Annotated in this window: 51 protein-coding genes, 4 pseudogenes and 1 riboswitch (1 of these 56 running past the window's edge); of the genes and pseudogenes, 31 read left to right on the top strand and 24 right to left on the bottom strand. The window is 52.2% G+C overall.

Annotated features, from left to right (window positions below; all coding sequences use genetic code 11):
* From AC0IXS_RS19570 to AC0IXS_RS19520, 11 genes and pseudogenes are all read left to right on the top strand, one after another.
* A protein-coding gene (locus tag AC0IXS_RS19570) for an arsinothricin resistance N-acetyltransferase ArsN1 family B (protein ID WP_057409481.1) crosses the window boundary here: on the top strand, window positions 1–522 show its 3' portion. It extends 30 nt beyond the left edge of the window; the window shows 522 of its 552 coding nt (coding positions 31–552); its start codon lies off the left edge, out of view; it ends in the stop codon at window positions 520–522.
* Window positions 523–897: 375 nt separating this feature from the next.
* A pseudogene (locus AC0IXS_RS19565) lies at window positions 898–1035 on the top strand (fluoride efflux transporter CrcB); the annotation flags it as partial.
* Window positions 1036–1045: 10 nt separating this feature from the next.
* Entirely contained in the window at window positions 1046–1369 is a 324-nt protein-coding gene (locus AC0IXS_RS19560) for a DUF190 domain-containing protein (RefSeq protein WP_003425054.1), read from the top strand.
* 95 nt (window positions 1370–1464) lie between these two features.
* Window positions 1465–1537: riboswitch (Fluoride riboswitch) on the top strand.
* 79 nt (window positions 1538–1616) lie between these two features.
* Window positions 1617–2963, top strand: coding sequence for a voltage-gated chloride channel family protein (locus tag AC0IXS_RS19555; protein WP_185795480.1), 1347 nt, complete (start codon window positions 1617–1619; stop codon window positions 2961–2963).
* Window positions 2960–3325, top strand: coding sequence for a hypothetical protein (locus AC0IXS_RS19550; RefSeq protein WP_057409480.1), 366 nt, complete (start codon window positions 2960–2962; stop codon window positions 3323–3325). Before AC0IXS_RS19555 ends, AC0IXS_RS19550 begins: the two co-directional genes overlap by 4 nt.
* A gap of 80 nt (window positions 3326–3405) precedes the next feature.
* The gene (locus AC0IXS_RS19545) at window positions 3406–3729 is read left to right on the top strand and encodes a DUF190 domain-containing protein (RefSeq protein WP_003425060.1); all 324 of its coding nucleotides are present in this window, start codon (window positions 3406–3408) and stop codon (window positions 3727–3729) included.
* 42 nt (window positions 3730–3771) lie between these two features.
* A complete protein-coding gene (locus AC0IXS_RS19540) occupies window positions 3772–4038 on the top strand; it encodes a hypothetical protein (RefSeq protein ID WP_057409479.1) in 267 nt (88 codons plus the stop codon).
* A 94-nt stretch (window positions 4039–4132) separates the two neighbouring features.
* Complete coding sequence (locus AC0IXS_RS19535) at window positions 4133–4474, top strand: hypothetical protein (RefSeq protein ID WP_003317535.1); 342 nt, start codon at window positions 4133–4135, stop codon at window positions 4472–4474.
* Window positions 4475–4547: 73 nt separating this feature from the next.
* Complete coding sequence (gene eno / locus AC0IXS_RS19530) at window positions 4548–5831, top strand: phosphopyruvate hydratase (RefSeq protein WP_057409478.1); 1284 nt, start codon at window positions 4548–4550, stop codon at window positions 5829–5831.
* 114 nt (window positions 5832–5945) lie between these two features.
* Window positions 5946–6491 (top strand): inorganic diphosphatase, encoded by a 546-nt coding sequence (gene ppa / locus AC0IXS_RS19525; protein ID WP_003317533.1) that lies wholly within the window; start codon window positions 5946–5948, stop codon window positions 6489–6491.
* The gene (locus AC0IXS_RS19520; RefSeq protein ID WP_003317532.1) at window positions 6491–7093 is read left to right on the top strand and encodes a uracil-DNA glycosylase; all 603 of its coding nucleotides are present in this window, start codon (window positions 6491–6493) and stop codon (window positions 7091–7093) included. Before ppa ends, AC0IXS_RS19520 begins: the two co-directional genes overlap by 1 nt.
* An 8-nt stretch (window positions 7094–7101) precedes the next feature.
* Here the strand turns inward: AC0IXS_RS19520 and AC0IXS_RS19515 are convergent, their stop codons facing one another.
* The gene (locus tag AC0IXS_RS19515) at window positions 7102–8271 is read right to left on the bottom strand and encodes a TDT family transporter (RefSeq protein ID WP_029571626.1); all 1170 of its coding nucleotides are present in this window, start codon (window positions 8269–8271) and stop codon (window positions 7102–7104) included.
* A gap of 117 nt (window positions 8272–8388) precedes the next feature.
* On the opposite strand from AC0IXS_RS19515, the gene AC0IXS_RS19510 reads away from it, so the two are divergent.
* The 5 genes and pseudogenes from AC0IXS_RS19510 to AC0IXS_RS19490 all read left to right on the top strand — a co-directional run.
* Window positions 8389–9285, top strand: coding sequence for a LysR family transcriptional regulator (locus tag AC0IXS_RS19510; RefSeq protein ID WP_185795481.1), 897 nt, complete (start codon window positions 8389–8391; stop codon window positions 9283–9285).
* 157 nt (window positions 9286–9442) lie between these two features.
* Window positions 9443–10435, top strand: a complete 993-nt coding sequence (locus AC0IXS_RS19505; RefSeq protein WP_042928567.1) for a beta-propeller fold lactonase family protein — start codon at window positions 9443–9445, stop codon at window positions 10433–10435.
* Window positions 10436–10762: 327 nt separating this feature from the next.
* A complete protein-coding gene (locus AC0IXS_RS19500) occupies window positions 10763–11143 on the top strand; it encodes a COG4315 family predicted lipoprotein (RefSeq protein ID WP_185795482.1) in 381 nt (126 codons plus the stop codon).
* Between the two features lie 115 nt (window positions 11144–11258).
* Window positions 11259–11396, top strand: coding sequence for a DUF4113 domain-containing protein (locus AC0IXS_RS19495; RefSeq protein ID WP_406644087.1), 138 nt, complete (start codon window positions 11259–11261; stop codon window positions 11394–11396).
* 360 nt (window positions 11397–11756) lie between these two features.
* A pseudogene (locus AC0IXS_RS19490) lies at window positions 11757–11897 on the top strand (transposase); the annotation flags it as partial.
* A 95-nt stretch (window positions 11898–11992) separates the two neighbouring features.
* Here the strand turns inward: AC0IXS_RS19490 and AC0IXS_RS19485 are convergent.
* Window positions 11993–12328 (bottom strand): hypothetical protein, encoded by a 336-nt coding sequence (locus AC0IXS_RS19485; protein ID WP_244647105.1) that lies wholly within the window; start codon window positions 12326–12328, stop codon window positions 11993–11995.
* On the opposite strand from AC0IXS_RS19485, the gene tnpB reads away from it, so the two are divergent.
* The 4 genes and pseudogenes from tnpB to AC0IXS_RS19465 all read left to right on the top strand — a co-directional run.
* Window positions 12257–12445: an IS66 family insertion sequence element accessory protein TnpB gene (gene tnpB / locus AC0IXS_RS19480; RefSeq protein WP_416221022.1), complete on the top strand. Its 189-nt coding sequence runs from the start codon at window positions 12257–12259 to the stop codon at window positions 12443–12445. The genes AC0IXS_RS19485 and tnpB overlap by 72 nt on opposite strands.
* A gap of 201 nt (window positions 12446–12646) precedes the next feature.
* A pseudogene (locus tag AC0IXS_RS19475) lies at window positions 12647–13104 on the top strand (LysR family transcriptional regulator substrate-binding protein).
* A gap of 985 nt (window positions 13105–14089) precedes the next feature.
* Window positions 14090–14290, top strand: a complete 201-nt coding sequence (locus tag AC0IXS_RS19470; protein WP_080544384.1) for a helix-turn-helix transcriptional regulator — start codon at window positions 14090–14092, stop codon at window positions 14288–14290.
* Window positions 14291–14487: 197 nt separating this feature from the next.
* Window positions 14488–15786, top strand: a pseudogene (locus AC0IXS_RS19465) (replication initiation protein); the annotation flags it as partial.
* A 674-nt stretch (window positions 15787–16460) separates the two neighbouring features.
* Here the strand turns inward: AC0IXS_RS19465 and AC0IXS_RS19460 are convergent.
* Both AC0IXS_RS19460 and AC0IXS_RS19455 read right to left on the bottom strand, forming a co-directional pair.
* Entirely contained in the window at window positions 16461–16832 is a 372-nt protein-coding gene (locus AC0IXS_RS19460) for a hypothetical protein (protein WP_235806264.1), read from the bottom strand.
* A 3-nt stretch (window positions 16833–16835) separates the two neighbouring features.
* Window positions 16836–17255: a hypothetical protein gene (locus tag AC0IXS_RS19455; protein WP_235806263.1), complete on the bottom strand. Its 420-nt coding sequence runs from the start codon at window positions 17253–17255 to the stop codon at window positions 16836–16838.
* 668 nt (window positions 17256–17923) lie between these two features.
* Here AC0IXS_RS19455 and mobA point away from each other — a divergent pair.
* From mobA to AC0IXS_RS19440, 3 genes are read left to right on the top strand one after another with little or no spacing between them, the layout of a single operon-like run.
* Window positions 17924–18445, top strand: coding sequence for a plasmid mobilization protein MobA (mobA, locus tag AC0IXS_RS19450; protein WP_471825476.1), 522 nt, complete (start codon window positions 17924–17926; stop codon window positions 18443–18445).
* On the top strand, window positions 18435–20849 hold the full coding sequence (traI, locus tag AC0IXS_RS19445) for a TraI/MobA(P) family conjugative relaxase (RefSeq protein WP_057409473.1): 2415 nt from the start codon (window positions 18435–18437) through the stop codon (window positions 20847–20849). The genes mobA and traI overlap by 11 nt, the downstream gene beginning before the upstream one ends.
* Before the next feature lie 9 nt (window positions 20850–20858).
* Window positions 20859–21236 carry a hypothetical protein gene (locus AC0IXS_RS19440; protein ID WP_057409472.1) on the top strand — a complete coding sequence of 126 codons (378 nt, stop codon included), beginning with the start codon at window positions 20859–20861 and terminating at the stop codon, window positions 21234–21236.
* 5 nt (window positions 21237–21241) lie between these two features.
* Here AC0IXS_RS19440 and AC0IXS_RS19435 read toward each other — a convergent pair whose 3' ends face one another.
* A complete protein-coding gene (locus tag AC0IXS_RS19435; RefSeq protein WP_057409471.1) occupies window positions 21242–21826 on the bottom strand; it encodes a hypothetical protein in 585 nt (194 codons plus the stop codon).
* A 256-nt stretch (window positions 21827–22082) separates the two neighbouring features.
* Between AC0IXS_RS19435 and AC0IXS_RS19430 the strand changes: the two genes are divergently transcribed.
* Genes AC0IXS_RS19430 through AC0IXS_RS19415 form a run of 4 tightly spaced genes read left to right on the top strand, consistent with a single transcriptional unit; the run spans window position 22083 to window position 25989 of the window.
* On the top strand, window positions 22083–24701 hold the full coding sequence (locus AC0IXS_RS19430) for a DotA/TraY family protein (RefSeq protein WP_081021762.1): 2619 nt from the start codon (window positions 22083–22085) through the stop codon (window positions 24699–24701).
* Between the two features lie 13 nt (window positions 24702–24714).
* Entirely contained in the window at window positions 24715–25194 is a 480-nt protein-coding gene (locus AC0IXS_RS19425) for a FliH/SctL family protein (protein WP_057409469.1), read from the top strand.
* Window positions 25195–25250: 56 nt separating this feature from the next.
* Window positions 25251–25379 (top strand): hypothetical protein, encoded by a 129-nt coding sequence (locus AC0IXS_RS19420; RefSeq protein WP_268873441.1) that lies wholly within the window; start codon window positions 25251–25253, stop codon window positions 25377–25379.
* A gap of 1 nt (window position 25380) precedes the next feature.
* Complete coding sequence (locus AC0IXS_RS19415; protein WP_057409468.1) at window positions 25381–25989, top strand: hypothetical protein; 609 nt, start codon at window positions 25381–25383, stop codon at window positions 25987–25989.
* A gap of 557 nt (window positions 25990–26546) precedes the next feature.
* Here AC0IXS_RS19415 and AC0IXS_RS19410 read toward each other — a convergent pair.
* The 17 genes from AC0IXS_RS19410 to AC0IXS_RS19330 all read right to left on the bottom strand — a co-directional run bounded on the left by AC0IXS_RS19410 (window position 26547) and on the right by AC0IXS_RS19330 (window position 50677).
* Window positions 26547–27431, bottom strand: a complete 885-nt coding sequence (locus AC0IXS_RS19410) for a hypothetical protein (protein WP_155516718.1) — start codon at window positions 27429–27431, stop codon at window positions 26547–26549.
* Window positions 27428–28975 carry a hypothetical protein gene (locus AC0IXS_RS19405; protein WP_057409466.1) on the bottom strand — a complete coding sequence of 516 codons (1548 nt, stop codon included), beginning with the start codon at window positions 28973–28975 and terminating at the stop codon, window positions 27428–27430. The genes AC0IXS_RS19410 and AC0IXS_RS19405 overlap by 4 nt, the downstream gene beginning before the upstream one ends.
* A 184-nt stretch (window positions 28976–29159) precedes the next feature.
* A complete protein-coding gene (locus AC0IXS_RS19400; protein ID WP_081021761.1) occupies window positions 29160–30395 on the bottom strand; it encodes an N-6 DNA methylase in 1236 nt (411 codons plus the stop codon).
* Between the two features lie 699 nt (window positions 30396–31094).
* Complete coding sequence (locus tag AC0IXS_RS19395; protein ID WP_057409465.1) at window positions 31095–32273, bottom strand: glycosyltransferase family protein; 1179 nt, start codon at window positions 32271–32273, stop codon at window positions 31095–31097.
* Window positions 32274–32281: 8 nt separating this feature from the next.
* The gene (locus AC0IXS_RS19390; protein ID WP_057409464.1) at window positions 32282–33199 is read right to left on the bottom strand and encodes a glycosyltransferase; all 918 of its coding nucleotides are present in this window, start codon (window positions 33197–33199) and stop codon (window positions 32282–32284) included.
* A gap of 11 nt (window positions 33200–33210) precedes the next feature.
* Complete coding sequence (locus AC0IXS_RS19385) at window positions 33211–34305, bottom strand: NAD-dependent epimerase/dehydratase family protein (protein ID WP_057409463.1); 1095 nt, start codon at window positions 34303–34305, stop codon at window positions 33211–33213.
* Between the two features lie 153 nt (window positions 34306–34458).
* Complete coding sequence (locus tag AC0IXS_RS19380; RefSeq protein WP_057409462.1) at window positions 34459–35382, bottom strand: glycosyltransferase; 924 nt, start codon at window positions 35380–35382, stop codon at window positions 34459–34461.
* A gap of 61 nt (window positions 35383–35443) precedes the next feature.
* A complete protein-coding gene (locus AC0IXS_RS19375; protein WP_057409461.1) occupies window positions 35444–36631 on the bottom strand; it encodes an ABC transporter ATP-binding protein in 1188 nt (395 codons plus the stop codon).
* 3 nt (window positions 36632–36634) lie between these two features.
* Window positions 36635–37426, bottom strand: coding sequence for an ABC transporter permease (locus AC0IXS_RS19370; protein WP_057409460.1), 792 nt, complete (start codon window positions 37424–37426; stop codon window positions 36635–36637).
* Window positions 37427–37434: 8 nt separating this feature from the next.
* Window positions 37435–39453 (bottom strand): capsular polysaccharide export protein, LipB/KpsS family, encoded by a 2019-nt coding sequence (locus AC0IXS_RS19365; RefSeq protein WP_449122028.1) that lies wholly within the window; start codon window positions 39451–39453, stop codon window positions 37435–37437.
* A gap of 99 nt (window positions 39454–39552) precedes the next feature.
* Entirely contained in the window at window positions 39553–40791 is a 1239-nt protein-coding gene (locus tag AC0IXS_RS19360; RefSeq protein ID WP_057409458.1) for a hypothetical protein, read from the bottom strand.
* A complete protein-coding gene (locus AC0IXS_RS19355) occupies window positions 40766–42166 on the bottom strand; it encodes an MBOAT family O-acyltransferase (RefSeq protein WP_057409457.1) in 1401 nt (466 codons plus the stop codon). Before AC0IXS_RS19355 ends, AC0IXS_RS19360 begins: the two co-directional genes overlap by 26 nt.
* Before the next feature lie 70 nt (window positions 42167–42236).
* Window positions 42237–43394, bottom strand: coding sequence for a glycosyltransferase family protein (locus AC0IXS_RS19350; RefSeq protein WP_122668435.1), 1158 nt, complete (start codon window positions 43392–43394; stop codon window positions 42237–42239).
* Window positions 43394–44353 carry a glycosyltransferase gene (locus tag AC0IXS_RS19345; RefSeq protein ID WP_122668434.1) on the bottom strand — a complete coding sequence of 320 codons (960 nt, stop codon included), beginning with the start codon at window positions 44351–44353 and terminating at the stop codon, window positions 43394–43396. The genes AC0IXS_RS19350 and AC0IXS_RS19345 overlap by 1 nt, the downstream gene beginning before the upstream one ends.
* A 261-nt stretch (window positions 44354–44614) precedes the next feature.
* Entirely contained in the window at window positions 44615–46897 is a 2283-nt protein-coding gene (locus AC0IXS_RS19340) for a glycosyltransferase (RefSeq protein ID WP_122668433.1), read from the bottom strand.
* Between the two features lie 671 nt (window positions 46898–47568).
* Complete coding sequence (locus AC0IXS_RS19335; RefSeq protein WP_057409453.1) at window positions 47569–48618, bottom strand: acyltransferase family protein; 1050 nt, start codon at window positions 48616–48618, stop codon at window positions 47569–47571.
* Window positions 48619–48730: 112 nt separating this feature from the next.
* The gene (locus AC0IXS_RS19330; RefSeq protein ID WP_137202149.1) at window positions 48731–50677 is read right to left on the bottom strand and encodes an acyltransferase family protein; all 1947 of its coding nucleotides are present in this window, start codon (window positions 50675–50677) and stop codon (window positions 48731–48733) included.
* A gap of 454 nt (window positions 50678–51131) precedes the next feature.
* Here AC0IXS_RS19330 and rfbB point away from each other — a divergent pair, with 454 nt between their 5' ends.
* From rfbB to AC0IXS_RS19310, 4 genes are read left to right on the top strand one after another with little or no spacing between them, the layout of a single operon-like run.
* Window positions 51132–52205, top strand: coding sequence for a dTDP-glucose 4,6-dehydratase (gene rfbB, locus AC0IXS_RS19325; protein ID WP_057409451.1), 1074 nt, complete (start codon window positions 51132–51134; stop codon window positions 52203–52205).
* Entirely contained in the window at window positions 52205–53110 is a 906-nt protein-coding gene (gene rfbD, locus AC0IXS_RS19320; protein WP_057409450.1) for a dTDP-4-dehydrorhamnose reductase, read from the top strand. Before rfbB ends, rfbD begins: the two co-directional genes overlap by 1 nt.
* Window positions 53107–53997 carry a glucose-1-phosphate thymidylyltransferase RfbA gene (gene rfbA, locus AC0IXS_RS19315; protein ID WP_057409449.1) on the top strand — a complete coding sequence of 297 codons (891 nt, stop codon included), beginning with the start codon at window positions 53107–53109 and terminating at the stop codon, window positions 53995–53997. The genes rfbD and rfbA overlap by 4 nt, the downstream gene beginning before the upstream one ends.
* Before the next feature lie 44 nt (window positions 53998–54041).
* Window positions 54042–54974 carry a glycosyltransferase gene (locus AC0IXS_RS19310; protein ID WP_057409448.1) on the top strand — a complete coding sequence of 311 codons (933 nt, stop codon included), beginning with the start codon at window positions 54042–54044 and terminating at the stop codon, window positions 54972–54974.
* Window positions 54975–54999: 25 nt separating this feature from the next.
* Here the strand turns inward: AC0IXS_RS19310 and AC0IXS_RS19305 are convergent, their stop codons facing one another.
* Both AC0IXS_RS19305 and AC0IXS_RS19300 read right to left on the bottom strand, forming a co-directional pair.
* A complete protein-coding gene (locus AC0IXS_RS19305; protein ID WP_081021758.1) occupies window positions 55000–55965 on the bottom strand; it encodes a glycosyltransferase family 2 protein in 966 nt (321 codons plus the stop codon).
* A gap of 170 nt (window positions 55966–56135) precedes the next feature.
* Window positions 56136–57155 (bottom strand): methyl-accepting chemotaxis protein, encoded by a 1020-nt coding sequence (locus tag AC0IXS_RS19300; RefSeq protein WP_407072026.1) that lies wholly within the window; start codon window positions 57153–57155, stop codon window positions 56136–56138.
* Between the last annotated feature and the right edge of the window lie 516 nt (window positions 57156–57671).

Genomic DNA, 57671 nt, shown 5'->3' with positions numbered 1-57671 from the left:
ATTTCGGACGCTCAAGCCATCCAGGCAATTTACGCACCGATGGTTGAACGCACCGCGATTTCGTTTGAGCTTGAGCCCCCTACCGTCGAAGAGATGGCCAAGCGGATTGGGTCGACTTTGCCGACTTACCCGTATCTGGTAGCGGAGCGAGACGGCCAAATCATCGGCTATGCATATGCCAGTCAGCATCGGGCTCGTGAGGCCTATCGCTGGTCGGTCGACGTCACCGTTTATATATCGCCAGAAGCGCACCGTAGCGGGGTCGGTCGGGCACTGTATGACGTGTTGCTACCGACATTGAAAAGGCAAGGCTTTCACGCAGCCTATGCCGGGATAGCGCTGCCTAACGATGGCAGCGTGGGGTTGCACGAAGCACTTGGCTTCGCTCACATAGGTACGTATCCAGAAGTAGGATTCAAGCAAGGCGCTTGGCATGACGTTGGGTATTGGCGTATTGCGCTTGATGTTTCGAGTCCGCCGAAACCCACTCTGCCGTTTATGGATATCAGTCCGCAGGTTTAGGTTGCGCAGGTCGACTTGATGGGCTGCGAGTGGCAATCAGGGCTAGTTTGACGGTCGAGAAGATATTGGCTTTTTCTCATGTCACTTGGCTCTCGCGAGTTCTGTGAAATCGACCGGCTGCTTATGGCCGAAAGCTGCCCTTCGTATTCGGCCGCTTTGGAACCTCATGCAGCCTTTGGAGGATCAGACGGACTTTGGCACATGGGAGTAGGATGTGCTCCGGATCCTCAGGGCCTCTGAGTTTCGCGAGACAATCGACCCGGCTTGCAGGACCAACAGCCGTGGTAGCCAATCACGAACTCATGAGATAATTACTAAACATCGCAGCGTTAAGCCTGGCTATGCGTTGCGGTTTTCAGAGCGTGGAATCGAAAGTTTTCCGCAGAAACAATTGCCCTGATTCAGGAAGGTAGGCTGCCCTGGGCGCTAGGCTCAGTTTCACTACACGTCGTGGGCTCGCTGGTAATGACGGCTGCCGGGCTTCTGTCCTATCAAATAATCAACACGCGCTGAGGAGAGGAACATGAAAGCTTTTCTGGTGACCTTCTTTACTCAACAGAATCGTCGCTATCAGGGAAAGATGCTCGGCGACTGGGTCGTTGATTTGGCGAAAGAAATGGGACTGCGGGGTGCGACTCTGTCCACAGGTATCGAAGGCTTTGGGCATACCGGCCGGCTGCATTCCTCGCATTTTTTTGAACTAGCGGATCAGCCTACCGAAATTCGTATGGCCATTACCGAGGACGAATCTGAACAGTTATTCAAGCGATTGGAGCTTGAAGATATCTCGTTGTTTTACATAAAAACCCCAGTTGAGCTGGGCTTCGTCGGAACAGAGGTCACCTAGTTTGGCCCTCTTTCGTAAGCGGTGACTCGAAGACGCCTTCGCTTGCCTCGTACTCCGAAACACGATTTTACATTTTGGACAGACCTAGCTAAGATCGGCGCATTGGAGATGGCATTCCTCCATTAACAAACCGCTGCGCCCGTAGCAGCTGATGATGCCTACAGAAACCTGATCAATCAGGTCTGTAGGCGTTCGCGCTCAGATTCCCTTTTTGGTCAGGCCCACCTACTTTTTTGTGGCTGGCCAAATGTCTAAATTTCGACGACCTGAACAACTCGACTTACTGCCCTATATAGCGAAATGGCTTGCGCTTGCAGGTCTTGTAGCTCTTTTGGCAGGCTCTGCTTCTGCGTTATTCCTCCTTTCCTTGGATCATGCCACCCAGTGGCGAGAAACCCATCCTTTGGTGATCTGGCTCCTGCCAGTGGCTGGCTTTGCTGTGGGACTTGCATATCACTTGATAGGCAAACCCGTTGATGCCGGAAACAACCTGATCATCGATGAGATCCATGATCCTAAGAAGATCGTGCCTTTGCGCATGGTGCCGATGGTGCTGATTGGAACCGTGGTTTCCCACCTTTTTGGTGCATCTGTGGGACGTGAGGGGACGGCGGTGCAAATGGGCGGTGCCCTTGCCGATCAACTGACGCATGTCTTCCGTCTGCGCCGCGAAGACCGTCGGGTGATTCTCATGGCCGGTATCAGTGCTGGCTTTGCGTCCGTCTTCGGCACCCCTCTTGCCGGGGCTTTATTCGGACTTGAAGTATTGGCCATTGGACGTATGCGTTACGACGCGCTTTTCCCTTGCGTGGTTGCGGCAATCGTTGCTGACCAGGTGGGGCAAGCCTGGGGCGTGGTTCACACGCATTACGTCATTGGCGAAGTGGTTCCGGTGCAGCTGTGGAGCGTCATGGCTGTGGTGGCAGCTGGGATTGTCTTTGGCCTTACCGGCCTGCTATTCGCGACTGCGACCCACAAGCTCGGAGCCTTCGTTAAGCGGCTTATCACCTATTCACCATTAAGACCCTTCGCCGGCGGCCTGCTGATCGCAGTCGCAGTGTGGGCGCTCGGTAGTAACCATTACATTGACGTTGATAAGTACATCGGGCTAGGCATTCCGAGCATCGTCCAATCCTTTCAAATACCAATGGCCCCTTGGGATTGGCTTGGAAAGATGGTGTTCACCGTTGTCTCCTTGGGCACTGGATTCAAAGGCGGTGAAGTGACACCGCTGTTTTACATCGGTGCCACCTTGGGGAATGCGCTGGCTCCCCTCTTGCACCTTCCCTTCGGCATGCTGGCTGGTATCGGCTTTGTCGCCGTCTTTGCCGGTGCAGCTAATACGCCACTGGCAACCATCGTTATGGCCATGGAGCTCTTCGGGCCCGAAATTGCTCCGCTTGCAGCCATTGCCTGTATCGCAAGTTACCTCGTATCCGGACACACCGGGATCTATCACGCCCAGCGCGTCGGCCACAGCAAGCATCACCGTCCTCTTCCGGAGGAAATCCGGCTCTCTGATATCAAGCAATTTCATGCTCAAAGTGAATCCGCCAGCGAGCGGAAAGTGACTCTTGCGGGGGAAGAGAAATGATTGAACATCACCAAGATCGCCTGACAGCTTTGCAACTCTATTTTCCTGGCGCTAGCCGGGCTCGCGTGACCAGCTTCTGGCACCACCTAAGCGCACCTGCACTAGCCCAGCACCTCCTTAAAGTTGCTCAAAAAGCAAAAATTGAGCAGGTCATGCTCAAGACGATTTCTGCAGGTTATTTGCCAAGCTATCGCATCTCCCATCATCACCCGGAGCTTGGCGATATGCGTCATCCCCAGTGTCTGGAATTGCTAGATACAGAGGACAAGCTGCGCGCATTCCTGCGCGACCACGCTGACGAGTTACGCAAAGTGCGAGCAGTTCTTCTCTTATGTGAGTTACCGCTCACTGACGCGTCGTAATTCAGTTTGAAAACAGCTCGGAAATGAAGAGGTACGGCCGACCGAAGCGTCGGTCACTCGCGACATTAGAGGATGTAGCTATGAACGGCTTTCAACTGACGTTTTTCACCGAACAGAGTACCAACTACCAGCACCTTCCACTGGGAGAGTGGTTGGTCGAGTTCGCCAAGCGAGAGGGCGCGTTGGGTGCGACGTTGGTGAGCGGTACAGAGGGGCTAGATCATTTGGGGCATTTGCATACGGCGCATTTCCTCGGCGGTGCCGACCATCCCGTCACGGTGACTATATCCACTGATGAAATTGGGTGCGACAGGTTGCTGGAGGCATTGGCCAAGGAGTCGTTTTCACTGAGCTATATCAAATTGCCCATCGAATACGGTCGAGTGGGCCAGGCGAAAAACTAAAAAACGCACCTTGTTGGACAACCAATAAAAAGGATAAGCGCCATGTACCGAGTTTATAACCTACGTCCACAGCCAGCCCCTGCTAACTGGGCTCGTGACAACAAGCCGCTTCTCGTAGGACTGGTTTTCTGGTCACTTTTTCTGGCCGGCATCGCAGGCAGTCAAAAGGTCTCGAGCGAGGGGTGGTACATCGTCACCTCGCTCGAAGGCGCATTGGTTACGCTGCGTATGCCCAGTGAGAAGTCCTGCAAGGCCGACGTAGCCCAGACCTGCGTACCGGGCTACGAGCTGAGAGCACAGCAACATTGAGCGCGATGGCGGTTGGCAATCCAAAGATGAGATCGCGAAATGGAGCTCACCGACGTCGGCTCATCAAAATCATTTTAGAGAATTGGGAGACCACATGAGCGCAGTGACGCTGAGCATCGTATTCGGGCTTGTGATGGGCAGGTTTTTCACAGGATCCGTCTATGAGTTCGCCGCGCTTTTCATCGTAAGCGTTGGAGTGTCCTTGCTGACCTTTCATCTGCTAAATCAAAGGCGCGTCAGGCTACAAGCCCAGACGGCGTATTGCTGCTCTGTAATGGTTGCTTCAAACCAAATGATGGAGCTTTTCCAGATGGCAAAAAGAGGGCAGTTCATGCCCTTGGTGGGAGAGATTCCTGAACTAATTATTGGAGGCTTCTTGGTTCCCGCAATCGCGGTGTCGGCAGTGCAGCTGTTCAGGATACTCATGGAGAGCTGACGTCCGACATAGAGGCCTCTCAACGGTTTCACATCGTTAATGACGTTCCCGAATCGTTACTTGGAGAAAATCTATGAAAACGCAAATCCAGGCCATTCATGCACGTGAAATTCTCGATTCACGCGGCAACCCTACCGTTGAAGTCGACGTCACCTTGGAGTGCGGCGCCATGGGCCGGGCTTCAGTACCGTCCGGTGCCTCTACAGGCGCTCACGAAGCAGTTGAGTTGCGTGACCAAGATATACAGCGGTATTCCGGCAAAGGAGTTTTGAAGGCCGTTAGCAATGTAAATACCGAAATATTTGAGTCTTTGAGAGGCCTGGATGCGGCTGACCAGGAACAGATTGATCATCTGATGATTAAGCTGGATGGAACCTCTGATAAATCCAGGCTTGGAGGAAACGCGATCTTAGGCGTGAGCCTCGCCGTTGCCAGAGCGGCGGCTTCTGCGCTGAACTTGCCCTTGTTCCAATATCTGGGCGGCGAGCAAGCAGCAAGAATGCCCGTCCCAATGTTCAATATTCTCAATGGCGGTGTTCACGCCAACTGGCAAGGCCCTGACTTTCAGGAATTCATGATTGCACCTACAGGGGCTGGCAGTTTCAAGGAAGCCTTTCGTTGGGGCGCTGAGGTGTACCACGAGCTGAAAGTAGTGCTTAAGGACGCCGGCTACTCAACTGCGGTCGGAGACGAAGGCGGCTTTGCTCCGACGCTCAAGAAAAACTCAGATGCCATTGAGCTGATCATCAAGGCAATTGAAAGGGCCGGTTACGCCCCTGGATCTCAGATCGAGATCGCTATCGATCCAGCATCCAGCGGTTTCTATGAAAACGGTCTTTACCATCTGCGTTCGGAAGGTCGGAAGGTAGATGCCCAAGAGCTGATTAGCCTCTATTCCTCCTGGGTCGACAAGTACCCGATTGCGGTACTGGAAGATGGCCTCGCGGAAGACGATTGGTCGGGCTGGAAGCTATTGAATACTGCGCTGGGTGACCGGATCGAGTTGGTTGGAGATGACCTATTTGTCACCAATGTCGAACGGATTCAGCGAGGCATCACAGAAAACGTCGCCAATGCCGTATTGATCAAACCTAATCAAATCGGAACGCTGACTGAGACCAAAGCCGCCATCGAAATGGCCTATGGGGCAAATTGGGGGGCGATGGTTTCTCATCGTAGCGGGGAGACGGTGGACAGCTCCATCGCTGATCTGACTGTCGCGATGGGGACTGGCCATCTCAAGACAGGAGCTCCATGCCGGGGGGAGCGGGTCGAGAAATACAATCAGTTTCTGCGAATAGAAGAGCATCTTGGCAGCCGTGCGTTTTATGCAGGACATGATGCATTCGTGCGCTGACGGCCTATCGCCGCTAAACCTGTTGGACTGGTTACCGTAAAAAATGAACCACGTATAGCTGTTGGCAAAAACGTCAGTGGCATTGGCCTTTCCTAGACGCTTGGAGATATGAGCATGAGCTACACGGATATTCCAGCTGGTAACGCGATCCCCGATGACTTCTTCACCGTTATCGAGATTCCTGCAAACCACTCGCCGATCAAGTACGAGGTGGACAAGCCAAGTGGACAGATCTTCGTTGATCGCTTCCTCAGCACGCCGATGTTCTACCCGGCTAACTACGGGTTCATTCCAAATACCTTGAGCGATGACGGCGATCCTTTGGACGTCCTCGTGATTTGCCCTTACCCGGTATCACCTGGCGTTGTCATCCGCAGTCGCCCAGTAGGTGTGATGTACATGACGGACGAAGCTGGTGCGGATGCCAAGGTAATCGCAGTGCCTCATGAAAAACTCAGCTCTATGTACAGCAATGTAAAGGAATGCTCTGACCTCCCTGCGTTACTCCTCGCACAGATTCAGCACTTCTTCGAAAACTACAAAGCGTTAGAGCCGGGTAAGTGGGTGAAAATGGGCCGCTGGGGGAGCGCAGACGAAGCGCGGGAAGATATTCGTAAATCGGTAGCGGCCTATAACCTGAAGAAGGAGGCTTCCAAGTAGTGTTACTCAATCAGAAGAGCGCAGAGCAGGAAATTTCTCTGAAGGTAAGAGAAGACTTTCTGCTGCTGCCGAAAACTGCTGAATTGACGCGCTGGGTAATGGCCCAGTCCACGGGCGAAAGAACATTACCGTATTTCGATCCACTGGATGGCGGCGTCTTCGCAAGGGTATTGATCTTGTTGGAATCGCCCGCTCGAACGGTCAGTCTTCCACGGTATGTCTCAAGAGACAATCCGGGGCCTGCACAACGCAACCTGAAAGGTTTCATTGAGCAGGTTGGACTGGCACGTCACAAAACCGTCCTTTGGAATTTGTACCCTTGGTTACCAGATCTCGATAAGCCCAAGGGTCCGCTCCGCAGAGCGCAAATTGAGGAAGGTATCGAGATGCTGATCACGCTACTGACGCTTTTCCCTGATCTCGTCACTATCGTGTTTGCTGGACGTGTTGCCCAGAAAGCCATACCGCGTGTTCGGCTCGCCTTCCCTAATTTTTCATTGCTGGAAATGCCACACCCAAGTCCCCTTTCTGTTTGCACTCACCCGAATGTTAGGCAGCGCATTTTGTCCACACTGCGTCACGCCAAACAGTCGATCAAGTAGCCAAAGGCTCAGGTTTTGCTCGCCTTGCTCAGCGAGCGGATACACGGCGAGACGAACAAGTTGCCGCGATAGGCACCAGCCAGGGTTTTAGCCGCGACGATCATCCACATGACAGTCAGCATCAACACCAGCACCACGCCAAAGAAGCTAAAGAACGTGAGGTGCAGCATAGAGCCCAATTTGAGGGTTGTTACGGCGTACACTCCCAGCGGAAAGGTGAAGCCCCACCAGCCGAGGTTGAACGGAATGCCCTCCCTGAAGTAGCGCCCGGTAATTAGCAGCGCCAATACCATCCACCACAATCCCAGCCCCCAGAACAGCACACCACCGATCAAGCCAATGCCCTCGGCTACGCCGCCGATGCTTGCCATTCCATGAGCAGCAAAGATTGCTGGAGCATCGTTGCCCAGCAGCAACATCCCCAAAGCCCCGGTACCGATCGGCCCTAAAGACAGCCAGCTCGATGCTGCCATGCTTTCATGAGGTAGTTTGTGCAGCGCCATGCGCAGTAACAGGATCACCAGTATGCTCAAGGCGACGGGCACCGAGTAGGCCCACAGCACGTAGCTGGTGATGAGCATGGTGAACTGTGCGCTCGCATCAGCGAGGTGCGGAGCCAATAGACCGCCACTGGCGGCAGCCACCTCAGCCGCAACTACTGGCAGCAGCCATACCGCTGTCATCTGATCAATGCTGTGCTGCTGGCGAGTAAACATCATATACGGGATCAGCACCCCGCAGGCCAATGCCATGGTGACATCGATCCACCACAACACTTCGGCTAAAGCGACTACCCCACCCCCCCAGCGTGGCAAACCATAAAGGAGAAAACCGTTGATGATGGTCGCCAATCCCATGGGGATAGTTCCAAAAAACATCGATACAGTGGAGTGGCCGAAGATCTGTTTGGCCTCATCGAAGAACAATACCCAACGGCTCGCGTACATCAGCGTAAACAGGCAAAACAGCACGATATTAAAAAACCACAAGGCTTCCCCTAACGCTTTGGGCCACTGCGCAACAAAGGGCAGTTGGCCCAGAGCCAGCGCCAGAATCCCGGTGCCCATCGTGGCGGCGAACCAGTTGGGTGTGAACTGGCGGATCGCTTCTCGTGGATTGGACAAAGCCGCCAGTGGGTGGCTGCCGCCCATTATAGCTGCGAGTCGTGTCTCACTCATTTTCGCGCTCCCGCTTCAGTGTGCCTTCAATATGACATGGTTGAAGTATAGCTTGATGGGCATAGCGGTAAAAACGGATAGTATAGGTTTACATTACCTATTAAGAAGGTAGATTACTTGAAGCTAAGCCTACGCCAGCTACAAATTTTCTGCGCCGTCGCGCAGCACGGTAGCACCACCAGCGCCGCCATTTCGGTGTCACTGTCCCAATCTGCAACCAGCGCCGCACTGAACGAGTTGGAAAGCGCCTTGGATACCAGGCTGTTCGACCGAGTAGGCAAGCGTTTAGTGCTGAACGATAACGGCCATGCCTTACTGCCTCAAGCCAGAAGGATGCTTGAGAATGCACAACAGATAGAGGCCAGTTTCTTACCCGGCCATGCCGGGCTGAAGACACGCTTGCGGGTAGGATGCAGTACCACGATAGGCAATTATGTTCTGCCATTGATTCTCGGTGAGCTACGTCAATCAGCACCACATTTGAGGGTCGATGTCGACATGGCCAACAGCATGGCTATCGCAAGAAGAGTCGCTGATTTCGAGATTGATATGGGCCTGATCGAGGGGCCTTGCCACCTGCCCGAACTCAGTGCCGAGCCTTGGCTAATTGATGAATTGCTTATTGTCGCAGGCCAACGGCACCCCTTGGCACTAAAGCAGCAGGTCACACTTGATGATCTTCGTACGGCTGAATGGCTACTGCGCGAGCCAGGTTCTGGTACCCGTGAAGAAGTCGAACGATTGCTGCTGCTTCATCTGCACGATCTCGCCGAAACGCGCCAGATCGGCAGTTCAGAGGCCATCAAGCATACCCTCGCACAAGGCATCGGCATCAGTTGCCTGTCCCGCTGGGTCGTTCGGGATCTACTGGCCTCTGAAGTTCTGGTTGGACTGCCGCACGCGTTGCCTGCACTGACCCGACGTTTTTTTCTGATCCGCCACCGGGACAAATACATCTCGCCTGGACTTGAGCGATTCTGGGAAAACTGCAGTCAATTCGTGAGCCAGGAATAGCTAGACCTATTTATAAAACAGGTAAGAGCTACCAAAACAATTTGTTTCCGGAATTTATCAACGACGCATAAAGTCAACTCATTGCCCTGCAGCGATGAACGAGTTGTATATGCCAAGGCGCGACTGGATGCCTTGCTTACCCTATGAGGAAACTCTGATGAATGTGATAAAGAAAACCGTCACAGCCCTGACGTTGGGTGTTGCGTTGGCCGCATCAATGAGCGCGTGGGCCGCGCAAGATCGCTGGACGTTTGACGGCGATATTCACAACAACTCGCTGGCCGTCAGCCCTGATGAAACGACGGCGGTGGTCTCTTACAGTCAGCGTCCAGATGTAGTGGTTTATGATTTGAAAACCGGTAAGGTTCGCCAGGTTCTCACCGGCTACGTCACGCCGCGAAATATTGTGTTTTCGCCAACTGGCGATGTGTTCTACCTCTCCGACAGCAGTTTGGGGGTCGTGCGCAAGATTGACACCAAGACTTTAAAAGTGATTGCAGATATTCCGTTGGGCGCAGGTGCTTTTGGTACCACACTCAGCAAGGACGGAAGCCTGCTCTACGTCAACAATGAAGCGGCCAGCACGCTGTCGGTCATTGACCTTGATCACCAGCGGCCAGTAGCTGTGGTACCTGGCTTCTCCCAACCGCGCCAGGGCATCCGAGTAAGCCCTGACGGCAAAACCGTCTATGTCACCAACTTTCTTGGGGACAAAATTACCTTGGTCGACAGCAAAACCAATACGATTGAAGGTGAGATCACTGGCTTCAACAAGTTGCGCGCCATCTCCATATCGGCGGACGGCAATACGCTGTACGCGGCTAACAGCGGCAGTAACAGCATCGCAGTTGTCGACACTCAAAAACGCGCCATCACAACCACCGTCATGGTTGGCAAAGACCCCTACGGCGCAGCCCTCACTCCAGACGGGCTGCACGTCTACTCGGGTAACCTCGGTGACAACAGCCTTTCAGTGATCGACACCAAAACGCTGAAAGTGACCACCACTGTGACCGGTTTGAAGGCACCCCGCCAGGCCATTGTCTTCACCAAAGACAAATCGAAGGCGTATGTCCTTAATGAGGACTTGAGTATCTCCACAGTCGATCTCGCCAGCAACAAGGTGGTGTCGACGCTCAAGGCCGACTGATTGAACAGCGCAGGCCTTCATGGGGGCCTGCTGATACTCCACGACCAAGTGAATAATAATGAGTGAAAATGATGAGTCCTGGATGATGGATCGCCGTCGCTCATTGAGATGAGCCAGTGATGCTTGACCGTGAGCGTCGCTTTGCTCAATTGAGGAAGGCACAGGGTCCGGGGGGGGGGAGCCCAGCATTCCAGCAAAAAATGATATCGGGACGTTTTTTCTACGGAATCGAATTAACCTGTTTGTGGCTCGTCTACTGTCTGATCGCTTGCCGTTTCAAAAGCAGGTGGGTCTTCTAAAAATTAAAAATGACCAAAGGAAATACAGATGTTCAAAAAGATGATTCTCACCGTCGCTATTGCCGCCAGCTGCATGTCGGGTTTGGCGCTCGCCGATGCGCCAGTCAAGCTTGCTGAAACGGACAAGGGAAAAGTACTCGTAGACGCGAAAGGAATGACTCTTTATACCTTCGGGAAGGACACCTCGGGCAAGTCGGTCTGCAATGGGCCATGCGCTTCAAACTGGCCACCTTTACCGGTATCCGCAGACGCGAAAGCGGGTCATGATTACTCTGTCGTCACTCGAGACGATGGCACAAAACAATGGGCATACAAAGGCATGCCACTTTACAGCTGGGTCAAAGATACCAAGCCAGGGGATACAACCGGTGACGGCGTCAACCAAGTCTGGCACGTTGCCAAGCCGTAACGTCAAATAATTAATAGGCTGGCTTACCCCACTGGCTTTGTCAGTGGCGTAAGCCAGAAGAATACACACCTGATAATTTCGCCAACATACAGCCGCCGCGCCTCATAAATCTTTGATGGATCATTTCAACGAAAAATGGGGCCGAGGTACGGTACACCTTGGACGTATTCCCGTAACGCCAGCCTGGGGTATGAAGCCTCCAGAAACTAAGCCGCATCTACACAACCCACCTGGATCACCTCTGGACTGTTGAACTCCAATAGGGGCTAGCAGCGGGACTGGGATTTATTACGGTTTCAACCCACAGATCTGATTAGGTAGGATGATCCAAGGAGCATAGCAAAAAACTTAATTCCGTTAAGGAAAAATTACTTAAAAAATCTGATTTAGTTGTATTTGACCACCTGCTTGCATTCAACTTGACCAATTGCATTCGTATTCCCCACCTGGATAAGCGTCAGATGCTCTTACGACCGTTTGCGAATTTTGATTCTTCGCATTGATTCGCCTTTCAGTTCGATGATGTGGGACTTGTGAACGATACGGTGTATGCGTCCGGCCAAGTCATCTACCCAGCTCCGAAAAGCCAAGACATGGTGTTCACTTAAATTAAGTGGACACCAGTTATAGCCTTTTAAGCGGGTATTTCGTGCAACCAACACGCCGTTCCTACTCCAATTCCTTCAGAGCCCAAGTCATTCAAGAGTGTGCCCAGCCTGGTGCTTCGATTGCCAGCATCGCACTCAGCCATAACCTCGTCCACAAATGGATTCGGCTGCAATCGCAGAAAAGCACAGCGCTGCGACCTGCATTTATTCCATTACCCGTGTGGCTGGCTGGGGCAAAATCTCACCCGTCCTCATCGAACAGTTGCGTTGAAATACAGCACCCGCGAGGCACCGTCAAAGTGAACTGGCCCGCTGAAAATGCTGCTGCCTGCGCGACCTTTCTTCGAGACCTTTTGCGATGATTCGCATCGACGCCATCTGGCTTGCCATCGAGCCGATGGACATGCGCGCCGGCACCTAGACGGCATTGGTCAGCGTGATAGCGGTGTTCGGTGCGGCGCAGCCGCACTGTGCTTATCTGTTCGCCAATTGCCGCGCCAATCGCATGAAAGTGCTGGTGCATGACGGCTTTAGAATATGGCTGGCGGCGCGCCGGTTGAACCAAGGCAAGTTCCATCGGCCTGGCATTCGCCATGGTTCTGAGATGGAACTGGATACCGAGCAACTTCAGGCATTGGTGCCGGGTCTGCCATGGCTACGCGCGGGTTCTGGAGGCTCGATCACACTGCTTTAACGGCTGCCATTAGTCTATCGGTCTATCGCCGCGAAGCGCCTGCTCTGGCAAAATCCGGCGCATGACTTCTTCTCCCAATCTCGACCAAATTTCCCCCGAGCAACTGCGTGCTTTGGCAGCGCAGTTGCTGTCGCGGGTCGACACGATGGGCAGCGCCTTGAAGACCGCAACATCGACGTCGCGTTGTTGGAGTCGCGGCGAGTGCAATCGAGTTGGGACTCAGTAGTACTGGGAACAGACGAGATGGTGCTATGCATGAACGAACACAACCCGTTAGCCCAGAAACCCTTTCTGGAAGCCCGGCACTTGCAGGATGAGCCCATGGTGGTGTTTGACCAAACATTCCTGCAACGCCATTACTCGACGCTTTCTGCGATGCGGGGAGCGCAAATTACCGGATTGCACTGCAAAGCAACTTCGTGTCACTCGTCATTAAGGCCGCTGCCGATGGTATGGGGATTTCCACCTTATTGCGCTCTGCTCAGAAGCGCGAGCCGGGCATTCTGGGCGTGCCTTTCACCCCCCCACAAACCATGAGTTTCAGTTTGCGCTGGCGCGCGGGCGAATACCTTTCCTTCGCTAACAAGCGTTTCGTCGATTTTGTCCAGACGACGGACATTTTTAAGAAGGAGTCGGCCAGGGGCCAGCGGGCGGAGTGACCGCTTCGGGTCGAAAGCCATCAGCCACGACCGGCTGCTTTCGACCCAAAGCGGCCGTTCGCACTGCGTGCGATCTGTGGGTAGAATCCCTTTTTCCAAACCAGTACGAATTGATGCCAATGGTCCAACCGACGACAGTAGCCAACATCATTGGCCCTTGGAAAGGAGAGGCTCCGACAACGTTACTACAGCATTGTCGAGATGCCTGGGACACTCCTTTTAAAGAACTGTCAGATATCATGGTCGCTACTTTTCTGAACCAGCGAATCGCACTTCCTCAAATGTTGGCCGAGGCCAAGCGGCGATTGGATTCAGAGCCCCGCGAAGACACGGAATACTTCGATGACCAGTTAGCTGAGGCAGTTCTAGGTGCTGACAAGTGACCGCTTCTGGCCGAAAGCGGTCCTTCGCAACAGGCAGAAATCGCCTCAACAAAGCTGCCCCATCAGTACCACCCAGAACCTGATCGATTACGGCGCTTTTCAGCGCTCGCAGGATCAGTCTGAAATCCACATTGTTGAATGCCGCCTCCGCCTCATTGTGAACTGCATAGCCCACATGGACGGCAACACGTACGCTCATTGGCGCATGCACATCGCTGCCCAGATAATCAGCAAGCAGCCCCCTGATCTCATAGAGTGCGAGCTCGAGTAGCCGGGTCCGATCTGACTGCATAAGGATTCCGCTTACCAAAGGGAAGTGTGAGCGAGCTTAGCGAGGCCAGCTTAGTTCTCGGACTGGCAAAGGCGAAACACCGATTTTCCAATACAAACGCCCGCCAAAGCGGGGCTCTCTCTATCAACGCAGTGGCCATCGCGCCAGCCCTGAGATAGCGAACCGTAGGCATGCCATAGATCAGGTGAGGGTTCGCCAAATTCTCAGTGCACGGACAAAAAGTCATCGGAAAAGGAACAATTGATGTCCGTGCTCCACGCGGCAGATAAAATGAACATGCCCTCGATTCCATAACGTTTCGAGGCGTGCCATGAGAGTTCTTCGTATCCAAGATACCTGCTCAAAAATTGCTATCAGCCGAACGTCTTTGTGGAGACTGTGCAAACAAGATGACTTTCCGCAACCCATCAGCATCGGAGGCGGACGTGTAATCGGTTTTCTCGAGCACGAAATTGATCATTGGCTGGAGGCCCGTGCAGCAGCCCGCAAAACCACACAAGGGAGAAGCTGAGATGGGCCGACGGACAAGGCAGGAAATCTTCAAGCCATCAAAAGTGAAGTCTTCAGTTCACCGCTGAACGGTGGACTTATGGAAAAGATTCTTCAGCGGCTGTGCGTCCTCTATGACAGCACCGTGCCCCCCCAGTTGCCCCCTTGTGTCATACCCTTTCACGCCGTTGGCCAACCTGCTGGCCAAGGCGGTGAGGCATGAGCCACGACAACGCGATCAGTCTTGCCCACGCGACCTCACCCTCGGCCAAGGTCGATCCGCTGGCCACCAGCACCCACATGCCTCCGGCGCGTTTTTTCGAAGACGGCACTGCGCTCAACCGATTATTGCTGGAAGCGCCGTACATGGCGCGGTGCAGTGACGACAAAACCGCGACCCGCGTCCGTCCCCGTGAATACGCGCTGCGTTATCCCTATATGCAGGTCAATCGCCTCGGCATGGTGTCCTGGCTGGTGTTCGACCTGGACCATGCCAACGCCTTGGCCTGGGACGATGCCGGGTTGCCCGCGCCGAACCTGATGGTGCGTAACCGCAAAAGCGGCCATTCCCAGTTGTTCTATGCCGTGCCGTCCGTGTGCACCACAGAGAACGCACGGGTCAAGCCGATTCAGTACATGAAAGCGATCTATACCGCGTTTGCCGCTCGCCTCGACGCGGACATGGACTACCACGGTGGCCCGGTGGCCAAAACACCCGGTCACCCCTGGTGGGAGACGACCGAATTTCACACCCACGTGTATGAACTGGGCGAACTGGCGAACGCGGTGGAGCTGACAGTCAAACCCTGGGCCACAGGTCCGAAGCTTGATCAGGTCAGCCATTCGCGGCACTGCATCCTGTTCGAGCAACTGCGCTATTTTGCGTACAGCATCGTCAATCGCGAGCGTGAGCTGGGGTCGTTCGAGTCGTTCATGCGCTCGCTCGATGCGTATGCGTACAACCACAACAGCTTTCTCAAACAGGGTTTTTCGGAAAACCTGCCGCTGTCGTCGATACGCTCCACGGTCAAATCCGTAGGTCGCTGGACGTGGGATCGGTACACCGGCGATCGTCGTTGCCATCGAGGCGCAATGCAGCTCGATGGCAGCTTGTCGCTTACAGAACGGCAGAGCCTGGCTGCGCAGCGCACTAATGAGCTGCGGCACAAAGCCACAGAATCCAAAATACGCGCTGCTTGCAGGCAGCTTCAAGACCAGGGCAAGGCACTGGTCCGTTCTGCGATAGCGACTCTCGCCGGCGTTTCGGTGAGAACGGTGGCCAGCTACAAGCACATTCTCAGGGAAATATCTCAACCGGCCACTGTGAGAGTTCTCAGGCCTGCCAAGGCTGCGCCTGGGACACGTGGCCAAGTCGATTCAGCTTCCCCACAACCCACTCCGAGTCAGGCTGCAAATAGTCGCGCTCTGGGGGTGCAATCCGGTGTACATCAGATATCTGCGGTCCCGCAGGGGCCGCAAGCCGGAGAGTCTTTAAAAATAGAACATGAAGATGGTTCATCCATAGGCATTTTGAAATTCCTATACATGAACGTTCCGCCCGAGTGGAAAGAGGATTTCGTCACTAATTCGAAATCTTGGTTAACTACCAGAGAGCAGCAAGCTTGGATAGACAAGGCTATGCAGCGCTCGGACGATGATACCTCTGCGATACCTGATGAATATGGGATGGATACCGTATCGGGAAGCGTTGTAGATAACACCAACAACTAACCTAAACAGAAACTAGTAAAATAAAACACGACACTAGGGGGCAACGCCGTTCGATTTGTCGAAGACCCCGCCTAGCAAACGGATCGACGTCCACAACGCGCTCGCCCAGACCATTGCGCAAAAAACACTGATTCATGATACGCGGATGGTAGTCGACCTGATAGTCAAACAGTTAACATCCACCGCCAATTCTCCAAAATCTGCTTTGTACTCACTCACAAATCGGATACTCGGAGAGAGTTAAACACCTAACAAATAATTCAGAGAGCGTTTTTCCCTTGGGTCCTACCTTAGATAGACGCTCTCGAAAACCCCACAGAAAACCTATAAAAAATGCACCATCCAGATACCTAAAATACAAACTAATAGTTATTAGTCAAATTAAATCAACCAAAGTGAGCCAAGTCATACATCGTAAGTTTTCGGACACTACGAGCATAGATCACATCAGCACGCTATACTCACCCCACCAAGTCGGCTCGCTCAAGCAAAGCTCTAACAAACCTTCTCTTAGTCAAATCTGAGCATTTGCCTCTGTAGGTTTCACTAACCAGCTCGAAAACACCTATAGACATCGTCAACAACAATCCAACAATCAAAACTAGAGTTAGTGAAATAAGAAAAAGGGTGAGCGAGTATTTCGCAGCGGTTATCATAAAAACCGAGAGGTCAATATTCGACACTGTGAATTCCACGCCGGGTATTTTAAATGCGAAATTTATCATAGCCAATATAACTGGAATTGAAAGCAAGGTCTGAAGCGGCTTAAGGCTGAAAAAGCTACTCAAAAAACGATCGCCCAGCTGCTTATTCTTTCTAGACTCGGAAAGCATACCCTAAGCTTCATAAAAATTCTTGGCCAAATCAAAATACTTATCAGGCGGGACAGATAAATTCTTTTTAAGCCAAATGCCTTTGATAATTTCTCTATCTTGTTTTTTACAAAGCACGTCGGAAATATTTAAGCCGGACCTTTTTAGCTTGTCATATCTGTAAGCAGGCTCATAAAAAGCAATCCAAACTGCCAAACCGACGAATTCAAAAAGAACAGCTATCAGTGCTAGGCCTGTGTTCGCATCCCGCCCTAACGCTAACTCAACCAAACTGTAGAACATAAACAATATTGTTAGCACAAAGAAAAAAACTGATATCCAATACGCGATGCTTTTCGGGCCATCCTTGAGAGATCTTGAATAGAACAAAGTTGAATACCTAACGGCCACTTTTTCAAAATCTGAAACTGTCAAAATCTGCACCGCAACCCCCTCTTAATTTTTTATGCTGACTTTTTCATTACGCGTCGCTCATCATATCTTGAAAATGTCTGAAGTCTAATGGTCGAGTCAAGGGGTTGGTGCGGCCCGCAGCACCGAAGGGGCGAGGACTCGGCCCCTTGACGCGTTCGAGGTCAATAGCCTTCGCTAGGGTGACTGGGAGCGTTTCTATCCCAGGCTCCCGACGCCACGCGGGCGAGTGTGGGGAGTCCAGAGGGGCAAAGCCCCTATGGGGCGCATCGGAAACCACGGCCAGTTCTGAAGGCTGATCAACCTTCCCCTTTCAAAAATGCCCTTTGCTTTTTTGTATAGCGCCTCAACGCATCAAGTCATTTTATGAAAAACCCGAAAAATTTCGACCCATATATCGTTCCAAAAATAGTGGTACTAGTATGGTAAGACTGTGCTAACAAGCTGGTAATTTTGTGGCTATAGCGTGTAACCATTGTGGTAGCTTTGTGGTGGCAATGCGGTAACTGCATGGTAAGATTGTGTACACATTGTAGCAACTCTGTGGCAACTCTGTGGCATCATGGTGCGAACATTGTGTAAGTACGTACTTTCTCTAGGCGCCGAGCCGTATTTGACCATATAAAAACTCCAAGCTACCTTCTCCGTGGAAGTCATGATGATCGAGGACAGGGTGTGGTTTGAGCTACCGCGCACTTCGTGCTGGTATCTCATCGGGGCTCTTCCTCGCTTCGCTCGTCATCATCCCTAACCTGCCCTGCTCAGGGCTGCGCCCCGAGACCCCTGCCGCCGTGCGGCCATTAGAGTCGGAGTTTGTTATGGTCAATGGTCGTTCTGGTTCGGATACAAGGAAACGAACTGTGGTCGTTCACACTCGCTGTTTGCCCGAAGAGGCAGATGCATTGAAAGCTAAAGCTGAGGATGCAGGCATATCATTGTCGATGTTTATTCGTTGTGCTGGATTAAGTCGCCGCATAAGGAACCAATCAGATCGCATCATCTGTGCAGACATAAAGACGTTTGCAGCTCAGCTCCGTAGTTTAGGCGGATTGCAAAAAAACTTATTTAATAGCAGCCGTGGTGGGTATTCACAGCAAACATCTGAGTTGTTGATTGCGTTTAAGAATGCCGTTGACGAGGCGACAAGGGCACTCAAACGTATAGCGCCTGACGTCGAGGAAGTGGATAGCGATGATCGCTAAGATCGTTGGCCGACGAAGCGATGGAAAGACAAGTTTCCGTAGTCTATCCAAGTACATAAATAGTTTTCGACATGGTATTGATCCTGAGACCGGTGAGGTCACTGAAGGAGCTGTGGCAGTGCAAACAAACTGCCTTTCTGAGGATACCGCGTGGATTGAAATGTGGGGTACTTCGGTTCGAAGTAAGCGCACGAAAGATCCGGTAATGCACCTCGTTCTGAGCTGGTCAGAAGGAGACTACCCAACCGATGATCAAGCTTTTGATGCCGGTAAATTCGCGCTCGCTGCTATTGGGCTTAACGGTCATGAGTATCTGTCGGCCATACACCGTGATACCGACAATGCGCACTTGCATATCATGGTGAATAAGGTTCATCCAGATAGACACCGAGTACCGAAAATGTCGTATTCGAAATTCACATTAGATAAGGCAATGCGGCAGATCGAAATTGACCAAGGGTGGAAACACGATAATGGGCCTTTTTCCGTCAAAGAGGTTGACGGTAAGAAGTCTATAGATTGGACTTATACGAGTGCAGCACACCGGCTCAAGGCACGGGAAGGGAGTCGCGCCGATTTGCCGGAGAAGGCCCGGCAGTTTGAAGTTCACAGTGGTAATGAGTCGTTAGCGAGCTATGCCAAAGGACCGCCCAAAGATGATGCCAAGGCGCTAATGGAATCCGCGAAAGCTTCGTGGCAGGCGCTGCATACTATACTTGCCACTCATGGACTTGAGTTGAGACCAGCAAATGACCGAAACAACGCTTTCTACGTGGCGTCGGTAAGTGATCCCGCCCAGGCTCCGATCAAGGCATCTGACATGGGGTTGGGTGGGGGAAAACTCATAGAGCAGCTTGGCCCATACGAGCCACTTAAAACCAGGTATTTTGAACGGGAAGCGTTAGAGAATCAGAACTACAGCAAGCATCGCCCATTGCGCGATCCAACCAAGCGTGCCGACAACCGCGAGAAGCGCGCCAAAGAACGCGCAGAGTTGCGCGGCAAATATGAAGGTTTTGTCGTTGAGTGGAAGGCTAGGAAAGCTCCGGCTAAGGCTGAGCTAGCCCACACTCAGAAGTTGCGGCGTAAAGCCCTCACCGATCTACTTAGGGCAGAACGGGAAGGCATCCGGCGAAGTGGGCTAGACGGCAACCATCGCAGAGCACTTCTGTCGGTCGCAGCGTTTACTGCTGCGACCAAACGAGACGAACTAAAAGCCATATTTAAAGCTGAAAATGCCAGTTTACGAAAAGAGAAACATCTGTCTTATCGGGAATGGGTTGCAGATTGTGCAGAGGTCGGTGATCCAGCAGCTATAGCGCAGCTTCGGGGCTTTTCCTACGCAGACAAACGCAAAGGCAAACATCCCCAAGAGCCGGATGTCGCGGACGTACAGCGACCCTACTTCACGGCCACTTCGGATAGCGATCTTGACCCGGCACGGCCTGCAAGGCTTTCGGAGCGCGTTAGGTGGGCTGTTGATCGTTCGACTGGTGTTGTTAACTATTCGGTCAATGATCGGTTGGCGTTCCGGGATGAAGGACAGCGCATCACTTTCAACAAGGACAGCCGCAACGATGCGGATAGCATCGAGATAGGGTTGTTGCTGGCGAAGGAGAAATTCGGCGCTGTAGCGGTGCATGGCGGGCAGGAATTCAGGGATAGGGTGCTTGCTACCGCGGTTGAGCGACGGCTGGATGTGCGGTTTGCTGATCCTGAGCTTGAACAGCGACGCAAAGATGCCATCAATGCCGACATTGATCATAAGCGTCAGCGCTTCATAGAGGATCAACAGCAGTTCGATGTTATCCGTGCGCAACACGAGGCCAAGAAAGCGCCCCGGCAGGCCGCTATGACGCGAGATGAGGCGCAGCAGGCGCTATCAGCACCGGCACCGGTTCGGCCAGTCCGCGATTATGTTGAGATGGATGCTGTCGAGGCTGATGTGGCTCTGTATCGGTCTAGACTGGATCGTACATACGGGGAGTCCCGGGGCGAGCGGCCAGACCCGGAGAAGGCAGTCGGCTTCATTGGCCAACACATGGCGAAGGGCAAGGCCATGCAGTGGGACAATGATTTTGGTAAGAATGTAGAGCGACCATCCGAGGCTCGGCGCGATCACTTAAACAGCCATCATCCCGACGCTATTAAGTTTAGAGATGATGCGTGGAATCAGGCGTTAAAAACGCATGATTCATCAGTAAATGCTTGGATAAAAAAGTGCGATTATGCGAGGCACACGTTGATGAATACGCACGTTAATAGTGAGCCAGCAGTACCGAATCAGGACGTTCAGCGAGCAGCACGGCAGACCGAAGCTCAGCGTTTGCAGCAGCATCAGGAAGAAAGAGAGCGTGAGCGTCAGAACTCATTGAACCGGGACTCGCCGAATTTGGATATGTGAGGGTGGATCATGCTCGATACAATGAAGTACGTGTGGCGGTTCAACCCGGAAACGCAAGAGTTCGACGATGTTTTGCCGCTCATGGTGCGTAACGACCCCGGGGCGTATTACGTCATTCGAGACGGTTTTGGTGATTTGTGGGTGCATGATCCTTGGGGGCGTGAGTGCCATGCGAATTTTGAATATGTGGAGGTATACGGTATGACATTCGATAGAGAGCAGTTCGACCCGGAAGGGGTCGATGGGCAGCGCACAACTGAAGAACCACCCACGAGGTCGCTGTATTATTCGCTCACCCCAGAGGAGCTGGACGACCTGCGTACAGAAATGCGGCGCGACGGCCAATTGATGAAAGAACGGCTTGCTGTCTGGGGCAAAAAATTTTGAGCCGTCTAATCGGTATCTGATTTTGTGGCGGCATAGCGAGCCTGTAAAGCCTTGTAGCGTTCCACTATCCCGCGATAGGCACATTCAAGCGGAGAGCCGAGCTGTTCAAGGTTCGGCATTATTGGCAATCCTATTTCTGGGGACGCCAATTTTATCGAAGGTAGCCGACCGCGAGCTGGTGAGGGGCGGTCTACTCCGGCGTTCAACAGGGCGCGATTGAATGCATCCAAAGCTGCCCAGATAGCAGCTTTCCGGGACTCACCGACGGTACACCCCTGTTCCGTCAAGGCAGTGGCCGCATAACTCAACGTAAGAGGTAAAGTATTCAGTGACGCTTCAAGCTGCTTACGTCTAAACGCAGCATCGTGAGCTGTCTTCCACGCCTTCCACTCCTCTACTTCAGCCTTATTTAGTAACTGGATTGCATGTTGCGGCAGCTCGGTATCCCATCGGCTGATCGTACAGACATAGGTTTGCTTTTGATTGCCGCCCTTGGTCGTCTCATCGAGCATGCGAACGCAAATCACAGAGTTGCCAACGTACTGAATACCTAAAGTTTTGTTGTCTTGATACTTGAGCTTGAATCTCACTTTTCACCTTATCTGCTGGCAATTTTTTGAGTGACTGGAGTCTACGTTACGGACCATTCTAAATAAACATCATTGTTGCGATGTATACATACACCCCAATCAAGATGAAAATATATATTAATAATAAAAACAATGGTTTAAATCAAAACTTTCTTAATAGATGGACTATAGTCCACAACCTAGTTTTTACATACCTTTTAAAGGATGCCGAACGCCTATAGACTTTCTCGTGAATTCCCCCCGAGAGACTATCCAGATGGCAGGAATGCCCTTTTCACCGTGTGACACAACGGACGGCGCAAGCAGTTGCTCAGATGCAAGTGTGGGAGTACTTAGAGCAGTCTTTGGGCCGGTCATTGACGCTTTGTCACAAGGCAACGACCCTGAAACTGTCACTGCCACCTCTAACGTGCTGGCCTCAATGTTCGTACAGTACAACTCTGGTCTGCTGATACTGGCGTCCTTATTCGTTTCGTATATCGCCATTATCGGCGTCGCTAACACGGCTAATGAGGGCGAAGCGATGGGCAAGGCATGGAGTTCGCTTTGGACTCCGCTGCGCATCGTGTTCGGTGGTGGAGCCTTACTGCCCGCTTCAAGCGGCTATTCGATTATCCAGATCATCGTACTGACAATTGGACTTTGGGGCATTGGTTTTGCCAACGGCGTATTCAAAGCCGGTGTTGAAAACGGGATTGTTAACGGATCGCTCAGCAGCGTTAGTAGCCAGCTTGGATTTGGTAGTGGCGCGAAGCCCAACCCCAACTATCCGTTGTACGACATTCGCCAGTTTGGCCAAGCCTATTTGGCGTCGAGCTGGTGCGCCAGATCCCTCAATGCAATTTACGGCTCGCTTGACCAGCATACCGCTGTACAAGCGCTTTCAACGCCTGACTCCAAGGTAGATGACGGCATTGGACGACAGGCTGCGACGTATCTCATCAAAGATCGCAATACGGCCACCAACCTTGGCGGTGGAACGCCAATTTGTGGATCGATCAAGGTCTATAGCTTTAGTGTTCCTGCGGAGCTGATAACGACCTCTCCCTCTACGGGTACAATTTTTAATCCTGCTACGATTACTAGCAATAAGGCCGCGATGCAGGCGGTACGGCTTGCCACGCTTAACGCCAAAATCATTGCCATGAACAAGGTGATGGCTGATATTGATGCATGGGTGAGAACTTGGCCGACGGATATAAACAAGAACGGATGGGATACCGTTAAGAGCGATCGCTTTAACCTCATTATCAATCAAGCCCAAAATACGCTCACTCAAAATCTAACGTCCCAAATGGCGAACGATACGACACTAAAAAAGATAATGGCTAAGTACGTCGATGATGTAACAGAAGACGGCTGGGCGATGGCGGGGGGATTTTATCAGCGTCTCTCCGGCATTAGGCAGGAGATGGGGGCTATGTTTGCAGAGCCTGTTGCAGTTGCAACGCAGCCAAACCTCAATATGCTGCCTAAAGACGCGGCGGCACGGTTGGCATTAAACAGTTACCAAACGGTCTATCAAGCAATTATTAGCAAATCGCTTGATGGCTCAAGCTACAAACAACCCGTAACGCCTAATGCAGCAGATATTAAAGCTGCTTTAGCTCCGGCATCGCTGGATGATTTGAATGTCGACACCTTGGGTAGCCGTGGCGACAGCATTATGAGTAACTTCATCGGCTGGGGCATGGAACGCGTTACAGCCACGCTGATTGGCACGGATGGTGATGTTGACGCAATTTCTCGTATCAAGACTACTGGTGATGTACTGGCACTTATGCAGGCATCCGCTATTACAACTAATCGTGTCGTGCATACTGCGTTATCAGGTGCCAAGGCCGTAGCAGCTGGGGTTGGATCAGTATCTTTTTTCGGAACTAGTGTTGACGCTACCCCGCTAGCTGACACGTTGCTTGAGTGGGTAATCTACAATTTCTTAAAACCACTGGTAGAAGTCGCTAGCTGGGTAGGAGTATTAGCATTTTACTTTGGTGTTTTTCTGCCGTCACTGCCCTATACCATTTTCATTATTGCCGTGGTCGGCTGGGTGCTTGGTGTTCTGCAATCAGTTGTGGCTGCGCCACTATGGGCATTGACGCACATGACGCCAGAACGTTCGTTTATTGGATCGCAGACCCAAGGTTATTTAATGTTGTTGTCCCTGTTTGCTCGACCTGTACTGATTGTTTTCGGTTTGTTTGCAGCGATGGCAATAGCAAATCCAATTCTGCTGTACATCAGTAAAGCATTTTGGGCGATGCACGCAGCCAACGTGACCAGTGCGGAGTCTTTAGGCTGGTTTGTTGAGTTCTTCCAGTGGCGCAACTGGTTAATCATGTATGGTCTGCTATTGCTGCCTGTCATCTACATGATCTTTGGACTATCGCAGACTTTGCCGGATGTGGTCTTGAAATGGATCGGCATCGGCATCGACTCTATGGGGTCGACGCAAGCTACTAGCGAGATGCGAAGCAACACAGAAAAATTTGGGCCAAGCAGCTTGGGCAGCGGTAGTGTCGGAACAAAGCCAATCCCCGGAGGAGGAACATCTGGCCTTCGAGATGACAGCGGCAATAACAATGGTGGTGACCGGGGTGACCGAAAAGACGGTGGGGCTCCACTTAACATAGGCCCACAAGGCGTTGCTCCTAATATGGCTGATGAATCATTAGGTGGTGCGTCCTCTTCTGAATCCTCGACCCGGCCCAGTGGCCGAGTCGGTGAAAGTCTGATGCTGGGCCCACGAGGTGGTGTTTTGCCTGAGACTTCAGCTAATCCTGCGGGGTCAGATGGAAAAGATTCTTCGTCCGAAGTCAAAAAACCCAATAGTCAGGACCGTAACGCAAACGACGACAAGCCCATAATTTCATAAAGGAATAGAAACCATGTCATATGACTTTAATGCAGAAACCACAGGGGTCATTATCGGCCGCAGGCAGGGTTACCAAAAAGGACGCAATGAAGGTTACGACGCAGGCTTTGAAGATGCAAATAGCCAATGGATCGAGGTTAATAATAAATGGAAAGCGGGTTATGCCCAGCTTAAAAAAGAAAACGAACAGCAGGCAAAGACTATAAAAGAGGCAAACTTTGCAATGTCTAGTCTTGCGATTATTGCAATGAGCACAATGCATGGGTTAGGCAATGCACATGATAAAGAAATAAACAAAGTTGTTCTGCACTATTGCGAGCTTTCGAGAAGTTGGTTGGATGGTGGTTACATACGCACTTCTCCGGCTCAGGAACCTGTACTTATACAACTTTCACCTCACATTTGTGAGGTTATGCAAGGGTGGTGTAATCGAATGATCGATGCACATGAGCGAGAAAAACTGCATATCCATCACTCTGACCCCTCTCAGTGATTTTTCAGCCCAGGAGGACAAAATAATTTCTATAACTGAATCCGGAGTAAGAAACCATGAAAGAAGGACCCAAGACGGAAGAAACACCAGCTCAGGACATCATGAACGCGCTTCTCGCTGTAGCTGAAAAAATATTGGCTAATATATCTGTGAAACGTCGCCGTTGTGCGCGTAAGGTGCTTTGAAATGAGGTTTTTTAAAACTGCTCAGAAAGCTGTAAAGTTCGCTTTCGTGTCTATGCCGCTTTCTGTCTTCGGATGGCGCAATATTTCATCTAATCACCGGCATTTGAAAGACTTGGTGAGCACGATAAGAAACCCGCACTGCCCTATGTGCGACAAGGGCGTGATGTTCGTCCACCGCGACGCAGAAGCGGACGAAAAATCGCTTTACCCATGGACGTGCTCCGCGGACTGCGGCTTTGGCGTCCTCACAAAGCGAGATCAGAAATCAATTACGGAAGTGTTGCTGCCGCTGATCAAAAAAAAGGGGCGTGCTCAACTTGACGGTATGAGCGAAGAAGAGCAAACCAGTCTTATCAAGTCACACACGCGACAATCTCGAACGTTCTGGGCATTTGCGGTGCTTTGCCCGCTTATCGCTTTGTACAGCCTGGCAACAAGTGGAATGGCCCTCACTTGCATCAGTATTTTTTCCATGACACTGCCCTTCTCGATTCTCGCTGTCAAATGGAGCTATCGCGCATGGCAGGTACGTACCGGCACGCTGTACGTGGAAGGCGCATTCAAACAGTTCGTGAAGCGCGGACTTTGGATTCCGGGGATCGACAGATGATTAAGCAAAAAAACATCGCGGGCAACTTGGTTATCGGAGACTCGAAATACTGGGCTGCGCTTGAGTATGCAGCGGATCAGTTTTTGGCCCGTGAGGCTGCCGTAATGAGGAACAGAGCCGGGAACGACGTTTCCCCCCGCTCTGCTAGGGCCATAGGGGCTTTGCCCCTCTGGACTCCCCAGGTCTGCCTTGCGACGCGGCGGGAAGCTGACGGGAAGAACGTCCATCAGCTTCCCTTGCAGAGGTTAAGGTCACTACTAACACGTCAAGGATGAAGGCTACGCCCCGGCGCTCCGTTCATCGGGCAGGCCCGATGAGCCGGTGCGGCGGCCCCTGACATGACTAAGAACGATGTTGACAGCCTGTTGTGCTAAAAGTGAAAACCTACATCTCGCGTAACTTTTTGAATGTCGAAGGACAAATCATTACTACCTCAGACAATCTCGAAGAAATCACAGCAACAGCCAATCGAAATTCAACTAGACAAGGTCAGCGAACCCAACATTTCTAGAGGCAGACCTAATACCACTTATGGTTTACCTGCGCACTTCCAAAAACTATGTTTTTGAAACTTTATTCGGCTTCTTTCCAACATTACGATGTGCTTCCCGGAACAAATCGTAAACTGCCTCAGCTTCTAGGGAGGGAGTAGCATCTTTTTTACTGCAAAAAATATCGTAGTATTTATTGAACATGGAACGGTCACGTGCCTTGTGCCAAGTCCAGCCTATACCAAGACTTCCCCGCTGCGGAAGTTTTCCAGTTGCAGTCCGATTCATAACAAAACCAAAAACGTCGTTATTTAGACTTTTTACAAGCGTAAAGGTCAAATCTGCGATACTTGCAATGGAGACCTTATTTAGCGACACTGGTTTCTCTAAAAATTTACTATGAGCATGAAGGCCTAATGCTGAGGCGTTTTTTACTCCAAGCTTGCCAAACCTGTGAGTACAACAATGGCGTAGTTGAATTATTTGGTCAAACTGCTCCAAAAGATTACGAGTGCCAACTGATACATTTTCCAGCCCTACAAATTTTTTTAGTGACGGGGCTATTACTTTTTGCGTTGAAAAGCTTGTTTCTTCCAACAAAGCATCTGGGAGTGCTTCTTTGGAATGATGTATAGCAGCAGCGTAGGACACTTGGTGTGGCGCACATAGATCTCTGGTGAAAGGATCACAATGAATCAGCCTAGTAATCAGCGACCGCATATACCCCTCAACTGCAGAGAGATAACCTATTAATAGCAACCTGCTAATTTCAGGAGCTATCTCCTCTGTCGGCCCCAAGCTCGTCCAATGCTTATTTAATAAAAGCGAGTTATCCAAAAACAAATCTACAGGAGACCCTTCTTTTTCAACATAACTGCCATCAAAGAGCTTTTCCGTATCAATTGCGGTTTTGAGCGGACGCACCGTCACGATTGCTGCATAATTACTCATGATAGGTAATCATCAACAAAACTGTTTAGCACATCGACAATGCGAGCTGTACGTCTACGACCAAACCCCGACACGCTTAGCAAATCTGCCGCCGGATCCTGTTTAGCCAGATAGTCCCGAATTGTTCTAAAAAACGGGAGATGCTCCCTAATTTGGTTTCTTTGCCAGTCTGTCAAACCAGGAACTTCGTCAATTAAAGCGTCCAAGCACTGGTGAAAAGCAGATGCATCTACTAGCTGGTGTCCGCAAGCATGACAAAAACGCTGATTATCTGAAAGTCTTCTTTCCTTACAGTTTGCACACTGCGGCAAAGCCAAGCTAAGTCCTTTTACAAACTCCTTACCTACGATAGAGGCCAAACTCTTCCTAAGTGGATGTTTCGTAGACTTGAATCTAATAGCTTCTAAATTCTGCTTAATAGAACCAGATCCCTCCTCGGCGATGAAAGCCCCTATATTTAGAAGGAGGCTGCTATGGGGTATGAATTTTTTGTATATACGTAATGGAGTACCATGCTTAACCTCACCGTCATCAAAGATTAATCCAGCCTCAATCAACAACCGCAGTGTTCGTTCTAACAGAGGTTCAATCACCTCTGTCCGAAGCCCATACGTTATTCCCTTTTCTTGACGCTTTAACAACGGTCGATTGTAATCTTTGAGTGAAACACAGATCGCATGGACCAACTTCTCGCCAGATGCAACCAATATTTCTAGCTTAGGTGCTTTTTTCCCAAGGGTTCTAAACTCACCAAGACGCGCGCTGAGGTGCTCATTGATTATACGAGTCACACCCTGCTGAGCAGTCCTAAAGCCACCTCGCTGGTAATCCTCTAACATGGTTAGGTAAGCGCGCGGCACTCCAAATGCGGCAAACCTGAGTAATGCTTGAACATCATCGGGTATTGATTCAAGTTTCTTCACCCTCACTGCTGCAATATCTTTCATGATCGACTCATATTCGGAGTCTTCTGTCGAGATCCACGCCGGGATGGACACAGCGTCTTGCCCCATATGGAAGCGAGGACTCATTTCAGTGGTCCCAGGATAAACTGAAATTTTGGGAGCAATGGTAGAGGATTTGAGCGATCGAGCGATATCGAGAAACTCGATTAGATACTCCGGAGTAAGCGTCATCGCCGCGTCATCTAACAGCAGCACTGAGAATTTACGGCCTGCAGTGTGGCAAAGTTCATCGACAATGCGCTTCACACGGTCAATAGATAGAGAGTCGGAGAGTTTAGCGAGATCCCCTTCTATGGTTTGGTTACGCTCTAGCTTTGTTGCAAGCGTTAAAAGCGACTCATAAGCATAGCCATACGAGAAAAGCAATTCGTCCACTACAGATAACTTGGGTAGCCATTCCTCGCTGCTTTCACGTGTAGAAAGTAATATCCTAGCCAAAACCCAAGAATGAAAAAGCTGTGAAGCTCCAGCGTTGCTCGACAGCAAAGGCTCAAGGCGAAAATAACGTTGAAAAGATGCGAATATTGCGAAAGGCTTATTTTTGTTCTCTCGGCAAGAAAGCCAAGCAAACCGCATCATGTGAGTTTTCCCGCACCCGCGAGGTCCCACAACGGTCCGTAATGCTTTATTAGTGAGTTCTAGTGTAACGCGCTGAAATAAAGCCCCTCCATCTGAGGTCTCGCGATGCAAGTCTTCAAGCGGAATATAGTCTGCTCGGTGTTGTAAAGTAGTGCTCAGCACGCTGGAGTCAATTGACTTAGTGCTAGCGTTCATATATTTGCCTTGGAATTTTTAAGTCGAGCAAAGCTTCGGTTGTTATAAATCTAGCACCGACACCATGGGCGATAGCACGAATAGCTGCTCGACCAGCCCCCCCTGTCAGATAACCAAGGACTTGTTGGCGGGCGAAGGGTGCTACCCGAAGAATAAATACGCAATCTGAAACCAGAACGACTCCCGCTTCCACAACACATACTTTTTCTTCTAAATTCCTTCCAACCCTTGCCAACAAAATATCTCCGGCAATAGCTTCAATTCCACCAGCCAGATTTCTAACGCTTGGCAACAATGTGAAATTAGGAGGAACCTGGACCTGTCCCAGGACGAAATTTGTGGTATGGAAAACAGGAAGGGGGCAGGTTTTCAGCTCACTTGATGAGAATGTACCACGCCTGAGCATTGTAGTAATGTCGCGCAATAGTACGTGGTCACAACTTTGATCTGAGTTTGCGGCTACTAGGTAGGAATAATCTAAACGTGTGCCTGCCTCTTCCGCCGAGACGGATATTTCTCTCGACAGTAAACCGTTTGATTCAAGCCGCTGAACTTTTATGGCGTCTCGTGCACCTGGACTTTTTCTCAAGATTACAATATGCGCTTTAGCATCCGTCCTCTTAAAAACCCCGCGAGGTAACTCCACAACTCTTTCAAGAGAGTGCGATGTAGCCAAGACTTTACGGAGCCCTGAGTATTTCTCCCCTGCTACTATGCCATCCGGAAGAATTAGACCTAATTTGCCACCCGATTTAATAAACCGAAGATTTTGCGCAATAAACAACACTTCCGCAGGGGCAGTGCTCAGCTGCGGGAGAATGTGACTCAGCCCCGCGTCTTCAAGAATCTCACCGAAATGTTTTTGCCACTTCGGTCGAATATAAGGAGGATTACACAATGCAGAATCTACAGAGCCGAAAGGCACCCCTATTTTTTCGTCTATAGAGCCATCGAGCGCATCCCCAACATGATGTGTGAATAGCTCTCTTTGGGTTTTTGAAAGAGACGAACTTCCCGCATTTTGATCAATGTCAACAGTGATGAATTTCGCTTGATCCCAATGAAGACTGGCCGCTCCCACTAAGGCACCGTCTCCTGCCCCTAAATCGATTACTAAGCTTGGAGAGCAAGCAGACATCCTGTCAATCAAAAGGCCTGCAACTCCTTCCGCGGTATAGTATCGACCGTAAAGGTCAGAAGTTTTTGGTAGGTGCCGTAAATCCATGTTTTTTTAGCTTCGTAGTAAAATTTCAAGTCGCGTGCGGTGCGCGGCACACTGCTTTATCCAACGTGCTGGCACTGGAGACGTCAAGATACAGGGAATGCGGTAGCCTTACCATGAGCCTTCTACGCCCCACGGGCGCTTGTCACCATAAGCTGCGAATCCCGCCTGAATCTACAGCTCATCCAAGCCATGAGGCATGCAGAGAATGAGAGGGGTACGAGCAGAGAAAAGCCTGTTGCAAACCGGGACAGGGCAAGAGCAGCGGTCCCAGCCTGCCGAGTTCTACCTAAAAAGGGCATTCTGTAGGTAGAGAACATCGGTCTTGTCGCAGAGATGGCTCGGAGACTTCGCCGGGCGGTGCCAAGCAGTCTAAATGCGTTCTCTAAAACTGTAGGTACACAAGCTTGGCTTCGTAGTCCGCTGGCCAAGTCCAACTGCACATGAGCGACCCATGAGTGTGGATGAGTACATATATGAGTACAATTTTTTATAACATCTATAAATATCCAATCAATTCAACTATTTACGATACAAGTCACGGATCAACGTCTGAGGAGCACACAGAGGCGCTCAAGGCATTTTTATCGTAGCAACCTGCACTGCCCGCAGCATCAGAAACAGAAAAGCCCCGACGCTCGGGGCTTTTTTGTTTCCGTTGGTCCTTCAGACGCCACGCCCGACAACCGGGCAAATTGATGTCTATACAGTTTTTCGTGCACTGCTTAGAACGTCGAGCACTTGGCGCTCCAGTCGCTCGATCGAATAGTCAGCGACCAACCTCATCTGCGCCTTGGCGACCTGCGTCGAACGCCTCTGGCTGTCATGAATCAAAGCTTCAACAGCGCTTATCCATTCCTCTGTCGTGGTCGCAAGCAAGCCGCAACCGTCTGAACAGCAAACATCGTAGATCGTGTCAGCGCTCGCTACGACTGCCGTCCCTACCGATGTGTATTCAACCCACTTCGTGTTGGCCTTGACTGCGTTGAAGTCGGTTTTGGCCAACGGGCAAATGCCGACATCCCAGTTCAGCGAGGAGAACTTTTCAAGGAATTCCTCATATATCGGAACGGGCGGGATGACATTAACGCGATCACCAAACTCTTCCAGCACCGTAGGCTTAGGGATCGAGCCGAACAGTTCAAATTCAACCTCAGGATTTCTGCGCAACACCTGAATCAGTGCAGGCAGCACCATTTCAAGATCATGAGCATGGTCAAATCCCATGTAACCGATCTTTTTCACCGGCCGATTCACGGAAGGCGCCAGGACCTTGCCTGAGCAGTAGATCTCACCCACTTTGAAATTCGATTTAAAACCGTACGACAAAAAACGCTGCTCCAGCGCCTTGGTCGAGCAGTAGATCAGATTCACGTTTTCCAAAAGATGCCGAACAGCCTCCAGTCTGGGCGGGCGGTTATGGAATTCATGCTTCTTCTTGCCAATCTCCAAAGGCACGTTGAGCAAGTCGTCGTCAACGTGAAAAACGGTAGGAATACTCAGCTTTCCGGCTAACTTGGTGAGGTATTCAGTGTGAGGACCGCTGTATCTGCAAAACACCATGATGGTGGGTTTGAATTGCATCACACGCGTTTTGATCCAAGCCTGCACCTCAGCTTTGGAGAGACGAAGATCAATCTGCTCCTTCATCTGGAACTCACTCAACAGTTCCGTCACCACAGTGCCCTGCTCGATTCTAGGTGCCAATGGTTTAAGGAAGCTGAGTTGCAGTGTTGGAATGAGCGCGTTGGCGACGAATAAAATACGTTCGCAGCTAGGCTCGGTGGGGCACTCGTGGACAGGCTCCACAACAACCTCATCTTGATCACGACCGAATACACCACTGATCGCCGTTTTGACTTTTTCTATATAGCTGCGCATCTGAAATCCTAGTTTTTTACACGGCTGATCGAACGCTCGTATTCCTTAATTGCCTTGTTGCGAATTCGCTTTTGGTCATAAACGCTCTTGTGGGGTATGTAACCACAGCGCTTGTCATACGCTTCGTTCCTGTCATTGAAGAAGGAGCGAAAGGGCTGAGGGACCAGGTGCCCGTAACGAATCTCACGGAAGAGTGAGGGGCGGAAGTAACCATGCGCGATCTCGTCCCTGATCTGTTCAATGCTCAATACCCCGGCCTTGAGCATTCTGCGCACCTCGTCAAACCACAGATAGCCATTCGAATTGCGCGTCGAAGCCCACGGTTGCGTTCCCATGTCGGTGTAATGAATCAGACAAGTGCCCGCGTCGTAATGCTCAAGGCTGTTCCATTCGAAGGGTACGCCATAACCCACTTCGTTCTCAGGGAGAATGCAAAGTTTCGACATCAACTGGTCGTAGGTGTAACGCTCCTCATCCATGCCCTGGACTATTTCATTGACATCCCAATCCAGGCGAGCACAGTCCAGCAGCATGACGGCACACTGCTTTTTCCTTTCCTTGGGCGCGTTTTCTTTTGCCATGGTGACGTCCGCGAACTTCACCTCTTCCTGAATCAGAATTTTTGCACCGTTGAAAGGCAGATCCCATAGCTTGCGGATATCCCGGAAAACCAGCATGTCCGCATCCATGTAGATAGCCTTGCCCCTGTAACCAGCCAGCTTGGGGATGCAGAAACGGCTGAACGAAAAGCCGGTACGCTGGCCGTTGCGCGGATCCTTGGGCTCCGGAACAGGCAGGTCAAGCATCGGGATCACTTCGACTCTGGCCGTCGTGTGCCGCTTGATCGAATATTCCAAGACAGGAACCGCCAGCAATTGCGAGCGATCAACACCAACGTAAACCCGAATGACGTCATCGTTTTCCAACGAAATTTCCCTTACAAGGTTGCTGTTTTGAACTCGATCTTTGCCCAGTCAGCAAGCTGCTGAACACCGCTCTGGATGCTGACCTGCGGTGCCCACTGAAGCCTGGCCGCAGCTGCAGAGATATCCGCACAAGCATAACGAATGTCACCAATCCGGAATTGACCTGTGACGGTGTAAGCGTCATCCGATACACCCAGCGCACGCATCAACATACGGGCCATGTCGAGAATAGTGACGGCCTCGCCACTGCCAATGTCAATAATCGAGCCATGCTCGACTGGATGCAGGCTAGCGCACACCAGTGAGGCGACCACATCATCGACGAATACGAAGTCGCGCGCGATTTCGCCATCTTCGAAAATCGCCAGTTGACCGCCCGCAATCAATTGACGCGCGAAAATGGAGAGAACGCCAGTGTAAGGATTGCGCAGGGACTGGCCAGGCCCGTATACATTCTGGAAGCGCAGAATGGTGACTTCCCAGCCTGCGCCCTCGCCTGCCTGACAAAGCAGATATTCCTGCATCAGCTTGGTGGATGCATAGACCGAAGCAGGCGCTGGCGGAAGACCTGAGTGGCTGGCAGAAGGTGTAGCCGGCAAGCTGGCGGCTTTAGGTAGCGGAACGCTGAAGTCCCCCTCGGTCATGCTTTGAGGCTGGCGTGGCAGACCTACGAACTCTACCCCAGCAGCATCACGGTAACCGCCTTCGCCATAAACGGCGCGCGAAGCAGCCAGCACTACACGGCGCGTCGTGTCGACACCGCGAAGTGCCTCAATGAGATTGGTCGTCCCCAACACATTCACTGCGCAGTAACGCGTTGGCTCGTCGTATGACTGCCCCGTCCCGGTTTCTGCTGCCAGGTGATAGACAAGTTCTGGCTGCGCCTGCTGAACAACGGCAATCAATGCAGCCGCGTCAGCGACGTCACCGCGAACGAAATGCACACCTTCAGGAAAAACCGGGGTTTCAGGGTTCTCGCCATGCACTTGTGGGTGCAGGTTATCGAATACCCATATTTGTTGAGCTGGATCCTGGCGCAGAAGAGCCTTGACGAGTCGGCTACCAATAAAGCCTGCACCGCCGGTAATGAGTACTCGCTGGGTCATATACTTGTTTCCGAAAAAATACTGATGAGCTGAAAAGGGTCGTCACGACTCGCAAACTGCACTCCTTGACGAAGCCTGCGTCAACGAAGTCGGGGGTAGGATCTAATTACAGGTCGAGCTGCTGCGTGGAGCGCAATGGCGCAGATAATAACATCAGGGGCGCGCCTTCTGCCGCATTAAAGGCCGAAGTATTAACCGTCCCGCGCGCAACAGCCTTGACCCGCCCCCCCGTAGAGCTCCCCAGCGAGAGGCAGCGATCGAATAAAAGGGGGGAGTAAATTGCGCGTCCCGAAGCCTATCGCTGAACGCAGGCTTCCAGGCCTCCATCGAGACTGCGCAAACCTGAGACAACAGTGACGGACGAACGTGGCCTTGGGCGATCTCACGCGTCAGATCGGCGAGGGTAATAAAACCAGCATCAAGTGCACGACGAAGGCAGGAAACCCACAGCACTTCGTTTGGGTTGTCCAGCGACACCCAAGGCTGGGTATTCATGTCTGTGTAATGCAACAGACAGGTTTCACCCGGTACGAAGCGCTCAAGTGAGTTCCAAGTCTCGGGAATCGAATACGAAATCGGACTGGCCAGCTTCATGTCGTACATGAGTTCTTGATAATTGATTTCGCCTTTGTCCAGTTGGCTGACAATGTCGTCGATGTTCCAGCCAAGACGGGAACAGTCCATGAGCATGACACTGAACTGGGAGCGACGCGCGCCGGCGGCACTGCCCACGGTTTGCAGAACAGCCTCCCCGAACGGACGGTTCCATAAGGCCGTTATGTCATGGAACACCTGCATGTCAGCGTCCATGTAAATGGCCTTGCCGTTACGCGCACACAACTCGGGGATGAGGAAACGCTGGAACGAGAACGGTGTTCGGGCCTTGTTGATAGCATCCCTTGGGACCGGAATGGACCGCTGATGGGTATAGATGGCAGAGAGCTGCACTGAAAGCCGAGTGTTTTCACAGATGGAAAACTCCAGCACCTTCATCGGCAGCCATTCTGCGGGAGTCGCTGCCACGAATACGCGGACAATATCTGCCGTTACGTCGGTCGGGACTTCAGATTCCTTCATGCGTTCAATCCTGGGAGAGTGCAGGCCCTGCGATGACTTCATCACAGGGCCGAAATGGACGTCACTCCACGAATCGCCAGTCTGCGGTCTTCTGGATGGCGATGGCGTTTAGGTAGGACCCCGCCACGCGGAATGGCGTCGACTCCGATAACGATACGTGATCGACCCCATCAGGACTCATGACCTCGATGGAAATCGAATAGGCTCCAGGTGCCAGCTCTGCCCGCCCGAGATCTGCATGCATACGACTGGACTCGGCAGGCCAGACCAGACCAGACCGAACCGAGTTCCAGTCCAGAAGAACGCTCTGCGAACCATCGCGCAACAGCGGCCTGATCACTGCATCACGAGGCAGTTTGCTGATATCAATGTCGAGCGTGAGATTCGCCCCATAAGGCAGCGGCGCACCGGGGACGAAATCAATGCCATTCACCAGCAACTTGAAGGATATACGCTCGGGGTGAAAAACATGTCCGCGCTTCTTTTCGTTCTGATCACCCAACTTGTCCTGATACAGGGAGATCGCGGACTGAATGCCTCCCTCGTACACGACCTTACCTTTTTCGAGGTATAGCCCCCGGTTGCATAAACGAGCGACCTGGCCGATGGAGTGGGAGACAAATATGACTGCCGCATTTCGAGCGAGCTCGTTGACGCGCTCATAGCAGCGCAGTCTGAATGAAAGGTCACCCACGGCAAGCACTTCGTCGATGATCAGGATATCCGGACTCATGACAGAGGACGCGGCGAATCCGAGTCGGGATTTCATACCCGAACTATAAAACTGGACTGGCGAGTCGAAAAACTCGTCGATCTCGGAAAAGTCCTTCACTTCGGCGATATAGGCGTTGAGCGCCTTGCCAGTCATGCCCATGAGGCGACCACGCACAGCCACGTTGTCTCGCCCTGTCATGGTGGGCGAAAAGCCCGCGCTCATTTCCAGTAGATAGCCCAGCTCACCATTTCTTATGACCCGACCACGATCGGCCGCGAGCTTGCCGGCAATGCATTTGAGCAGAGTACTTTTGCCGGCACCGTTGTGACCGAGCACGCCCAGCACTTCGCCCCGGCGAAGCGAAAAATTCATTTTCCTGATCGCCCAGAACTCAGAGCTGCGAAGCTCGTTGTTCTCTGGCTTTCCGATATTGACAGCGTTTCTCAATATGTCCCGGGCCGCATATTTGACAGATGACTTCAGGTCACGGGAGTACTTTTTCCACAGGTCATCGACTTCAAGCAATACAGTCATAAGTTATCCCAACCGCTCGAGAAGAATAGGTACCTGGCGATGAAGAAGATTGAGCGACCAGACCAGCAAGGCGATCAACACTGCGGTGCTGATCACCAGAGGAAGCATGTAGACAGAACCAAGATCGTGTAGCGATCGAGCCAGTATTGCCAAGGGAGCAGCCAGTGGGTTGATGCAATTCAACCAGAAGAGAGCACCAGAGGATTGCTCAAGGGCCGGGTAAAAGATGGGCGATATCAGAATCACAGGCAGACTGACGGAGCTGAGGCCCTTGCGAACATCAGCATAGAGCGCCGACCAAGGGGCCAGGATGGCGCCGATGGTAACAGCGGATATGAGCAATGCTCCCAGGGAGAACAAGATCCAGAACCACGAAGAGAGCTGCGAAGGAAACGACAGCCCCAGGACAGGGATGGCAATCAGTATCAACGCCACCCTGATGAGCAACCCGATGACACCTTCAAATAACACAGCCAGAACGAACGGAATCGGGCCTACATTGACGCCTCGCAGCAGCCCCTTGTTCTTCCTCATGAAGTCAGACATTTCCTGAATGACCGACATCCACCATTGGAAAAGGGTAACGCCCGCAAACGCCCTCAGCACGTCCCAGTTGCCTTCAGGAGAGTGTGACGCACCACCGCCGTTCAACTGACTCTTGATAAAGATGTAGCACGCGGCGTACAGCATTGGGGTTATCAACGCCCAAGCATAGCCCAGCGCGTGTTGCTTTATCTGTATGGATATACTGCGCCTGGCGAGCGCGATGCCCGAATTCACCGTTTGTGACCACATGCAATTATTCAGCCTTTGACAAGATCATGAGTGACATTTTGCTCAGCCACCTCTGCTGCGATAGCGTCAAGTCGGGCTCTGGCGGTCTCGGGAACAGACATGTCAATGCTGTAGTCCTCGAAAAACCAGTTCAGAAATGCCCTGTACTTGATTTCAAGGTCAGCATCTGTGCTATTCGTGACGTAGGTCCATGCCTCGTCAAGCGTATGGGTAGTTGCATTGAATGTTACGCAATCGTACTCCGTCCTGCCAAATGTCACGACAGGTTTGATCTGCAGGAGGGCCTCGAATCCGACACCACTGTTGATGGTATAAACCGCCTGCGAATGCTCTATCAAATCCTTGACATTGGCATTGCTGATAAAAACCGTGACGCCATCCGCAAGGCTCTCGAATGGAATCATGCTTTTACGATTCGCCGGGTGCAGTTTCAGTACAACAACCACACCGTTTTCCCGAGCCCAGGCTATCACTGCGGCGACAGCATCAAGGACGCTGACATCCGAGAAAAACTCGATTGATTGGTCAGTCGGTATTTGCAACGGGAAAAACAGGTAGGGCCTCAGGACTTTCTTGCCTAACCAGTTTTTGTCCCAGGGCAGCAGGTCATCCTTGAGCAACCGCGCCAGCGGCAACCTATCGTTCTGGGCGAACTTGCTGTCCAGCGAACCGTTGTGCAGTCGTCCACGGTAATGATCGAACATCTTCCCCGTTTGGCCGGCCTGCGGGTCAAGGTTGACTGGGTATTGACTGGACGCAGCACTCCAGCCCTTCTGATCAACCACGAACACCCAGCGGAAGAACTCTTGCATGTAGAAATAAACATGGGTACTGCCAAGACCAAAGTTGTGCATGCATCGATGTGGCACGAAAGCCACTGATGAGTTGTCACGGTCAATCCGGGGCCGGTCGATTTCCCAATTGGGCAATTCGTACATATCAACCTGTAGCCCTTTACGCTCAAGCGCATTGGCCATCAACAGTGCGAAACGCTTCCATTGCAGCCGCAAATCAATGACGTCTTCGCTGATTTGGGGAGCGGCACGGACTTCGCCCGCAAGCGGCTTCCAAGGCAAATCAAGGCGCGGAAGATAAAAAGCGACACGCCCGTTACGAGGCAGCGGGGCAGCTTTCATCTCCAGACTTTTCTCGACCGCCGAGCTGATGCGTTGCTGCATCCACTCACTGAACAATGAGTCTTGGGGCAGGAAATAAGTGTTGATCAACTTCTGCGCCATAGAACGCTTGGCGTCATCATATGACAGTAGATTTTGCAGGATAAAGAATCTCAGATCATACAGCTTGAGACCTCCCTTACCCGCCCAGAGGATGCTTTTGTCACGAAACTGCCAGTCAGCATATTTGGGCTTGATATTGTAAAAGTGTATCTGCCCCAACAGCGCTTTCATATGACGATAAAAAACTTTCTGGTCAACGAACCAGGCAAGCGTACCTTCCGCAAACTCTTCATCTATGCCATCAGATACCTGCTGCAGAAAGTCGACTACACATTCGGCAGGCGCCAGCCAGATAGAACCTGTCGCAACAGCAAGGTGTTCCGGGCGACCAGGTACCATATCGCGATCACGCCGGACAAGAATAACCTGTGCATCGGCCTTGTCGGAAAAGTCCAGATCAATCGGGTTAACAACCAACGAGTCTGCATCAATGCTAAAAACAGGCGTCGAATAATCCGCCAGAAGATTTTTTAGCTGTAGGAAACGTGCGCTGGCGAAGTAGGCCCTTTGCTGATCGACTGTAAGACTCGAGAGATCTGTTGTTTCGTAGGAAAGAAAAACCTTCGTATTTTCCAGTTGGGAAAGTGTTTTTTCAAATTGATCGAATCCTTCCTGAGAAGGGTTTATCAGGTGAAGCACGAAGGTATGCCCAGGGGAAAACATGTCCACGCTTAATATCAGGGAGACCGCGTACTCCAGATACCCCATATCGCACGCCGAAAAAAGTAGAACTGCCTCCTGGCCTGTAAGGGACGGTGGGGCATACCACTGTAATTTTCGATCTATCATGCTAGCGTTTTCCTTCAACATCTGAGTGCCTACGCGATGATGCATTCACATCATCGGCGGGGTCGACACATTGATGCCATATGACAACAAGGTAGGGGTTCAGTTCCCTTGACAAAGTTTTAAACGAACCATGTGCTCATTTAGTTTATTGACATCTATCGAGGGTTCCAGTACGCCACGCGTACGAAAATCAGAAGTACCTTCCTCAAGAGCAAGCATTAACAAACCGCTCCCCTTACAGGTACCCAAATGATCTTCGTCACTAAACAGTGGCCAATCTTGCATAAAACCGGCTTCAGGCTTATTAAGATCTATGAACGGAATTTTGTACTCACTTGATACTCTTTTCAAGTCATTTACATGCTGATCTAAACCAGATTGTTTCTGAAAAGCGTAAAGATCCGAGCGCACCGGTGGCTGGAACAAAACGATCTGAATACCATGCGCCTTTCCCCACAATGCGAACATGTCGAACAGCCCATCCCACGGCGCCCAACTAGGAATTTCTCTCAAGCGCTGAACCTTGACGTGCTCATTTTTTATTTCAGGGAACATGTGCTCCGGCGAAGTCACGCGCTCGAACGTATCTTTACGCTCCCCCCGAGTATTCAAGCCAAGTAAAAGCGTGTCTTCACCTGCGTGAATGGTCTTGGTTGCCCCTGGCAATAAGTTGGACAGTCGCAAGGTGCTCCTGTATTGAAGAGTTTCCGGCTTCCAGCTGAACGCGTGCTTGTCACGCAAGCCATCAATACTCGAAAAAATCGGTTTGCACCGAGCGACGATCTGACTGCCGGAGCACAACGGCTCCAACGAACTCAATAAAGGAAGGTATTTAAGATGATCAGGCTCGACAATGAGACGATCCGGCCGTCTTAGCAACAGGGAGGACTCGACATAAACGGTTTTCAAGTTGGGAAACCTGAGGCGCAGGATCTCCGCCTGAAGAATCAAACCGTAGGTAATCTCATTATAGGTATTGCCCGCCCCCACTACCGTACCGTCAAGTCCCAGATGGCTGGGCTGCAGGATCTTGCTCCTTGATGTACCCACGTATCCTGTGGTGATCGTCTGAGGGGCATCATTTTTGCTGAACAGCGCCACGTTCTGAGCCAACATCTGGTTGCCTACTTCCCTTCCGGATATTTCCGAGTCGGGCAATAGTTCCATCAAACGCGAAACCGACTGAGTACCGGCGATAGAGCTGCCTTCATGGTATCGAACCGCAACCTCGGTCAACAGAAATCCCGTCCCAAGGAATACGCACGTCCAGGCATACAGCTTGAGCCACTTCTGACGCGTCAGCTTGGCGCTCTTAGAATTGAAAGTATATGAAGTCATTGCCGTCTACATAATAAATGAAGGAAAAAAGCGCCAGCGCTGTAAACGTGATAGCGGCACCCACGGCTCGAAAATTTGTAATGTCCGACTGGTAGGTTGTTTTGTGCACCAGCCATTGCAATGGCAGGTACAGAAGCAACAACTCAAAGAACAACGGAGCAATCTTCGTTTGCGCCCACGCGGCGTCAAACGTCAAAACTTTTGCGATGATCGTGAAAGCCGAATGCGTGTCGCTCGCCCGGAAAAAGATCCACGCGAAGAAAACGACAAACATGGTGAGGAACCAGGCCACGCCGGGAAGCCCTACGATTTTTTTGATCAGCGCACCAGGATGGATATTTTCGAAGGATCGCTGAATCACCAGTGCTGCGCCGTGCAGACCGCCCCAGATGATAAAGTTCCAGCTTGCACCGTGCCAAAGACCACCCAACAGCATGGTCAGAAACAGGTTCCTTTGTGTTTTCCACGCAGCAGATGTGCGGGAGCCACCCAGCGCGATATACAGATAATCGCGAAGCCAGTTGCTCAGCGTAATGTGCCAGCGCCGCCAGAATTCTTTAATGGAAAGCGAAGAGTAAGGCGCATTGAAGTTATAAGGGAGTACATAACCAAACATCAGTGCTGCCCCCAACGCCATCAGGGAGTAACCCCAGAAATCGCACAGAATCTGAACACCAAAGCCGATAACGGCCATCAGGTTATCGAAACCGGAGTAGTGGTCGGGCGCCTTGAAAACAATATTGACAAAGGGTGCCAGCCCGTCCGCGATTCCACACTTCAACGCAAGGCCAGCGATAAAATAATAAACGCCGTTGTAGACATGGCTCAGATCAAAGACTTGCTTGATCTTTATTTGCGGCATGAATTGAGCAGCCCTGCAAATCGGACCGGCAATCAGGTGAGGAAAAAACAATACAAAGATCGCAAATACGGCAGGATCCCTTTCATGCTCGAATTTACCCTTGTAGACATCCACATGGTAAGAGATCAGCTCAAACACATAGAACGAGATTCCCAACGGCAGAATGATCTTGAGCAGCCCTATTTCATAATTGGGATCATAGAGCTCACCGATAGCCTGGACATTCTCGAGAAAGAAGTTCATGTACTTGAAATAGCACAGCAGCAGCAGATTGCCGACACACGCCAGCACTAGCCAGTATCGCTCTCGCGTCTGCGCAATGCGGCCTGCAATCAACCAGTTGACAGCAATGACGCCCGCGAGCATCAGCCCGAATACGTTGCTCCAGCTGCAATAAAAATAGAGGCTGCCGATCAGCACAACCCACTGCCGCCCCCGCAACCAAGGGCATAGCCAGTAGCAGGCCAGGGTGGCCATCAACAGCACTATGTATTCCATAGAGTTGAAAAGCATTCGCTTCGGGTTCCTTTATTTTTGGATTTACAATTGCCGACCTTGCGGGCCGCAACATCAAAAGTGCCGACTACTGCACCAGCCTACTGATCAAACGTCTCAACTGATCTTGCAACACCTTTTCGGAGAACGTAGTCGCACAGTAGGCTTGCGAGGTTTTGAGCATGGACGCTCTGACGTTCGGAGCCTTGAGAAGCGAGTCCACAGCGGTGTACCAATCATCATTGACAAGCAGCGCCCCCCCTTCAGGGATGACCTGGTTATACACAAGGATATCGGATGCGACGACCGGTATGCCGGCAGCTGTATATTCAATGTATTTGGTAGGTGCTTTGCACAAGTTGAACTTGTCATTCACAAGAGGGGCAAGTCCAATGGTCCAGTTCAAGTTGGCCAACGTCGTCAGAAACCCCGTATAACCTTTGTTAACTTCATGGCTTTTGACTCTATTACCAAATCGAGCAAGTGCCGCTGGCATTTTTATGGTTCCAAAGACTTCAAACCGCAGGTCAGCATTATCTTCCATCAATCGCACCAACGCAGGAACTACCAATTCCAGATCTTCCTGATGGCCTCGCGACCCCATGTAACCAATCACTGGATCCCGCTTGCCCGAGCTTTTTTTGATTTGAATATGCGCCGCCATGTAAGGCGCATAGATGCCGGTGAATATCTTCTGGTCGGGGTACAGTGCCTGAAGATGATCCGCGAGGTAGCGTGTGGAAGCATAGATCATGTCGCAGTTCTCAAGCAGGTAGCGCCGCTCGTGAATGACCTCGACTGCGCCTTGCGACTGCTGAACGACACTCCCCAGCGAGGTTGGAATCTCCAGCAGATTATCGTCGATGTGGTAAACCACCGGTATTTTCCTGGCCTTGAAGTAGTCGAGCATTTCCCTGCCATACGGCAAGGCATAGCGCGTCATGATGACAAGATCAGGCCGAAAGGCGCGGTCCCATCGCTCCCACATGCCTGCGCCCTTCTTGCTGACCCTTAGCTGGGAGGCCGCAGCAAAATTCAGGGCTTTCTCCTTATAAAGCGCCCCGAGCGGTATATCGAAGCTGATGTAATACGTAGCATTGACGTTTTCAGTCAAAATCAGAATATTCGGGCAGCCTGAATGGCCGGCGTGGTATTCCTCGAAGCCTTTTTTGTCTGGATGAACGATCGGTATTTCGATTTCGATCGCAGCGGTTTTTCTGAAAAGGCGTGATACAAGATTGAACATCAGCGCCCAGCCTCGTTTTGCACCGGCAAAGGCTTTGCCTTGGCGGCTTGCGCCTTCAACTTGGCTTCATATTCCTTGATTACCTTCTGCCGGGCGCGCTTTGCAGCATAAACTTCCTTGTGTGGGATGTAGCCGGAAAGCTTGTCGAATGCCGCGTTCTTTTTGTCCCATGCGGCATGCAGGAAACCCGGTATCAAGTGACGGTACTTGATATCTTTCAACAAGGACGGTCGCAAATAGCCAAGCTGGATGTCATCCTCGATCGCCTTCTTGCTCAGCGACCCGTTTGCGAGCATTTTGCGAACTTCGCGGAACCAGACCCATGCGTTCTTGTTGCCGCAAGAGGACCATGGCTGCGTGTAAACGTCAGTGTAATGAATCAGGCAAGTGTCTTTGTCCCAGTGTTCCAGGCTGTTCCACTCGAACGGCACACCATACTTGACGTCGCTTTCGTTCAGAATGACCAGTTCGGACATGAGCTGATCGTAATCGTAAAGACCGTCGTCCATGCCCTGGATGATCGTCTCCACCTCCCAGTCCAACCTTCCGCAATCCAGCAGCATGACTGCACACTGCTTCTTGCGTGTCTTGGGCGCGCCTACTTTCTGAAGGCTCTCTTCGGTGTGCTTGACCTCTTTCTGAATGACGATCTTCGCGCCATCGAAAGGAATGTTCCACAGCTCCCTGATATCGCGCATGACCAGCATGTCGGCGTCCATATAAATGGCTTTGCCTTTGTAACCCGCCAGCTTCGGAATACAGAACCTGCTGAACGAGAAACCGGTACGCTGACCGTTTCTCGGGTCTTTGGGTACAGGTACGGGCAGGTCAAGCATGGGAATGACTTCGACCTTGGCGGTGGTGTGCCTTTTGATCGAGTGTTCCAGAACCGGCACGGCAAGCATCTGCGATCGGTCAACGCCTACGAAAACCCGGATGACTTCATCATCGGTGGACATGCGATTTCTCCTTGATTCTTCACATTGCTGTGTTCGGGGTTACCTTGCGGACCTGACGATACAATCGCTCTCCGATGATTGGGAGCCGTAACCCGTCCGGGCTTTTCGCGGCCCGGATAGTAACGCAAGCGTACCTGATACCGCCAAGCTTCAACCCATCTGTAATGTTGAAAAAACGTTTGTGTTCACCTTTGCGACAGGCCTCTCGGGTGAATCAGGCAGCAGATCGCGCCATTTGAAATCAGAACGATCCTTAAGGATTCAATGGACCGGTAGCAGGTCATCCAGAATTCTGGCTGCAGTAGGACCACCGATGATCGTACGCGCCACGAATGCACTCGACGGTGTGCCGGGGTCGGTTGCGCCAAGCGCTTGCGCGACGAAATCTCCCCAATCCTCGGTCGTGCGGATTTCTGTCAGTGGCTTGTAGAGGTCAACATCAAGATCGTGTGCAACCACAGCGACACTCAGATTCCTGCGCGCAGCGTCGAGAGCAACGGTGGAAGGTGATGTGATGACAGCAGCCATCCTGCCAAGCAACTGATCGGCGGTGTACATTTGCCACTCGGGAGCTTCCGGGTTTGCAACGACCAGATTTGCGGCTACAGGCTGATCGCCCTTATAGCGTTTGGTCAGCCACATGCCTGCGTGATGAGGCTTGATCAAAAAGATGATCTCCGGGAAGCGCTCTGTCAGCGAAAGAACACCCTCGATGAAAAACTCTCTGTAGGCATCGCTGTAGCGATGCCAATGCAGGTTTTCAAATATGCCTATTACGATGGTGTCCCTCTTGATCAGGTGATCCAGATTGACTGTTGCGTCCGATACAGGCTTTGGGCACCCGATGGCAATGCATTTTGACCGAGTGGCAGGATTTATCTCGGGGTGCAGCGAGGAAAGCTCGCCCCATAGATAGATCTTTTGCGCAGCGAAATTGATCTTCTGGATGTGGTGAATCTCGTCGCTGTAGGTCAGACCCACGTTTTCCAGACCATGCTGCGTCGTCGCCGTCATGATGCCGACTTCGTTGGCGCCCTCGGTTAGCCAGCGGGTAAAGGCATGAGGACCGAGGTTGGTTTCGGCCACAGTCAGCAGTGCCTTTGTCACAGGATTGAATGGCGGGCTCCCGGAGATGCCTTTGTCCATCAGTGCGATAGGAGAAACATCCATGCCATGAAGGGTGGTGAGAACCCGAGGCGATTTTTTCAGCAACGATGTGCTGCACCAGACCTCAAACGGGATTGACCGCTGCTGCGCTTCCTTGATGATCGGGAGAATTACATCAAGGTCCTGAATCAGATGCAGTGCAAAGATGACCACCGGCGCGCTCACGCTCTTCCTTGCATCGGTCAACGCACCACGGAATGTACTGACCCACGATTGGCTGATAACGGGCGGGCTGAAAAAAGTTTCTGCAAGCTTTTTGCCTTTCTTGACATCGGCGCGAATGTTTTTCTCATCGGACAGGTAGCGTCGCAAACCTGCAAGAAAATCATCAACGGCAACGCCGCCTTTAAGCGGCTCAAGGCTTGGGGTAGCTGTGGCTATTACTGGAAGGTTGCGGGTCAATGCGTGAACCGAACGATTGGCTGACTTGCAGATACTGAACTCGTCTCGCGAGTTAGGGATCAGCACGACCTTGGCTTTCGCCATTTCATGCTCGACAGCCTGGATTGTCCACTCCACGTAACGAGACGGAATGGCAAAGGGCTGGATAAACGCTTCGTATTTCTTCTGATGGTTGCTGACCACGACCAGTTCGACCGGGTACTCAAGGGCAATCGCCTCAAGCGCCTCGCGAATCTGCAGCAGATCCAGCATGCCGAAGTCGGCGTAAGTGGCGCCGTGGTTGCCAAACCAAAGGAGGCTTGCCACGTTCGAACTGGGCTTGGACGCAGCGACGGGAGCCGGTTTCGCAACTGACTTTCTATACTTGGCGAGGACGATACGGGCATTCATTTCCAGAGAGGAAAGCACTCTCACACCGCGACGCTTCCAAAAGCCCATGGTCAGAAGCGTACGCCAGCGCTTGGAAATGCGAACGAGCAGACCGGGTACGGAAACAGCCTTGTAGGAGTTGGCGAGGTTTTTGACCTTTTCAGCCTGGATCTTTACATCAATAGCCTTGGGGGGTTTGGTAGCCCCCTGTGCAGCAAGCAATCTTTGATCAAGCTTCTTGTTGGTGTCACCCGAGATAACGCCATCTGGAATCACCTCGACCCTGACATCCTCGACATGGCGGGAGATGATCTGCGCCAAAGGTTGGGTCGTGGTGACGATGGCACTGGCATATTTGGCCATGCCCAGAAACATGTCGCGCGGAAGGCTGGCAGAGTTCTTGCCATACCCGCTGACAAAAATGTTGTCACACAGATCGAGCACGACCGGGATGTTGAGGGCGTGAGCTTTTTGGACCAATCCGTAGGTTTCCACGGAAAAGTCTTTGACGACGACCAGGACATCAAGCTTTGTCAGATCGACCCCGCTGGCGTGAGTAAAGATTTCACATATGTGGCCAGAGTATTCCAAGGCGACAATAGGCAATACAGCTCTGTATCTGACACTGGCTACATTGAGCGACAACGACGCTACACACCACCCAATTACCAATGGCCGGTCACTTGAAAAACTATTCATCCCTAGCCGCGCTCCTACTTTTGCACTTCAACAATAAGGTATCCAACAACGCAATCAAGCAGTCACAACATAAAGAGTGGAAGCTGAGGGTAGAAAGGCCAAAGTGGCATGAGCAAAACATCGCCCCTGCCAGGCCATGACAGCCCTTTACTTGCCGCTTCTCCAGTGCAGCCTACACATTCGACACGCGCGCGCCCCGTTGCCTGGGTCGTGCGTCAACCCCTTTAAGGTCTCACCTCCGAAACAGCGCATTCTACCGAAAATGTAAGAATGCTGGACACTATTTCGGTGTTTCAGTGCGTTGGAGGCAGGCTTGATGCATGTCAATTTTTTCATCAAAAACGCATCGTTTGGCAGCGCAAACTCGCAGGTGTCAGTCACCGCGCGCAGAACGGTACACGAAACGCCATGGCCGGAAACTGACAGACGGCAGTCAAGGCCCACTGCGACTCATTGCAAGCGCAGCGGCCTCATCAAGTAAAGTCAGCCTTGACCACGAAGGGTTTGAGGTCGTTCGCACGCGACCTGAAACGTTGTTGAATGGGCGCAGAGCTCCGCAAGTTCGGCAAAAAACATGCTTAATGAGCGAGTACCGGGGTGAGGCCTGTGCTCCTTTCAACCGCCTCCCTCAGCCTGCCCATTGACGGTTTTTCGATCATTACGTAGGAAAGCCATGCAATGGCAACGCAAATTGTTACCGTTACCACGGCTCGGATTATCTGGTATTCAGCCCAGCCCGGCACAACGCGATCAAAGAAGCCAATATGGTATTCCATGATGTGAATAACTTGATAATGCCAAATATAAAGGCTGTAGGAAATAACACCCAAAAAGACAATTGGCGACATAAGTACACTGGTCAGCCTGCTGCACTTTCGATCAAGTGAAAGTGATAAAAAGACAAGGGTCAGGGCCACACCGATCAATGCTGGCATGTATTCACTGAAACTGTCATCCACGAAGGAGTACACGGCAAGCAATACAGTCATCAGACAAATCCCCACTCGCCTGCTGTGGCCGCCTTCAGCAATGAATACACCCAATGCAAAGGCGTAGAGGACCTTGGAAAACTTGAAATAGTCGACGACCCCCAATGCCAGGCAAAGGGCGTAGAGCACTAACGAAGCCACCAGGATGAGCGCTGTATTTCGAATATTGGCCATCAGCAACACCGCAGCCACTGCGTAGAACAACGCCTCGTGCGTCAGCGTCCATAACACCGGATTTATTTCCCTTGACACGTACGGGTACAAATCCTGAGACAAGACGAGATGCCTTAGTACGACCCACGCGTCGTGGCTGGGCACCCACTTGCTGCCTACGTACCCTATCAATGCCAATACTACGAAAAGATTGACAAGATACAGCGGCATAAGTCGGGTAATGCGATGTATGGCATATAACCTGAGCCCGCCAGGCAATCCGATCAACCGCAAACCCGAGCGCCAGATCAGGTAACCGCTCAGGCAGAAAAACATATACACCCCCACACTACCTAAAACACCTCTATTCGCCGTCAGCCATTCATTCGTGGCCAGGCGGGAAGCATCAGAGTGAGAGAAAAAAACCGCGGCGGCGGCGACTCCTCGCAAAGCGTCAATTGTTTTTGAATGCAGGTTGTAGGTCATTTTCTGGAATCGCTTTTCAAAAAGTACACACGCCACCTCTGCAAAAAACTACAGGCTGTGGGCCTGATCGTGCTCGAGAGGTACGCTTCAAGAACCTCTCGAACTGCCTATCTTATTGCTTGGCCGCCGAAACCTTTTCGGCTACAACATTTTTTGTGGCGTCATCGACAAGACTGCGAACGCTGGGTCCGTAGAGTTTTGCCCCCTCCTTTGACAGATGAGTCGCGTTGAAGAAGGCAGGTTTATTGTTGTCATCCAGGACCAGGCACCTATCAGCCGAAGGACACGTGGCCTTCATCATGTCGACGTACCTGACATTCTGCAGATTCGCCAGAGGCTGGTTGATTTTGTCTGTCTCCGGGCTTCTGTATCGAGAAGCGTAATACGAAAGGCCCGCGAGCCTGCCAAGACCGCTGACGATAAATGCGCTGTCTTTCAGCAGGTCCTTTCGTCCAAATACGTACACATCCGCTTTGGTCTGCGCTGTAATTTTGTTGATTGCCTCAAGGTAGTAAGGCTCAGCAAAATCACGCCAGTACATGGCGATGAATATTTTGTCCGCTCCTGAAATCAATGTCTGATTATTAGCTCTCTCAAGCGAGTCCTGGCAGCGTTTGACATAGGCGGGATCCTTGATGACGATAGGATTGACGCGAGTGTAGAAATCTTCTTCCTTGGCCTTGTCCAGACCTGGAGTCGCACACGCACTGTCGACAAGGCGGGAAACGACGTCGTAGTTGGCAAGATAGCCCTGCTCATTAAGAATATTGAGCAGATCGCCAGCCTGGGAGTCACCAATGACAAGGATTTTCTGCTTTTTGGATGCGGTGTCGAACCCTTCCCGTTGATTCAGGCTTTTGATGACCTCAAACACATAGATGGATGCACTTCTGTCATCGATTTTGACCATCTCTCTTATTTCCGCCGGTACTCTCCATCCCCAGCCGTCCTGCGCCCAGCTGCTTGCGGCGGGTACGATCACTGCGACAGAAGCGAGCAGCGTGACCAGCGAAAATTCAGCGCCGCTCATTCGCGACTCTCGCTGATGACGAAAAGGCTTCTCGACAAAGTGATAGAGAGCCAGCGCCAGAACGCCTGTAGAGCCGATCAAGCCGAACTTCACCAAGGTGCTTATCTGGTCGATCAACACATAGCTTACGAATACAAAAAGAGGCCAGTGAACCAGATAGAGGGAGTAACTTATCTCACCAATTTTTACAGCAAACCCGGACGATAACGGGCGGGCAAACATTGAGTTCCGTCCGCCCAGAATCATCAGGGCAGCACCCGCAGCAGGCACCAACGCTGCAAAGCCCGGAAACAACAGAGTGTCGCTTTTGAATACAAAAATCGAATAGCCGATCAGAGCAAGACCCAACAGGTAAGCCATATTGGCAATCAATCGACTGAGCGAGTAGCGCTCGGCAAACACGACCAGCCCACCGAAGAGAAATTCGTGCATCCTGAAAGGCGTCAGGAAAAATGCGCCTGAGGCGTCATGCTTGAGGTACTGGACAGAGGCAACCACGCCTACAATGATCAGGACAAGCACCGCGACAAAAGGTGTTTTAGTGAAACGGGTCAGAAGCAAAAGCACGACTGGCCATAACAGATAAAACTGTATCTCCACGCCCAGCGACCATGTGTGCAGAAGAGGCTTCAATGTCGACGCTGCGTCGAAATAACCGCTTTCGGCCCAGAAATAAATATTCGAAATGCCTGTCAACGCGTACACCGTTGAGCCAGACATGGGCTTGAAGTCGGACGGTGAAAAAAGGACAAACGCAGCAATATAGGACGATGCAATGGTGACGAGCAGGGCAGGAATCAGCCTCCTGACTCGGCGAAGGTAGAAATCTGCAAAATCGAATCGGCTTGTCCCCTTGCGATCAACGATCACCTTCGTAATCAGGTAGCCACTGATAACGAAAAAAATGTCTACCCCGACAAAACCACCTGAAAGAAGCGCCACCTTGAAGTGATAAAGAATAACAGCCAGCACAGCCACGGCTCGTAGACCGTCTATGTCAGGCCGATAGCCGGCTCTTGTATTTTGCATTTCCACTCCATGTAGTTCTTGAATACGCCGTCGGCATTATAGAGATGGGTTTCCAAGCGGCCTACAAGAGTTTCGCCGCAGCGACGTGGCCGCGCAAGAACGTGGCGCGTCCTGAATCAACATCTGACGTTCCTGTAAGAGCGTTCATACAGAATGGATCGATAAGTGAGCTTGCCGGAGCACTCGCCTCCAGCCCCCCATGCTCGGTCACTGACAGATGGCCTTGGCTACAGTCGAATCAGCTCGTATGACGCTTTGAAACGTTCTGCCAATCCATGCGTCACATCATTTAGTGGTAGGGATGACAATCTTTCCATGTAAAATGCCACCTCTGATTCATCGCTCAAAGCGCGCCGATATCCGACGCTATTAGAGAATCAAAGACAGCAGCACACTCAACCTTTGCTTCAACGGACCGGGCAGCGCCTTGTCATAACTCAAGGTAGATATTCTCTTGAAGATCCTAGTAACAGGTGGTGCCGGTTTTATCGGCTCGGCGGTCATTCGACATATCATTTCCAACACGTCTGACGCTGTCGTCAACGTCGATAAACTGACCTACGCAGGCAACCTCGAATCCCTCCAGGCAGTGGACAAGGACGAGCGCTACGCGTTTGCCCATGTGGATATCTGCAATCGTGAAGACCTGGACCGGATCTTCCACGAACACCAGCCTGACGCGGTCATGCATCTGGCAGCGGAATCTCATGTTGACCGCTCGATCAGTGGCCCGTCCGATTTCATCCAGACCAATATCATCGGGACCTATACGTTGCTTGAAGCTGCACGCGCGTACTGGAACCAACTGGACGAAGCGCGCAAGTCCAGCTTCCGCTTTCACCACATCTCCACTGACGAAGTTTACGGCGATCTGGAAGGCCCGGAAGATCTATTCACAGAGACCACTCCTTATCAGCCAAGCTCGCCCTACTCGGCCAGCAAGGCGAGCTCGGATCATCTGGTTCGCGCCTGGAGCAGAACCTATGGCCTGCCAACGCTGGTCACCAACTGCTCGAACAACTACGGTCCTTGCCACTTCCCGGAGAAATTGATCCCGCTGATCATTCTCAATGCGCTGGAAGGCAAACCGCTGCCAATTTATGGCAAAGGCGATCAGGTCCGTGACTGGTTGTACGTGGAAGATCACGCTCGCGCACTTTACAAGGTCGTGACTGAAGGCGAGATCGGCGAGACGTATAACATCGGCGGTCACAACGAAAAGCAGAACATCGAAGTCGTGCGCACGGTCTGCGCCCTGCTCGACCAACTGCGTCCGGACTCGGCCTTCCTTCCACACGAAAGCCTGATCACTTATGTCAAGGATCGCCCTGGTCACGACCTGCGCTACGCTATCGACGCCAGCAAGATCCAGCGCGAGCTGGGCTGGACACCGGAAGAAAGCTTCGAATCCGGGATCCGCAAGACAGTGGAGTGGTACCTCAACAATCCAGAGTGGGTAGACCACGTGAAAAGTGGCAGCTACCAGCAATGGATCGACAAGAACTACTCAACACGTGCCGATAAATAATGAAAATTCTTCTGCTGGGTAAAAACGGGCAGGTGGGATGGGAGCTTCAGCGCTCACTCACGGTTCTGGGTGAAGTGGTAGCACTTGATCGTCAAACGGTTGCGTCCGCCTATGGCGACCTGACGGGGGACTTGTCCAACCTGGACGGCCTGCGGAATACAATTCGTCTTGTTCAACCTGACGTCATCGTCAATGCTGCAGCTTATACCGCCGTCGACAAGGCCGAAAGCGAGCGGGAGATTGCGCATAACGTCAACGCGCTGGCCAGTCAGGTCATGGCAGAAGAAGCTCGCCATCTGGATGCACTGCTGGTCCATTACTCGACCGATTACGTCTTCGACGGCAGCGGCGATTGCTCCTGGAAGGAAACCGATGCTGTCTCGCCGGTGAACTACTACGGTGCGACCAAGCTGGAGGGTGAACGACTCATCGAAGCTTCGGGTTGCAAGCACCTGATATTCCGCACCAGCTGGGTTTACGCCGCACGCGGCAACAACTTCGCAAAAACAATGTTGCGACTTGCGAAAGACCGTCAGTCATTGAACGTGATTGTGGATCAGATTGGCGCTCCTACAGGTGCGGATCTGCTGGCAGACATCGCTACAGCGGCGGCGGTGCAGGCACTGGCAAGGCCTGAGCTTTGCGGCGTCTATCATCTGGCACCAGCGGGTGAAGTCTCATGGCATGCGTATGCGCAATACGTCGTGGATTTTGCGCGCGCGAACGGCGAACAGCTTGCGGTTCAAGAGATCAACCCTATTGGTACGATCGAGTATCCAACGCCTGCACGGCGTCCGCTGAACTCCCGTCTGAACACTGAAAAACTGCGCCACAATTTTGCTCTGCACTTGCCAGACTGGCAAAGCGGTGTAACCCGCATGCTCATGGAATCTCTGAATAAATGACCACGACTAATCGTAAAGGCATCATCCTGGCCGGCGGCTCGGGGACTCGTCTGCATCCCTTGACGCTCGGTGTATCCAAACAAATGCTGCCGATCTACGACAAGCCGATGATTTTCTATCCGCTGTCGGTGCTGATGCTGGCTGGCATGCGTGAAATTCTGATCATCTCGACGCCAGAAGACTTGCCATCCTTCCGCAAACTTCTGGGCGACGGCAGCCAGTACGGGATCCAGCTTACCTATGCAGAGCAACCGACTCCCGATGGCTTGGCGCAGGCATTCATCATTGGCGAAGAGTTCATCGGTGAGGACCCTTGCTGCCTGATTCTGGGCGACAACATTTTCTACGGTCAGCACTTCTCGGAAAACCTGCGCTCGGCCAGTCAGCAGACCAGCGGCGCAACCGTGTTCGGCTATCACGTTTCCGATCCTGAGCGTTTTGGTGTTGTCGAGTTCGACGAAACCGGCCGCGCCCTGAGCATCGAAGAAAAGCCGTCAGCACCCAAGTCGAGCTACGCAGTGACGGGTCTGTATTTCTACGACAATCAGGTTGTCGAGATCGCCAAGAGCATCAAACCTTCCGAGCGCGGCGAGCTGGAAATCACTGACGTCAACCGTGCCTATCTGGAGCAGAAGAGCCTGACAGTGGAAATTCTGGGTCGCGGCTTTGCATGGCTGGATACCGGTACTCACGAGTCGCTGCTGGAAGCGAGCCACTTCGTGCACACCATCGAACAGCGTCAAGGCTGGAAAGTGGCGTGCCTCGAAGAGATTGCGTATACCAATGGCTGGATTACTCCAGAGCAACTGGGCGAGCAGGCTCGCAAACTCAAGAAAACCGGCTACGGACAGTATCTGCAAAAGCTGCTTGAACTGGGCTCCTTTTAAGCCCGGCAGTTTCCCTTACTCCGTACCGCAAGGCTGTCGACAGTATGAGCGTCAATCATCCCAAGGTAGCCGTACTGTTGGCCGCTTATAACGGAATGGAGTGGATAGCGGAACAACTTCACTCCATCCTCAAGCAGACGAACACCTGCGTCAGCGTATTCATCAGTGTCGATCCATCCACAGACGGCACTGAGTCGTTTTGCTTGGCTTATGCAGAGCGCAACATAAATGTCACCCTGCTCCCGACCGCCGCCCCCTTTGGCGGGGCGTCCCGCAACTTTTTCCGATTGATCAGAGATGTAGATTTGTCAGCGTTTGATTACGTGGCATTTTCCGATCAGGACGACATCTGGTATTCGGACAAGCTGCAAAGAGCAACGTCTGCCATGGTGTCGGGCAACTACGACGCTTACTCCAGCAACGTGATCGCCTTTTGGCCAGATGGCAGGAGAATGCTTGTCGACAAGGCTCAGCCTCAGGCTCGCTGGGACCATGCGTTCGAAGCAGCAGGGCCAGGCTGCACGTACGTGATGAATCGTCGCCTGGCAGACGCATTCAAAGCGTCATTGGTAGCAAACTGGGAACCCTGTCAGCGCATCACCTTGCACGACTGGTATTGCTATGCCTACGCTCGCAATCATGACTTCAAATGGTTTATCGACCCCGTGCCAGGGATGGACTATCGCCAGCATGCCGGTAATCAGGTTGGCGCGAATACCGGAATAACGGCTTTCGCGAACCGTCTGAAAAAGATTCTGGGCGGATGGTGGCCCGAACAGGTATTGCTTATAAACGATCTGACGGGAGGCACCCAGGGGCTAAGGCTTGAAGGAAAAACGGCGTTTCTCGGGCTGGCTTTCCAGGCCAGGCACTGCCGCAGGCGACCAAGGGATAAACTGCTGTTTGTCATTGCCTGTATGGCAGCCTCCCTGTGCAAGGTAAGCATCAACGATGCAAAGAGCCCAGGCAGAAGCTGAGCGAGCCGCTATCGAAACGGTTTTGTTAAACCTTCCTCAGGCAAACAGCCAAAACAAGACTCATGTTTCCTCGTAGCGTCTGCCGGTAAAAACCGGCTTTCCTGAATGTTGACACGCGCTGGAAAAAGCCCGACCTACGACCATTGTCGAAATGGTCAAGCAATGCCCGGCTCTCTCCAGTGAGTGACTGCTCCATACCTCTGAGAATCGAAACATTCGCATCGTTCCATACGATGAAACGGCCGGACAGCATTTTGCGCAAACGAAGCAGCCTGTCACGAGTACTTGCATTGGCACCGATCAGATTGCCGCCGTGCTGACGGTAGTAAAGGGTTGGATCAGCATCGTAAAAGACGTAGCCGCCACACCCGGTTACCAACAGATAGGTCAGCCAGTCATGGACAATCAAAGGTGGCTTGTGCGGTAGCCGCATCAGCAAATCGCGTGCGGACCGATTGATCAGCATCGTATTAGCGCCAGCCAGACTTTGGACCAGTGCATTTCTGAACGAGGGGGGTTTACGGAACAGCGGGGAAACTCCGATTATATTTAGGTTAGCGTCGACCAGCCTGGTTCTGGAACAATAAAGGGCGGGTGTACTTTCACCAAGAGGATCGAGACAAGCGACACTTCTCTCCAGCTTGTCGCCAAACCAGACATCATCCTGATCACTGAAGGCGAAGTAATCGGCCTCTATCTCAGTCCGCTGGACAAGGGAGATAAAGTTTTCAGCAAAGCCGTTGCAAGGGCCTTTGAAAATGACCATGCGATCCCTACCCCAGCGCGCCTGGTAGTCAGCCAGAATGTGGTGGGTTTCGTCCGTAGATGCATCGTCAGATACGTACAAGACCCAATTGGGAAAGGTTTGCGCAAAGAAAGAATCGAGCTGCTCACTCAGGTAGGCGGCACCGTTGTAGGTGCACATAAGGATAGCGACGCGTGGAAGGCCAGTGTCGTGCGCCCCATGCGGCTGGGTGAGCTGAGTTCTCAAGAAACCGTCGCCTGCAAAAGGCCCGCATTTTACGCGTTGTCTCGACTTCCGTCAGTCACCAAATGAACGGATGCGCACCCGCCTATCCAACTTTTTTGATTCAAAGCAATAAAACAGGGAAAAACGGCCCCAAAAAGGGCTGTCTTTTGAATGAAGCATGCAAATGCCACTCACCCCAACCGAAACCGCGCCGTATTCCCACTCAACGCCTGGCTCCCCTGGCTCAGCGTATCCGCCGCCCTGTTCACCGCTCGAGCACCTTCAAGCAAGCGGCCCGCAGCCTGATCGACCTGCTGGATATTGCTGCTGACTTCGTCTGCCGTTGACGCCTGCTCCTCGACCGCTGTTGATATCTGCACCAGCGTGTCAGTCACGCCCTGCACTGCCGTGGCGATCTCGCCCAGTCGCTCGCCGAGGCCTGTGACCGAGCGCGCGTCATTGACTGCCTGCCCGCAAGCGGCCTCCATCAGGTTGACCGCTTGGGTCACGGTCGCACGCAGGCTGTCTACCGTCCCGGCAATCTGTGCGGTTGAGGCCTGAGTGCGTTGCGACAGGCTGCGCACTTCGTCAGCGACAACTGCGAAGCCACGACCCTGCTCGCCCGCTCGCGCAGCCTCGATGGCAGCGTTGAGCGCCAGCAGGTTGGTTTGCTCGGCGATGCCGCGGATAGCGTCTACCACTGACTGAATCTGCTGGCCCTGCTCGCTGACGCGACCAAGCGCGGCGGCTGTGTCGGTCAGGCGCTGGTTGAGCTGCTGGATGCTATCGGTTGTGCGCTGGCTGTCCTGGCTGCTTTGTTCGGCTATCTGGCGCGTGTGTCGCGCGCTGGCAGAGGCCTGTTCGCAGCTTCTGGCCACGCCTTGGGAAGTGGCTGCCAGTTCGGTTGCAGCGGCAGCGATCTGACTGATCTGCTGTTGCTGGTCTTCAACTTCGGTAAGCGTTCCGCTGGACTGGGCATTGAGCGTCAGTACCGCATCACCGACGCGAACGGTTTCCTGATTGACGCCCAGCAGGCTGGTGCGCAACTGAACGACTGCGACGTTCAGCGCACGGCTGATGGCTGCAAGCTCGTCGCGCCCCTGAACCGGAACCTCCACGCAGAGATTACCGTCCCGCAGCGACTCGGCCAGGGTGGTGATGCCGCTGGCACTGCTTCGAATCGAGGCCTGCAGGCAGGCAAACAGATACATTGCCAGCAACATCAGAACGCCGAACACCACCGCCAGCGGAATGAACTCCATGTTGGACGCGTCGTGGTAGTAGTCGAGTCGATCGTAGAGAGCCTTGAGCGAATGGTTACGGAAGTCACCCACGCTTTTAGTCAGCGCATCAATGCTGCGCTCGAACTCCTGCGGCTTGAGCTTGATAGTCCCGCCAAACATCCCTTCATCAAGCACTTTCAGCTCGGTGTTCAATACCTGCGTGACCTGCGAATACTGCTCCGCCCAAGGCTGCATCTGCGCCGGCAGCTTGGACATCAGCAAGGCGCCCGCCTTGTGCATCTGGTCTTTCGCGTCGTCGATGCGGCTGCGCAGGTCACGCATCTGCAAACGGCTCTGCAGGCTGAACTGGCCGGAGGCGACCGAGGTCTGGCCGATGCTGGACATGCGACCGATACGCTCGATGAGGTCTGGCACCTGCTGCGTGGAAAGCTGCATCAGCATGTACGTCTCGAGCCACGGATCGAGAATCAGCCCACTGTCCAT

The sequence above is a fragment of the Pseudomonas sp. AC016 genome (assembly GCF_979253365.1).
This window is presented reverse-complemented; position numbering and strand designations above follow the sequence as displayed.

Coding starts and splice junctions, on each gene's coding strand:
- AC0IXS_RS19560 (WP_003425054.1), top strand. CDS start 1,046: ATGAAAGCTTTTCTGGTGACCTTCTTTACTCAACAGAATCGTCGCTAT.
- AC0IXS_RS19555 (WP_185795480.1), top strand. CDS start 1,617: ATGTCTAAATTTCGACGACCTGAACAACTCGACTTACTGCCCTATATA.
- AC0IXS_RS19550 (WP_057409480.1), top strand. CDS start 2,960: ATGATTGAACATCACCAAGATCGCCTGACAGCTTTGCAACTCTATTTT.
- AC0IXS_RS19545 (WP_003425060.1), top strand. CDS start 3,406: ATGAACGGCTTTCAACTGACGTTTTTCACCGAACAGAGTACCAACTAC.
- AC0IXS_RS19540 (WP_057409479.1), top strand. CDS start 3,772: ATGTACCGAGTTTATAACCTACGTCCACAGCCAGCCCCTGCTAACTGG.
- AC0IXS_RS19535 (WP_003317535.1), top strand. CDS start 4,133: ATGAGCGCAGTGACGCTGAGCATCGTATTCGGGCTTGTGATGGGCAGG.
- eno (WP_057409478.1), top strand. CDS start 4,548: ATGAAAACGCAAATCCAGGCCATTCATGCACGTGAAATTCTCGATTCA.
- ppa (WP_003317533.1), top strand. CDS start 5,946: ATGAGCTACACGGATATTCCAGCTGGTAACGCGATCCCCGATGACTTC.
- AC0IXS_RS19515 (WP_029571626.1), bottom strand. CDS start 8,271: ATGAGTGAGACACGACTCGCAGCTATAATGGGCGGCAGCCACCCACTG.
- AC0IXS_RS19505 (WP_042928567.1), top strand. CDS start 9,443: ATGAATGTGATAAAGAAAACCGTCACAGCCCTGACGTTGGGTGTTGCG.
- AC0IXS_RS19500 (WP_185795482.1), top strand. CDS start 10,763: ATGTTCAAAAAGATGATTCTCACCGTCGCTATTGCCGCCAGCTGCATG.
- AC0IXS_RS19495 (WP_406644087.1), top strand. CDS start 11,259: ATGGATCATTTCAACGAAAAATGGGGCCGAGGTACGGTACACCTTGGA.
- tnpB (WP_416221022.1), top strand. CDS start 12,257: ATGAAAGTGCTGGTGCATGACGGCTTTAGAATATGGCTGGCGGCGCGC.
- AC0IXS_RS19485 (WP_244647105.1), bottom strand. CDS start 12,328: ATGGAACTTGCCTTGGTTCAACCGGCGCGCCGCCAGCCATATTCTAAA.
- AC0IXS_RS19470 (WP_080544384.1), top strand. CDS start 14,090: ATGAGAGTTCTTCGTATCCAAGATACCTGCTCAAAAATTGCTATCAGC.
- AC0IXS_RS19460 (WP_235806264.1), bottom strand. CDS start 16,832: ATGCTTTCCGAGTCTAGAAAGAATAAGCAGCTGGGCGATCGTTTTTTG.
- traI (WP_057409473.1), top strand. CDS start 18,435: ATGATCGCTAAGATCGTTGGCCGACGAAGCGATGGAAAGACAAGTTTC.
- AC0IXS_RS19440 (WP_057409472.1), top strand. CDS start 20,859: ATGCTCGATACAATGAAGTACGTGTGGCGGTTCAACCCGGAAACGCAA.
- AC0IXS_RS19430 (WP_081021762.1), top strand. CDS start 22,083: ATGGCAGGAATGCCCTTTTCACCGTGTGACACAACGGACGGCGCAAGC.
- AC0IXS_RS19425 (WP_057409469.1), top strand. CDS start 24,715: ATGTCATATGACTTTAATGCAGAAACCACAGGGGTCATTATCGGCCGC.
- AC0IXS_RS19420 (WP_268873441.1), top strand. CDS start 25,251: ATGAAAGAAGGACCCAAGACGGAAGAAACACCAGCTCAGGACATCATG.
- AC0IXS_RS19415 (WP_057409468.1), top strand. CDS start 25,381: ATGAGGTTTTTTAAAACTGCTCAGAAAGCTGTAAAGTTCGCTTTCGTG.
- AC0IXS_RS19410 (WP_155516718.1), bottom strand. CDS start 27,431: ATGAGTAATTATGCAGCAATCGTGACGGTGCGTCCGCTCAAAACCGCA.
- AC0IXS_RS19405 (WP_057409466.1), bottom strand. CDS start 28,975: ATGATGCGGTTTGCTTGGCTTTCTTGCCGAGAGAACAAAAATAAGCCT.
- AC0IXS_RS19400 (WP_081021761.1), bottom strand. CDS start 30,395: ATGGATTTACGGCACCTACCAAAAACTTCTGACCTTTACGGTCGATAC.
- AC0IXS_RS19395 (WP_057409465.1), bottom strand. CDS start 32,273: ATGCGCAGCTATATAGAAAAAGTCAAAACGGCGATCAGTGGTGTATTC.
- AC0IXS_RS19385 (WP_057409463.1), bottom strand. CDS start 34,305: ATGACCCAGCGAGTACTCATTACCGGCGGTGCAGGCTTTATTGGTAGC.
- AC0IXS_RS19380 (WP_057409462.1), bottom strand. CDS start 35,382: ATGAAGGAATCTGAAGTCCCGACCGACGTAACGGCAGATATTGTCCGC.
- AC0IXS_RS19375 (WP_057409461.1), bottom strand. CDS start 36,631: ATGACTGTATTGCTTGAAGTCGATGACCTGTGGAAAAAGTACTCCCGT.
- AC0IXS_RS19370 (WP_057409460.1), bottom strand. CDS start 37,426: ATGTGGTCACAAACGGTGAATTCGGGCATCGCGCTCGCCAGGCGCAGT.
- AC0IXS_RS19365 (WP_449122028.1), bottom strand. CDS start 39,453: ATGATAGATCGAAAATTACAGTGGTATGCCCCACCGTCCCTTACAGGC.
- AC0IXS_RS19360 (WP_057409458.1), bottom strand. CDS start 40,791: ATGACTTCATATACTTTCAATTCTAAGAGCGCCAAGCTGACGCGTCAG.
- AC0IXS_RS19355 (WP_057409457.1), bottom strand. CDS start 42,166: ATGCTTTTCAACTCTATGGAATACATAGTGCTGTTGATGGCCACCCTG.
- AC0IXS_RS19350 (WP_122668435.1), bottom strand. CDS start 43,394: ATGTTCAATCTTGTATCACGCCTTTTCAGAAAAACCGCTGCGATCGAA.
- AC0IXS_RS19345 (WP_122668434.1), bottom strand. CDS start 44,353: ATGTCCACCGATGATGAAGTCATCCGGGTTTTCGTAGGCGTTGACCGA.
- AC0IXS_RS19335 (WP_057409453.1), bottom strand. CDS start 48,618: ATGACCTACAACCTGCATTCAAAAACAATTGACGCTTTGCGAGGAGTC.
- AC0IXS_RS19330 (WP_137202149.1), bottom strand. CDS start 50,677: ATGCAAAATACAAGAGCCGGCTATCGGCCTGACATAGACGGTCTACGA.
- rfbD (WP_057409450.1), top strand. CDS start 52,205: ATGAAAATTCTTCTGCTGGGTAAAAACGGGCAGGTGGGATGGGAGCTT.
- rfbA (WP_057409449.1), top strand. CDS start 53,107: ATGACCACGACTAATCGTAAAGGCATCATCCTGGCCGGCGGCTCGGGG.
- AC0IXS_RS19310 (WP_057409448.1), top strand. CDS start 54,042: ATGAGCGTCAATCATCCCAAGGTAGCCGTACTGTTGGCCGCTTATAAC.
- AC0IXS_RS19300 (WP_407072026.1), bottom strand. CDS start 57,155: ATGTATCTGTTTGCCTGCCTGCAGGCCTCGATTCGAAGCAGTGCCAGC.